The sequence below is a fragment of the Streptomyces palmae genome (assembly GCF_004684805.1).
In the GTDB taxonomy this organism is placed as follows: domain Bacteria; phylum Actinomycetota; class Actinomycetes; order Streptomycetales; family Streptomycetaceae; genus Streptomyces; species Streptomyces palmae.
Genome location: NZ_SRID01000017.1, coordinates 1 through 41,641, shown reverse-complemented (window position 1 = coordinate 41,641; position 41,641 = coordinate 1). Strand labels below are relative to the sequence as shown.

Here is a 41,641-nt window from a genome sequence, read left to right as displayed (position 1 = left end):
GTGGGCGGGGCGGGCCGCACCGCGTCCGGCGGCCGGTGCGGGGCGACCCGGCGGTGGCGTACCAGACCCCTCAGCCAGTGGCCGGTGGCGACCGGCGGGATCGCGGCGCTGGTGAGGAGCATGGTGGTGATCTCCGCCCGGGTGCGGGGGCCCGGCGCGATCCGCGCCCAGCCGAACTCGGCGGTGCCGGCCAGCCACAGGGCGGCGCACACCCCGGCGGGGCGGTGCCGTCCGGCCGCGGCGCACAGCAGCGCGGCGGCGCCGGCGGCGGTGACGGCCAGGTGGCCGGGCAGCCGGCCGCGGCGCGCGCCCGCCCGGGACCACCAGTCGCGGCCGTGCCTGCGGGCCATCAGGACGTCGTCGGCGTTGCCCGCTTGGAGCCGCACCGAGATCCACCGGTCGGCCGGGCGTACCGGGTGGGTGGTGCGGCGGCGGCCCGGGGCGAGGGTCCAGCCCGCCGCGATCACCCGCAGGGCCAGGTCGGCGTCCTCCCGGTAGGCGCGCGGGAACCGCTCGTCGAAGCCGCCGACGGCCTGGAGCGCGGTGCGCCGGTAGGCCATGTCGGCGGTGATCCAGCGGGCCTGGGTGAGGCCGGCGGTGTTGCGCTCCCAGTCGGTGGGTCTGCGGTCCGGCGGCAGCGGGACCGTGATGCGCGCGGTGACTCCGGCGGTCCGCGGCCCGGCGGCGGCCAGGTCCGCGGCGAGGTCCGCGGCCCAGCAGGGGCCGGGGACGACATCGTCGTCGAGGAAGACGACCCAGGTGGTCTCCGGGGCGGCCCGCCAGCCGCTGTTGCGGGCGGCGGCCGGGCCCGCGGCGCAGCCGGGCACCGTCTCGGTGCGGTCCCGCAGGGCCGCCGGGATCCGCACCGGGAGGGCGTCGCACCGGTGCAGGGGGCGGTCGTCGACCAGGACGACGCGCTCCGGCGGCGGGTCGGCGGCCGCCAGCGCCTCCAGGCAGGCGGCGAGGCTCGGCCGGCCGAGGGTGGGGATGACCACGGCGTAGTCGGTGGCGGCGGTCCCGGCCTGGTTCATCGGAGGGCCTCCGGTTCGTCCGCGGTGAGCGTGCCGGACGCGCGGGCGGCGAAGAGGGCGCCGCGGCGGACCGCGAACGGCCCGATGGCCAGGAGGTCGACCGGTGTGGAGCCGAAGCACTCCAGGGCGTCCCGCGGGTCGTCGACCATGGGCCGGCCGGCGGTGTTGAGGCTGGTGTTGACGACCACCGGCAGCCCGGTCCGGCGCTCGAAGGCGGCCAGCATCCGGGCCACCAGGGGTTCCTCGGCGGCGTCCACGGTCTGGATGCGCGCGGTGCCGTCCACGTGCACCACCGCGGGGATGCGCTCCCGCCACTCGGCGGCCACCTGGTGCACGAAGAGCATGTACGGGCTGGGCAGCGGCCCGTCGAAGATCCGGGCCGCCCGGTCGGCGAGCACCATGGGGGCGACGGGGCGGAACTGCTCGCGGCCCTTGACGTCGTTGAGGCGTTCCAGGTTCCCCGAGTGGCCGGGGTGGGCCAGCAGCGAGCGGTGCCCCAGCGCCCTGGGCCCGTACTCGGAACGCCCCTGGAACCAGGCGACGATGGCATTGCCGGCCAGTGCCTCGGCGACGGTCTCCGCGATGTCCGCCGGCTGTTCGAAGGGCACCCCGGCCGTCTTCAGCCAGGCCTCGATCTCCGCGTCGGACCAGCCCCGGCCCAGGTCGGCACCGGGCATGGGCAGCGGCTGGTCGCCGGCGTCCGCCGCGAAGAGCAGGGCACCGCCCAGCGCCGTCCCGGCGTCACCGGCCGCGGGCTGCACCCAGACCCGGTCGAACGGGCCCTCGCGGGCGATCCGGGCGTTCGCCACGCAGTTGAGGGCGACGCCGCCGGCGAGGGTGAGCACCCGGTCCCGGGTGCGGCCGTGCAGCCAGCGCACCAGATCCAGCAGGGTCTCCTCCAGGCAGGCCTGGGCGCTGGCCGCGAGGTCCGCGTGGTCCTGGCTCCACGCCTGGTCGGGGCGGCGCGGCGGGCAGAGTTCGGACCAGGGCACCCCGGTGGCCCGGAAGCCGCCCTCGCCGGTGGGGTACACGTACCGGCGCAGTTCCGCCAGCATCCTGGGCCTGCCGTGCGAGGCGAGCGCCATCACCTTGAACTCGTCGCTGGAGCGCAGGAAGCCGAGGTGGGCGGTGAGTTCCTCGTAGACGAGCCCGAGCGAGTGGGGCAGCCGCTGCCCGTGGAGGGGCTCCAGCTTGTCGTGCACCCGCTGGGCTGCCAGGTGGGAGGTGCTCTCGCCGCGGCCGTCCAGGACCAGCACCGAGCAGGACTCGGCCTCGGGCGCCGCGAAGGCCGCCGAGGCGGCGTGCGCCATGTGGTGCGGTACGAAGCGCACGATCGCCGGGTCCAGTCCGGGCAGCGCGGAGCGCAGGAAGTTCGGGGCCTGCACGGCGTAGGTGAGGCGCAGATGGTCCCAGGGGTCGTCCAGCCCCATCGACTCGGCCGGCCTGGCCAGCACCGGGTCGAAGGAGTAGGTCACCGCGTCCAGGTCGCCGGGGCCGAGACCGGCCTGCCGCAGGCACCACCCCGCCGCCTGCTCCGGCAGCTCCCAGGCCGAGAACGGGACCGGGCGTTTGCCGTGCTTGCGCCGTGAGAAGCGCTCCTCCTCGGCCGCGGCGACCGTCCGGCCGTCGATCACCAGGGCGGCGGCGGGGTCGTGGAAGAGGGCGTTGATACCGAGGATGCGCATGGGTCTCGCGCCTTTCGTCGAGGCGTCGGTCGGGGTCCGCGAGCCGGTGACCGGCGGGCTCAGGCGGCGAGTTTCCTCCGGAACCAGGCGATGGTGCGCCGCAGACCGTCCCGGTGGTCGACGTACGGCTCCCACTGGAGCTTGCCGCGGGCCAGGGTGATGTCGGGGCAGCGCACGGCCGGGTCGTCCGTGGGCCGTTCGACGAAGGCGAGGGTGGAGCGCGAACCGGTCAGTTCGATGACGGTGTGGGCGAGTTCCAGCATGGTGATCTCGGCCGGGTTGCCCAGGTTCACCGGCCCGCGCAGGTCGGAGGCGGCGGCGGCCAGGATGCCGCGCACGGTGTCGTCGACGAAGCACAGGGAGCGGGTCTGCCGCCCGTCGCCGGTGACGGTGAGCGGCTCCCCGGCCAGCGCCTGGCGGATGAAGGTGGGCACCGCGCGGCCGTCGTGGCCCCGCATCCGCGGACCGTAGGTGTTGAACAGCCGGACGATGCCGGTGTCCGTCCCGTGGCTGCCCGCCTCGGCGGTGGTGAGCGCCTCCCCGAAGCGCTTGGCCTCGTCGTAGACGCTGCGGGGCCCGACCGGGTTGACGTTCCCCCAGTAGGTCTCGCTCTGCGGATGCTGCTGCGGATCGCCGTAGACCTCCGAGGTGGAGGCGAGCACGAAGCGGGCGCGGTGGGAGCGGGCCAGCGCGAGGACGTTGCGGGTGCCCAGGCTCCCCGTCTCCAGGGTGTGCAGCGGCAGCCGCAGGTAGTCGGCGGGCGAGGCGGGCGAGGCGAAGTGCAGGACCAGGTCGACGGGCGACGCGATGGCGAACGGCTCGGCGACATTGGCCTCGATCAGTGTGAAGCCGGGCCGGTCGCGCAGCTCGGCTATGTTCTCCCGCGACCCGGTGCTGAAGTCGTCCACGCAGGTCACGGCGGTGCCCCCGTCGAGGAGGGCGGCGCACAGATGGGACCCGACGAAGCCCGCGCCGCCGGTGACGACGGCATGGCGCCACGGGCCGGGAACTGCGGTGTCCATCGGGCCTCCTGCGGTCTTCGCGAGCGTCCGTCCTCCTCAGGCTGGGGGTGGGCAGCGGGTACCGCGAGTCGATCACCGCCCGTTCGGGGGAGCCCGACCCGGTGTCCCGGCGACCCCGGGCCGCCGGGGCTACGGCGGGTCGCTGCGGCCGGTTCGCTCCGGGAAGCTTCGGCGGGCTGCTGCGGCCGGGTCGCTCCGGGAAGCTCCGGCGGGCTGCTGCGGGGGTGGCTTCGGCGGGCTGCTCCGGGGTTGCTCCGGGTGGGCGATGGTCGTCGGCGGTCCGGCCCGGCCCGGCATAGCGTGGAGGCCGCGGGGGCCCGCTGGGAGGTACGGTATGCCGCCGATGTCGAACGGTTCGGGTTCCGGCCCGGCACGCAAGGATCGTCCCCGGTTCGGGGTACGCCATCCCGCGGAGCGGGCCGGGCACGGCGGGCGCTACGAGCGGCTGGCCGAGGCCGCGTCCAACTTCACCAGTTCACGCGCCTTCTACGCCGTCTGCCTGGTCCTGGTGCTGAACTTCATCGCCGTGCACGCGGCGCACGCCGCGCTGACCTGGCAGATCCTCGCCGGGGACACCATGACGGCGGTGACCCTGCTGCTCCTGGCGCTGCTGAAGAACAGCGAGCGGCGCGCCGAGCACGCCGTCCAGCGCAAGCTCGACGCCATCGCCGCCGCCGTCCTGGAGCAGTACGAGGGGAAGACGCGTACGGCGCGGGACGACCTGAGGCAGGCCATCGGCATGGACGAGGAGATCTGACCCACCACGCCGCCATGGAGTCGGGCGGCCTTGGGGGGAATTGCCTCAGGGCGGGCGTCCCTGAGGCGGGTGGCCTCGGGGCGGTGGCGCTTGAACCGGTCGACCGTGGACGGGCGGTACCGAGGCGGGCGCCCTGAGCCAAGGCGGCCTTGAACTGCCTCCCCCTTGGGCCGGGGGTGCGGCGACCACCGCAACGGCGGGCCAGGCGCTCGGCCCAGGCGCACCTGCGGTCATCAGCGGTACGGCTCCCGAGGCCCGGCGGGCTCCGGGAGCCGTGCTCCCGCGTCAGGAACCGAAGATCTCCTCCTGGACCTGGGCGGGGCTGTCGAAGCTGTCGCGTTTGGCGTTGTGGATGCTCTTCACGATCTGGTCGTCGGCGCCGTTCTTCTTGGCCAGTTGCTCCAGGTCGCGCTTGTCGGTGGGGTAGTGGGCGCCCTTGAGGGCCTTCTGCACCTTGGTCGGGTCGGTGGCGGCCATGTGGTCACTCCTCGGTGTCGTTCCTGTGCTGTCCCTCGTGGACCTGCGATCTCCGCGAGGGCTGGGGTGCGGCACCGCGGCCGGTTCGGCGGCGGCACCGCCGACCTGGCCGGCGGCCGGGCTCCGGCCGCCGGCCCGAGGCGACGGGGTACCCGTGGCGGGGTGGGCGAAACGTGATGCCGGTGGGGAGGGGCCGCCCACTCGCCACCGGTCGGGCTCCACCGCACGGCCGAGCCGCGGAAGACGGGCGGCTTTAGCGGCGCCGGGACCAGAACCCCCCGCTGCCCGGTGGCCGGGGCTCCATGGACCAGCCGCCGTCGGCCTCGATGACGAGCAGCCGCGGCCCCCTGGGCAGCGAACCGCTTCCGCGTCCCCGGTCCCGCCGGCTGAACGCGTACTCCCACTGTCCGCCGCGCCGGTGGATCGAGACGCCGAAGTACCCCTCCTTGTCCTCGTCGCCCTGGTACCGGTACCTGACGTCGACCTCGTCGCCGACGTGGGCCAGGACGTCCGGCCCGAACCCCTCCACCGGGCCGTCGAACGCGCGCAGCGTCGAGACCGGCCGGATCCTGATCATCCACTGGCCTCGGGTGTCGACCCGCAACCGCAGCGGGGAATGGCCGTCGTTGTACACGAGGCCCACTCCCCGAAGGTTCTCGATGCGGGAGCTCATGACGCTCCGCCACCTGCGCTTGCGAATGGTGAGCGTGACGACCTCCACATACGCGTCGCCCTTCTTCATCACGTCGACCACCAGGAAGCCGCGTGGCAGCGTGAGGCCGGTGTCGATGTCCTCCTTTCCCCTCCCCATGTACTCGAGGTGCGGGAAGTCCGGACCGATCCCGTCGGGAAGGGCGTTGCGCGATCCCGGGTACACCCCCGAAGGCGCGGCGGAGGCAGCCGACGCTCCCGGCCCCTCGACCTTCGCCACGGCGTGCGGAGGTGGCACGGGCGTGGGCGGTGCCGGTGCGGGGACGGGCGCCGGGCGCAGCGGGGCCGGCGGCTGCGGCGCGGGCTGGTCGTCCGGTGCCGAGAAACCGAAGTCCGCGGCCAGGCCCGGCAGTCCGGAGGCGTACCCCTGTCCCACCGCCCGGAACTTCCATCCCCCGTTCCTGCGGTAGAACTCGCCCAGCAGGATCGCGGTCTCCGTGGTGGCGTCCCCGACCGCGTACAGCACCAGTTGCTCCCCGGTGGCCGCGCTCACCGCCCGCAGGTACAGGTCCGCGACCTCGCCGAACGTACCGCCGTCGCAGGACGCCGCCACCACGATCCGCTCAACGGACGGCTCGACCCGGCCGGGGTCGATCTCCAGCCAGTCGGCGACCACCCCGCCTTCGCCCTGGGCGCTGCCCACCAGCCGTACGCCGCTGCCCGCGTGCTCGGGCTGGTTGTAGAAGACCAGGTCACCCCGGCCCCTGACCTTGCCACCCGAGTCGACGAGCAATGCTGCCGCGTCGACCTCCGGCGCGCCGGGCCCACCGGACCGGCGCACGACGGCGACCCGCATGGGCTCGCCGCTGAGTGGAAGGTTCCCCCCTTTGACGATCTCTGTCATGAGCGCATCCTGGCACGCCGGTCGGCGATCCCGGCAACCCCCGCCGGCCGCACCGCGGCCCTCGGAACCGCACGGGGCTGACGGCACAGCGGCAGCCGCGGTCGGCCGGTCAGGCGGTGCGGGGCGCGGGAGTCCCGTTCGCGGAGGGTGCGGGACGGTCCAGGCGCCAGACCACGTCGACGCCGCTGCCCGAGGGGGCCGCGGGCGGGGCTGCCTCCTCCCGCCGGACTTCGGTGAACCCCGACCGGCGCGCGACGGCCCCGCTGGAGATGTTGGCCGGGTCGTGGCTGATCTCCAGGTACTCCACGTCCGGCAGTGTGAACATCTCGGCGGCCAAGGCCGCCGTCGCCCTGCTGGCGATGCCCTGGCCGGTGGCGGCGGGGTGCAGCCAGTACCCCATCCTCCACACCCCGGGTCTGGCCCGGTAGGCCTGGCACATGCCGATGGGTGTGCCGTCTTTGGCCACGGCGTAGTTGTACACCTCGCCGCGCGCCCACTTGGCCTCGGACTTGGCCAGGAAGTCCCGGGTGCTCTCCTCGCTGTGACCGTCGACCCACGGCATCCAGGGGCGCAGGTGGTCCGCGGACTCCTCGATCAACCTGAACACCGAGCCGAAGTCGCGCTGTTCCCGCCAGCGCCGCAGGGCGAAGTCTCCGCACTCGATGGTCTCACTCGGTCGCTCCATGAAAGTCATGATCGGTTCACGGCCCGGGACCCGGCAACGGGCTGCGAGGAATCGGCGGCCGGTCGCGGACCGCGCTGATCCACCGGCGGCTCTCCACCGCCGCCTCGCCGCGGTGGCTCGTCCACGAGGTCCACCCGTGGCGGCCCCGGCCGCGCCGGCCGCGGGACCACGGCCGGCCGCCCCGCGTCCCTTGCGGGGCGCGGGGCGGCTTGTCGGCTGGTCAGGTGGGGCTGTCAGCGGCGGTGGTCGCGGTGCTCCTTCCCCTGGTGACGGTTCTTGTGACCACCCTGAGGCGTGCAGCGATGGGTCTTGCAGCGGTGGTGGGGCTTCTTCGCGGGCACGGTCACGGTGACGGTGGCCCTGGCGGGCCGGCTGACGACCCGGTCACCGGTCGGGTCGACGGCCTGCGCGAACGCGGTGTTGGTGAGGCGGCAGACCGTGCGGCCGCCGGCGGCACGACCGGACTTCTTCGGGGCCTTCCGGCACTTCTGGAGATCGGCGCGAATGATCTTGTAGCTTCCGCGACAGGTCGTGCTCCGATCGACGTCGAGTGTGGTGGACCGGCAGGTGACACGGGTGACGAGGTCGTCCCGGACGCTCACGTCACGCAGTTCCGTGGCGCCGGTGTTGGTGACCGTGTAGGAGTAGTGGATGGTGTCCCCGACCCTGAACGGCCCGGATGTCCGCACCCGCTTGTCCACCGTGAGGGATGCCGGCGACGGTGTCGGCGGCTCCTCTTCGATGGTCACCGTCACCGGTTCGGAGTCGGAGGGCGGGCAGCCCGGCCCTCCTTCGTAGTGAGCGGTGATCTGGTGCGTCCCCACATCGAGATCCTCCGTCACCAGGGTGGCGACGCCCTCGTCGTCGAGTTCGGCGGTGCCGAGGACGGTGTCGTCGGAGGAGAACACCACCTCTCCGGTGGGTGTCCCGGTGGTGCAGGTCACGCGCGCGGTCAAGGTGACCGGTTCCCCGAGGCCGGCCGTGGTCGGCGAGGCCGTGAGCGTCGTCGTGCTCTGCGGGACCGGAGCGACGGCGAGGGAGTGGTAGTTGCCGGTACCGACGGCCGTGACGGTGGTGCCCTCGGGCAGCTCCACCTCCTCCGGCTGGGCGCGGTTGGTGGTGGTGCCGTCGCCCAACTGGCCGTAGCGGTTGTATCCCCAGGACAGCAGCCGGCCGCTGGCGGTCGCCGCGATCGTGTGGTCGTCGCCGCTGGCGAGCGCGGTGACCTGCGTACCCGCCGGCAGGAGGACCTGGACCGGCGCCGTGCGCCGGGTGGTCGTGCCGTCGCCCAGCTGGCCGTAGGTGTTGTCCCCCCAGGCCAGCACCTGGCCGGTGGAGAGCAGCGCGAAGCTCTGGAAGCCGTGGCCTGCCGCGAGCGAGGTCACATCGGCGCCCGCGGGCAGCAGCACCGTGACCGGCAGGGAGCTGCTGGTGGTCGTGCCGTTGCCCAGCTGGCCGTAGGCGTTGTAGCCCCAGGCGAGGACCTCGCCGGTGGAGGTCAGCGCCAGGCTGTGGTCGTCGCCGCCGGCGATCGCCGTGGCCGTGGTGCCGGCGGGCAGGCTCACCTCCACCGGCTCGTCCCGGTTGACGGTGGTGCCGTCGCCCAGCTGACCCAGGTCGTTGTCGCCCCAGGCCAGGACCTCGCCGGTGGAGGTCAGCGCCAGGCTGTGACCGGCCCCGCAGGAGATCGCGGTGACCGTGGTGCCGGCCGGCAGGTGCACGGAAACCGGCACGTTGCTGTCCACCCCGATGGTGCCGTTGCCCAACTGACCCCACTCGTTGTACCCCCAGGCCAGTACTTCGCCGCTGGAGGTCAACGCGAGCACATGGTCGTCACCGGTGGCGATCGCCGTCACCGTGGTGCCGGCGGGCAGATCGACCTCGACGGGCGTGGTGCTGTCCGTGAAGGTGCCGTCCCCCAGCTGCCCGACGTCGTTCTGACCCCACGCCAGGACCTGGCCCGTGGATGTCAGCGCCACCGAGAAGCCATAGCCGCCGCTCACCGCCGTGGCGGTGACACCCTCCGGTAGGTCGGCCCTGATCGGCACCGTACTGCCTGGCTGGGTGCTGGGCGTGGTGGTTCCGTTGCCCAGTTGCCCGTACGTGTTGCGGCCCCAGGTCAGGACCTCGCCACCGCCGGTGGCGGCGGCGGCCGGCGTCATGGCGGGCAGGGCGATCGTCAGCGCGAAGGCCGTCACCACGGCGACGACGCACCATGAGGTGGACCGCATCGCGCGCAGCAGCCGCCGCAGCGTGCCTGAATGGCGGCCCCTGAAAGAAGACTCCACTACAGCCCCTCCTAGGGGGTATGGGGTGGCGCCGAACCCAATGGCGCCTTTCTCGCATTCAGGATTTATCAGACAAACACTCAAATCGGTCAGAACGCCACGCGGATCACCCTCGACCGAATGCCTCACTCCTGGCCGTTCCGGCCGGTGACCCGCGAGCGGAGGGGAGCACTCATGGCCGTTCCGGCCAGTGGCCCGCGAGCGGAGGGGAGCGCGATCACCACCCGTCCGCCGCGCCCTACCGGAGGCAACCGAGAGGCGGTCCCGCACGAGCCCGGCAGTGTGGCCGATTTCCGCCCTACACATTCGTTGAAATCGAAAGCACAGTGTCCTCGGAAAGCACCACCCAACCCACCGGACACTCCCGAGGCGAGGCACACGATGATCCGACACGGAAAGCTCGCAGCCCTGGTCACGTCGGCGGCGGCAGCCGCGGCCCTGCTCACCCTGGGCGCGGCACCGCAGGCAGGCGCCGCGGACCTGCCGCTCGGAGTGACGTTCTACACCGGCTCCGACCGGACCGGGACCGCCATGTCGGCCGACCTCGACGAGGTCGGAGTGTGCCAGGAGCTGTCCGCCCCGGCCCTGTCCTACCTGGCCATCTCCCAGCGGAACGTGGACGTCTTCTTCAATCCGGACTGCCAGACCGGCGCTCCGGGCCAGAGCGGCGACCTCTACTACCGGACCGGCACCTTCAACGGCGGCGACTTCCCGTATCCGGCGCTGAGCTTCCGCGTCCACGCGGACGCGAACTGAGACCCTGCCCTGAGCGCTGATCGCCGACGGGGCTGACGCGCCGGCCGGAGGCCTTTCAGCCCCGCGGCGCGTCCTCTCGGCGCGGTGGTCGGGGAGCGGCGGCGGATCGGCGGACACCGACGGCCAGGAGTACGGCCGTGGCCGCCACCAGCCCGCCCCCGGCTGCCCACCAGGGCCAGTCCCCCGCGTCGAGCGACCCCCCGGACGCCGCCGATCCCGCGGCCGGGGACGGGGCCCGTGCCGCGGGCGCGGTCGGCGCGGTCGGCGCGGGCGAGGGCTGGGTCGGCGCGGTCTTGTCGGCGTTGGTGAAGGTGTACCGGCCCTGGAGCGGTGCCCCGTCGGCCGCGACGGTGCGCCAGGTCACCTGGATCCGGCCGCTCGGCAGCGGGCTGACCTTCTGCCGTACGTCGCCGCCCCGCACCGTCGGGGCACCGTCGCTGTAGGAGCGTCCGTCCAGGCCGGCGACGACCACCGTCGTGTACGCCTGGCTCACCGGGCCGTCGAAGTGCAGCCTGACCGCGGCGGGTGCCCTGGCCACCACGGCGTCGGCGGCCGGGCTGGAGTCGAGCAGTCGCGCGTGCGCCCACGCCGGTGGCGAGGACAGCAGAACCCACAAGGTGGCCGGCAGGAGTGCCATGAGGGCCGGGATGGCGGCCGGGCGGCTGAGGACTGTTCGCTTCACATACCAGTAGGTCGGCCGCGGCCTCCGGAAAGTTCCCGGAATTCTTCACGGACGTCCGGGAACTCACCGTCGAGGCGATCCGACTACTGCTGTGACTGCGGGACCATGCCGCAACCGATCCAAAGGCCGATAACGTCATGCGCACCACCGCCGCCAGCTCCGCTCCGGGTCGCCTCGCCCGGCTGCGCCTCCTCGCCGCCGCCACGACAGCGGGCGCGATATCCCTGGTCGCCCTCACCGCCTGCGGCTCCGACTCGTCCTCCTCCGGCACGGACACCCCCGCCACGCCGTCCGCCAAGGCCGCGGCGACCGCGGCGGCGCCGGTGACCGTGAAGGACCCGTGGGCGAAGGCCGCCGACTCCGGCATGACGGCCGTCTTCGGCACCCTGGTCAACACCACCGACTCCCCGCTCACGGTGGTGTCCGCCACCTCGACCGTCTCGAAGAAGACCGAGCTGCACGAGGTCGCCGACGTGGACGGCAAGCCGGTGATGCGCCCCAAGAAGGGCGGCTTCGTCATCCCCGCCAAGGGCAGCCACCAGCTCCAGCCGGGCGCCGACCACCTGATGCTGATGGGCCTGGCCAAGGCGGTGCGGCCGGGTGACGAGATCACCGTGACCCTGACGCTCAAGGACGAGCGGACCCTGCGTTTCACCGCCGTCGCCAAGGCGTTCGCCGGCGGCAAGGAGAACTACCGGCCCGGTATGGAGAAGGGCTGACCTCCCCGCCATGGACAACACCCCCGTCCACCCCGCCCCATCCGCGCCCGCGGCCGGCGGCACCACCGCTGTCGGCCGCCGCCGGCTGCTGACCGGCGGCGCGCTCACCCTCGGCGGGGCCCTGGCCGGCGCCGGAATCGGCGCCGCGGCCGCCGACGGCAGCGGCCAGGCCGCCACCGCTGGTGAAGCCCGGCGGCGGGAGACCGCGTACGGCACGCAGAAGGTCCCCTTCCACGGACGGCACCAGGCGGGCATCGCCACCCCGGCCCAGGCCCACGCCGTGTTCCTCGGCTTCGAACTGGCCGACCGGACGGACCGCGCGGCCCTGGGCCGGATGATGCGGCTGCTCACCGACGACGCGGCACGGCTCACCCAGGGCGAGGCCGCCCTCGCCGACACCGAAGCGGAACTCGCGGCGCTACCCGCCCGGCTGACCGTCACCTTCGGCTTCGGCCCCGGCCTCTTCGAGGCCGCCGGACTCGACGACCAGCGGCCCGCCTCCCTCGCCCCCCTGCCGCGCTTCCCCATCGACCGGCTCCAGGACCGCTGGAACGGCGGCGACCTGCTGATCCAGATCTGCGCCGACGACCCGCTCAGCGTCGCGCACGCCCAGCGGATGCTCACCAAGGACGCCCGCACGTTCGCGCGGCTGCGCTGGGCTCAGCGCGGGTTCCGCCGCGGACGCGGCGTCCAGGACGAGGGCGCCACCCAGCACAACCTCATGGGCCAGCTCGACGGCACCGCCAACCCGGCTCCCGGCGGCGACGCCTTCGCCAAGGCGGTGTGGACCGACGCCGGACCCCGCTGGCTGCGCGACGGCGGCACGACCCTCGTGCTGCGCCGCATCCGCATGGAGCTGGAGACCTGGGACGCCGCCGACACCAAGGCCAAGGAATTCACCATCGGCCGACGGCTCGGCACCGGCGCCCCGCTCACCGGTACCGCGGAGACCGACCCGCCCGACTTCGACGCCAAGGACGCCCTCGGTTTCCCGGTCATCTCCGAGTTCGCCCACATCCGGCGGGCCCATGTGGGCGAGGAACGACAGCACATCTTCCGCCGGCCCTACAACTACGACGACGCCCCCGCGGCGGACGGACGCCCCGACACCGGCCTGCTCTTCGCGTCCTTCCAGCGTGACATCGGCGAACAGTTCCTTCCCATCCAGCGCCGGCTCGCCGCCTCCGACCTCCTCAACCAGTGGACCACCCCGATCGGCTCCGCCGTCTTCGCCATCCCACCCGGCTGCGCACCCGGCGGCTGGATCGGCCAGACCCTGCTGGGCTAGCGCACCGGCCGGCGGCGTCCGGCGCGGCGGGCCGATGCCGGCGGACGCGGCTCAACGGCCAGGCCGGAGGCGCTCACCGAGGTAGGTCCGCAGCCGGTCGACCAGCGCCTGGGCCGCGCCGAGCGAGGTGCCCGCCTTCTGTGTCCAGGCGGTGGTGCGAGCCCTCGGCCGGGTCAGCCGCCTCCGATGCCCAGGGCGGTGAGCAGGACCAGGACGAGGGTGGCCACGGCGAGCAGGCCGTGCGCCAGCACGACCGGCACCGGGAAGTGCCGTTCGGCCGGGACCGCCCCTTCGGCACCCCTTGCCCCGGCCGGGGCCCCGGCGGTGGCGCGCTCGCGGTAGACGGGGATCCAGCGGGCCAGCATCACGAATCCCAGCAGCGCGACCGGCAGCAGCAGGCCGAACGCGGTCCAGGCCAGGGCGTCCTTGTCGGCCACGAGATAGATGATCCACACCACCAGTCCGATCGCGGCCAGGGCGAAGTGGCCGAAGACGACGGGTGCGGGCAGGCGGCTGGTACCTGTCTGCTGCTGCCGGATTCCACCGCGTCGGATCCAGGTGCCGAGCATGTAGAAGCCGCCGAGGGCGGTGACCACCCAGGTGATCAGTGCGGCGATGTCCTGAGGGAACTCCCCGGGGTGCTCGATGGTGACGGCGCCCGGAAGAGGCCGGCCGCCGTGGCGGAGGGCCGGTCAGGAGGAGGTACGGGTGGTCCCGCGGCCCGGTGCGTACCCCTCGGCCTGGGTGCCCTCGTCGGCGACGCGCACGCCGTAGCGGTAGGCGAGCTTGCCGCCGAGGTATCCGGAGATCCCCAGGACCGCGAGGCTGACCGCGGACAGCACCAGCTGCCCGATCCCCACGCTCCCACCGTCGGTGTAGGTGCCGTACCGCCACAGGAAATTGGCGATGTAGGCGGCGGTCACCAGCAGGTTCAGCGCCATGTGCGTCAGCGCGGTACGGAAGGCCGGGGTGCCGGTGGGAATCGCGAACAGGTCGAGGAATCCGACCACGGCCGCCAGCAGAGCGCCGATCACGCCCACCGCGATCAACCACTCCGAGGACTGGGTCAGGAATCCGGGACGGTGCACGACATGGGAAGCGATGTCGAACACCAGGCCGGCCACCCAGGCGCCGATGGGCACGGTCACCAGGATCGGGTGGAACGGGTGCCCGTACGGGCCGGCAAGCGAGGCGCTGACCGGACGCTTCGCCTGGAGCTGTGATTCATGGGCCATCGCGACCTCCAAGTGATTTCACCAATAAGTCTTGGACTTATTGCGGGAGGGTGTCAAGCCACGCAGGACATGGGCCGAGAAGAACATTTGTGCCTATGCGTATGGGAGTTACCGTGATGGTGTGGCTATCGATCCGAACGCGCGGGCCGACGCGGCCGACAGCGCCATCGAATCCGTCAGCGTCCTCAACGAGGACTCGCGGCGGCGCATGTTCGTCTTCATCCGGCGCGCCCGCCGCGCGGTCACCCGCGACGAGGCCGCCGCCAGCGTCGGCATATCGCGCAAGCTCGCCGCCTTCCACCTCGACAAGCTCGTCGACGCCGGCCTGCTCCGCGCCCGCTACGAAGCACCCGGCGGGATCCGGAAGGTCGGCAGGCGGCCGAAGGTGTACGAGCCCACCGACGCCCAGATCGTCGTGAGCATCCCCGACCGCCGCCACGAACTCCTGGCGGACCTGCTCCTGGACGCCGTCCTGACCGAGGGTGCGGACGAGGACGCCGCCCACGCCGCGGTGCGGACCGCCGAGCGGCGCGGCCGGCAGATGGGCGAGGCCGCCCGGGAGGAGATCCGCCCGGGCCGGTTGGGCCCCGAGCGCGGGCTGACCGCCTGCGAGCGCCTGCTGGACCGGTACGGCTACGAACCGGTCCGGGAGACCCCCGCCCAGCTGCGGCTGCGCAACTGCCCCTTCCACCCGCTGGCCGCGAAGGCCCCCGACCTGGTGTGCGGCATGAACCACGCGTTCCTCAGCGGCTACCTCGACGGCCTCCAGATCACCGGAGTCCACGCCGTCCTGGCCCCCGAGCCCGGGGAGTGCTGCGTGCGCCTCGACACCCGCGACCACCGCGATCGTGATGACCTGGCCGAGGCCGACTGACGCGGCGCCGGTCGCCCGCCCCCCGCGGGCCGCCGCCCGGCAGCGGGACTCTGCCCCCGGCAGGGTCCGTACCGTCCGGGAGTTCCCGGAGACGACCAAGCGCCGGCGAGTGGGTCGGCTCCGGCTCCGGCCGGAGCCGTTCGCGGGCGTGTCGGAGCCACGATGGCGGCCAGGGTGCCCCGACCCCGCGCCAGGAGTGCCCACTGCCCTGCCGGCGGAACGACCGCCCAGCTCACTCGCCCCGGTACGACCGCATCGGCCGCCGCTCCTCCACCCCGCGACCGGCACCCGGCCCACGACGGCGGCGCGACCCGTCAGGGGATCTGGGCCTCGACCTGGGCGAGGTGGGCGGCGAGGACTTCTTCGAACGCGGCGCGGCGATCCGCTCCGAGGGGGCGGATGTCGCGGGCGAAGTGGCTCAGGGCGGGGAAGCGCTCGGGGTCGGCGCCGAGCACCGCGACGCGGAACTGCTCCATGCCCTGTTCGTACTCCTGGGGAGTGATGGAGCTGATACCGGCCTCGGAGGCGATCAGCGAGGCGAGGAGGATCACGATGCGGTGGTACCGCGTTGGGATCTCCTCGTCGGGCAGGCCGGACGTGCGCAGGGCCTGCAGCAGCTCCTCCATGACCAGTCGGGAACCGGTGCCGCCGGACCCGTAGCGTCCCCATACCGCGGCGAGTTGGGGTTGCTCGCCGAAGGCCTCGCGCAGGCGCAGGGACAGGGCGGTGACCCGCTGCTTCCAGTCGCCCGCGGGGCGGTAGCCGTCCATGGCGGCCAGCAGGATCCGGTCGGCGACCGCGCGCAGCAGTTCGGTCTTGTTGCGGAAGTGCCGGTACAGGCTGGAGGAGTCGGTCCCGAGCGCCGCGGCGAGTTTGCGCACGCTGAACGACTCGGCGTCGCTCGTGCGCAGCAGTTCCACCGCCTTGTCCAGGATCTCCTCGATCGACCATCGCCTTCGGCCAGCCATCTCGCCCCTCTCGTCCGAAATCAGCCTAACCTATGCACTTGGCGATGCACGCACCGCGTGCATAATGAGAGCGGCGCCCGCCCGGCCACCACGACACCCACCGGAGGACAGCAGAGTGCAGCGCATCGGCATCATCGGAGTGGGCGAGATCGGCCGGGCCATCGTCGAGGGCCTGCGCGACGGGGGTGGCACGGCGCCGGAGGTCTTCCTCTCCCCCCGGGGAGCCCGCACCGCCGCCGAACTGTCCGAGCGCTTCGAGGGCGTCCATGTGTGCGCGGACAACCAGGGCGTGCTGGACCGCTCCGAGGTGGTGATCATCGCGGTGCGCCGCCACGACCGCCAGGAGGCACTCGCCGGGCTGAGGATCGGCGACGACCGGACCGTGATCAACCTGATGGCCGGCGTCGCCACCGCCGACCTGCGCCGAACGCTCGCCACCCGCGCGCCGATCGTCCGCGCCATCCCGCTGCCCGCGGTGCGCGAGCGCCGCTCCACCACCGTGACCTTCCCCTCGCACCCGGTGGTGGACTCCCTCTTCGACCAGTTGGGCGGAGCGCTCCCCGTCGCGGACGAGGACGCCTTCAACGTCTTCTCCGCGCTGACCGGGACGCTCACCACCCACTACGCCTACCTCGCCACGCTCACCTCCTGGGCCGCCGGCCATGGCATCGCTCCCGACGCCGCCGACCGGTATGTGCGCGGCCTCTTCCAGAACGTCGGACGCTCCCTGAGCGACGAGACCCGCCCGCTGCACCGACTCGCCGCCGACCACGAGACGCCCAGGGGGAACAACGAGCGCGTCCGCACCACCTGGTTCGACCCGGCCAACGCGGCAGCCCTCGCCAAGGCCCTGGACGGCCTCCTCACCGATCTGGCGTGAGGGCGTCCGGGCCGACGGGCCCCACCTCACCGCCAGGGCCTGGTCCGGGAGATGCCCGCCGGGCCCCGAGGAGAGCGCAGAGCTCCGCGGTCGTGGTGACGGTGGCCACCAGGGCGAGGGTGTGGCGGATCATCGCGGCGGTGTACTCGGCGGGCACCCCGGCGATGGCGTCGGCGGGCAGCACGGCCGTGTACCCGAGGTTGACCGCGTCGAAGACCGCGTTGGGCACCGCCACGTTCGCCGAGACGCCCGCGATGACGAGCGTTCGGCACCCGAGGTTGCGCAGCAGCGCGTCCGCCTCCGTGCCGGCCAGCGGGGACAGCCCGTGCAGTCGGCGTACCACCAGGTCGGCCGGGCCCACCGGGATCTCCTCGGCGATCCGTACCGCGGCGCTGCCGGTGAGCTGCCGGACCGGCAGTCGCGCGGCCGCCCGCAGCAGGGGCGCGTTCTCCCCGGAGCCTCGGCCGTCGGGGCGCCGCTCGGCCACCGCGTGCAGCACCGGGACATCGGCGCGGTGGGCGGCCTCCACCAGCCGGGCGATCCTGCCGAGTGCGCCGGAGTCGCGGACCGCGGCGGCCAGTTCGGGAAGCGCGCTGTCCGGGCCGACCACGCCACGTTGGCACTCCACGGTGAGCAACGCGCAGCCCGGCGAGGTGAGCAGCGCCGTGAGACGGTCCGGGGATGCCGGGCCACGGGTCATCACGCCTCCTCGGTCCCGGTCGGCAGGGCTCGCGACCGCTCCGGTATCGCAGCATGCGCGCGCGACCGCATCTCTGACAAGTCGTCAGACCGATTGGTGGTGGGCGGTCGACCGCGGCCATCCCGCGGGATTTCGGCACCTGACTCACCAGGCGGCGCACCGCCGGATGGCGGTGGTCGGCCGGTGACGGCCGCACCCGGCACGCGGTCGCCACCGGCCGACCCGCCGGATCGACGCACCGTACCTCGGTCTCACGTTCGCGAGGCCGGTCCTGGGGCCGCGAAGTCGATGTCCGCCGCCGCGATGACCCGCACGCTGCGATCCGGGAAGTCGATGTGCCGGTAGATCTCGTTGTGGTGGGCGATCGACTGGGCCTCCGGAACGAAGTCCGTGCGTGCGGGGCGAAGGGACGTTGTGTGCCCGTCCGCCACGAGCACCAGGTCGTAGCCGTGACTGAGGGCCTGGCGTGCGGTCGTCTCCACGCAGTTCTCCGTGGCGAAGCCGGCGACCATGACCTCGGTCGCGCCGAACCGACGCAGCGTCGCGTCGAGATCGGTGCCCAGAAAGGCGTCCGCGGTGGTCTTGTCGATCACCGACTCGCCCTCCTGTGCGGCCAGTTCGGGGAGAACGCCGCCGCAGCCCCGCTGCCGCACCGTGACGACGGGCACGCCCAGGGCGCGCGCCCGGGAGCCGAGACTCGCGATGGTCTCGACGACGCGAGCGGGCCGGTACATGATCGGCACCATGGCGTCCTGCATGTCGATGACGAGAAGCACGGGTCGGTGCGGCGGTGGCGGCATGAACACACGGTAGCCCCGGGTGGCCTGGTCACAGGCGGCTCGTGTGTCGGCCCCGCCGTGGATGCCGAGCTCGGCTGGGGCTGGGGCGACGCCGGGACGATGGACTTCACCCTGCCGGCGAGGCGTTCGCCGAGGGGGACTTCAGCCGGGTCGCCGCCGAGATCCGCCGCTGCCGAGCGCCCGCCGTACCCGCCGGGGTCCACCGGTCGGTGGACCCAAGGTTCCACCGGCCGAGGCTGTCGCCGGGCACACGCCTTTGACCAGCATGAACGCATGAACAATCTCCCTGTACGCATGGCGCGCTGGAGCGCCGGACACCCCTGGCGCGCGATCGCCGGCTGGTTCCTCTTCGTCGCCCTGTGCCTGGGCGCCGGGATCGGCATCGGCGTCAACGCGGCCGGCAGCGCCGACTTCCGCATCGGCGAGGCGGGCCGGGCGGAGGCGATGGCGGCCGAGGGCGGCCTCGAACAGAGGCCGGTGGATCGCGTGCTGATCACCGCCGAGCCGGGCACCGGCCGGCTGGACGGGGCCGCCGCCCGGTCCGCGGCCCGGGAGGTCGCCGACCGGATGCGGGGGCTGCCCGAGGTCCGGTCCGTGTCCGCGCCGGTGCGCTCGGCCGATGGCAGCGCCTACCGGGTCGACGTGACCTTGAAGGGACCCGAACTCGACGGGAAGAAGCACGTCGAGCCGCTCCGCGAGCAGACCGCCGAGGCGCAGGCCGCCCACCCCGGGCTGCGGATCGAGGAGACCGGCGGCCCGTCCATCAGCAAGGGCGTCGAAGAGCAGCGCGGCAAGGACCTCGCGCGCACCGAGATCATCGCGCTGCCCGTCACGCTGCTGACCCTGCTGCTCGTCTTCCGCTCCGCCGCGATGGCCTTCGTGCCGCTGCTGCTGGCGCTCACCTCGATCGCCGCGGCCGTCGGGCTGTCGATGCTGGCCTCGCACGTCTTCCCGGACGCCGGGGTGGGCACCAACGTGATCCTGCTGATCGGCATGGCCGTCGGCGTCGACTACACGCTCTTCTACCTCAAGCGGGAGCGGGAGGAACGGGCCCGCTCGGGCGGACGGTTGGACTCGCGTGCCCTGGTGGAGGTGGCCGCGGCCACCTCGGGGCGGGCCGTGGTGGTCTCGGGTCTGGCCGTCGCCGTCTCCAGCGCCACGCTGTACCTGGCCGACGACGTCATCTTCTCCTCGATCGCCACCGGCGCGATCGTCGTCACCCTGGTCGCCGTCGTCAGTTCGCTCACCGTGCTGCCGGCCCTGCTCGCCCAGCTCGGCGGCTGGTCGGAGCGCCGGGCGGCCCGCAAGGCCCAGCGCGCCGCCGGACGGCGCGGGTCCGGAGCGCCCGGCACGGCTGACGGCATGACCACCCACGACACCGCGCCCGCCGCGGGCTCGAAGCGGCGGCGTCCCGAGGGGGGAGCCGGCCGGCTCACCGGCGCCCTGCTGCGGTTCACCGAACGGCGGCCCGCCGCCACCCTCGGCGTCGCCGTGCCGGCGATGCTCGCCCTGGCCGCGCCGCTGCTGGGGCTGAACCTCACCGACATGGGGCGCGAGACCCACCCGCGCACCATCCCGGCGATGCGGACCTACGACCGGCTCAACGCCGCCTTCCCCGAGCTGAAGTCCATGCACCAGGTCGTCGTGCGGGCCGAACCCGGCCGCGCCGAGGAAGTTGCCGGGGCACTGCGCGAACTCGCCGCACGGACGAAGAAGGACCCGGCGTTCGCCGGCCGGTCCGAGCTGCGCGTCTCCTCGGACCGCCGGATCAGCCTGCTGGAACTCCCTGTTCCGTACGAGGTGAGCGCCGAGCAGGCACAGGACTCTCTGGAACGGATCCGGAAGGACTACCTTCCCGCCGCGTTCGAGCGGCTGGACGGTGTGGAGTCCGCGGTGACCGGCGATGTCGCCCGCTATGCCGACTACCCCGAGCACCAGAAGGGGAAGCTGCCGCTGATCATCGGGGCGCTGCTGCTGGTGACCTTCGCGATGACCGTGTGGGCGTTCCGCTCCGTCGTGCTGGGCCTGGTCGGCATCGCCCTGAACCTGCTGTCGGCCGCCGCCTCGCTCGGCCTGCTGGTCCTGGTCTTCCAGGGGGCGTGGGCCGAGGGGCTGCTCGACTTCACCTCCACCGGCTCGATCGGCTCGCGGGTCCCGCTCTTCCTGTTCGTCATCCTCTTCGGCCTGTCGATGGACTACCAGGTCTTCGTGATCAGCCGGATCCGGGAGGCCGCGCTGCGCGGGGTGCCCACCCGGCAGGCCGTGCTCGAGGGCATCGGGAGTTCGGCCAGCGTGGTGACGAGCGCCGCGTTCGTGATGGTGACGGTCTTCGCCAGCTTCGTCCCGCTGCACATCATGGAGATGAAGCAGATCGGCTTCAGCCTGGCGGCGGCGGTGCTGCTCGACGCCTTCGTCATCCGCATCCTGATCCTGCCGGCGCTCATGCTGCTGCTCGGCGAGGCGAACTGGTGGCCCTCCCGGGGCGTGGGCCGGGCGCGCGCCGTCACCGCCCCGGCCCCGCGCACCCCGGAGAACGTACGCTGACCGGCATGGACCGACCTCCGCAGGGCAAGGACCCGTTCCCGATACGCCGGCTCCGCCGCTGGTACACGGTCCTGTGGGTGGTGCTCGGCCCGGTGCCCTCGGTGCTCGGCACACGGGACGACTCCGGGCCCGCGAAGTACGCGGCGCTGGCGGTGGTGGCCGTGGTCTCCGTCGGCTTCGCGGTCCTGGAGGTCCACCCGGAGAACCCCGTGCTGCGGCCCGTGCCCTACCTGTGGGTGCTGGCCCTGGGCATCGGCGCGATGTCGGTGCTGCCGGGCGGCGGCGCTGCGCTGCTGATCGTCTCGTTGCCGCTCTTCTGGATCCACGCCGGCGGCCCGCGGACCGCGATCGCCCTGAGCGGCCTCGCGGCCGCCGCCACCACCGCCGGCAGCATCGCCCAGAACGCGGAGGTGTTCACCGGGAACGCGGTCTTCGCCCTCGCGGGTTACGCGGCCGGGGTGCTGCTCGGACTCTATGTGCACCGGCTGGTCCAGCAGGGCGAGGAGCGGGCCCGCCACCTGGGGGCCGCGCTGGAGGACACCCAGCAGCTGCTGGCGGAGGCGCACCGGCGCCAGGGTGCCGCGGAGGAACGCGAGCGCCTCGCCCGCGAGATCCACGACACCCTGGCCCAGGGCTTCGCCTCCATCGTCGTCCTGGCGGAGGCGGCCCGGGCCGGCCTCGGCACGGACCCGGGGCGCAGCGCCCAGCAGTTGCTGTCGATCGAGCAGACGGCGCGGGAGAACCTCGCCGAGGCGCGGATCCTCGTCGGCTCCGCCCCGCACGGCGGCGGCGCCTCAGCTTCGGTGGCCCAGAGCCTGCGCCGGACCCTGGAGCGGTTCGCCGAGGACACCGGGATCACGGTGGAGGCGGAGCTGCCGGACGTGGTGTGCGACCAGCAGACCCGGATCGCGCTGCTGCGCTGCCTCCAGGAGTCCTTGGCGAACGTCCGCAAGCACGCGGACGCCGGCACGGTGGGCGCCATGCTCAGCCCGCTGCCCTACGGCGTCGAGTTGGAGGTCACCGACGACGGCCGCGGCTTCGTGGTCGAGGAGTCCCGCGGCTTCGGGCTCGACGGGATGCGCCGGCGCATGGCCGAACTCGGCGGCCAACTCACGGTCACCAGCTCCCCCGGCGAGGGCACCCGCGTCCTCGCCCTGATACCCACGAACGGTCAGGTGTGACATGGCGGACGGGACGCGGCGCGCACTGCGCGTCATCGTGGTCGACGACCACACGGTGATGCGCGCCGGGGTGGTCGCCCTGCTGGCGGCGGAGCCCGGGATCGAGATCGTGGCGGAGGCGGCCGACGGCCGGGCGGCGGTCGAGCTCGTGGAGCGGCTGCGGCCCGATGTGGCCCTGGTCGACCTGCGGATGCCGGTACTGGACGGGGCCTCCGCCACGGCCCGGATCGTCGCCGGCGGCTCCGGCACCCGGGTGCTGATCCTGACCACGTACGAGACCGACTCCGAGATCGAGCGCGCCGTCGAGGCGGGCGCCATCGGATACCTCCTCAAGGACACCACGCGCGAGCAACTCGCGGACGCGATACGGTCCGCGGCCCGCGGCGAGACCGTGCTGGCCCCGCGCGTCGCCGAGCGCCTGGTCGCCCGGATGCGGCGGCCGGCGCCGGTGGCGCTCACCGCGCGCGAGGTCGATGTGCTCAGCGGCGTCGCCGACGGCCTCTCCAACGCGGAGATCGGCCGGCGCCTGGTCATCGGGGAGGCGACCGTGAAGACCCATCTGCTCCGTGTCTTCGCCAAGCTCGACGTCAGCGACCGCACGCACGCGGTGGTCGTCGCCCTGGAGCGCGGCCTGCTCACCCGCCGGGGCCGGCAGCAGCGCTGACCGCCCCGCCTGCCCGGTTTGCCCGCGCGGGCCGCCGGCGTCCGGAGCCGTCCGGCCGCCCTCCTCCGGAGCGGACCGCCCTCAGGGACCCGCGTGGACCTGGCAGGCCCACAGGCTCGGGGTCAGCGGGTACGTGTCGCGCAGGGCGCGTACGGCCTGGTGCAGGGCCTCGGCCGTGCGGGCCACGTCGAGTGCGCCCCCGCCCGTGTGCACGGCTTCGTAGACGCTGAGCGCGACCTCGGCACCGATCGCGTCGTCGACGTGCCACAGGGAGCCGACGACGTGCGGGAAGCCCGCCATCTGGAAGGCGCTGACGATGTGCACGGCCTCGTCGGCGAGTTCGGGACTGGTGCGCAGGGTGTCGCAGGCGGAGAGGTAGGCGAGCCGGACCGAGGGCAGCCGCAGCCGGGCCAGGTCGCCCGCGGTCAGCGGGTGTTCGGTGTGGTCGTGGAGGACGAGCCGGCTGCCGGACGGGTGCTCCGCGTCGCCCAGGGCGTGGCAGGCGAAGTGGGCGTAGGCGTGGTGGTGCAGGGCGGAGACGACCGCGGAGTGCGTGGCGGAGCCGTCCGCCAGCAGCGTGGCCCCGGGCAGGAGGCGGGCCAGGTGGTCCGCCTCGCGGCGTGCGCCCGGCAGCGGGGCCTGGCCGACGGCCCGCGCCACGCTGACCACCAGCGTGCCGGTGCCCGCGGGGCGGGCGGCGCGCCGGCGGGCGTGGTGCAGGGCCCGCAGGGTCGGCGTGTACGAGGAGACCACCCGGTCCAGGGCGCCGGGAGCACCGGCCGGGGCCGCCGCGTGCAGCGGCAGGATGCCCAGGGGGCCGCCCGGCGACCACCACACCCGGGTGGCCGTGGGGAGGCGGTCGAGGACCGGGCCGGTGACCGCCTGCCACAGCCAGGCGAGGGTGTCCCGTACGGTCCGTTGGGCGCGGAGCGACTGCTTGCGGGAGGTTCCGGGGGTCTCGATGCGGACCAACGCCTCCTGGAAGGCCTGCCGGCGGGCAGCCGTCGTCCGCGGGTCCAGCCCGGGGAGTGGTACGGCGTCGATGGAGTGCTCGGTGACCACCAGCGCGTCGCTGCCGTACGGCGAGAGGTTGACCAGGACCACCGGGCCCGCCGCGGCGGTCGCGCACAGCTCGCGCCGGTCCCACTCCCGCACCGGGCGCAGCAGGTCCAGCTCGGGGTGTTCGGCGCGGATCCGGTCCGTGAGCTCCCGCCACTCGGCGGCCAGGCGCTGCCGCAGATCGGCGCGGGTGTGGGGGTCGGGCGGTCCTTCCTCGAGGAGTTCCCGGGTGCCGGTCGCGGTGTCGAGGGCGTCCCGGAGTTCCTCGAAGCGGTCGGCGAGGTCCGGGGCGCTCTCCCGGAGCCGCGTCAGGTCGCTGTCGGCGTCGAAGGCGTGGGAGAGGATGACGCCCCTGGCCGCTTCGAGCAGGCCGACCGCGAGCCCCGGCCGGCCGCAGCGCACCGCGCAGGCCGCCGCCGCGGCCCCCAGTCCGACGGACCGGCCCAGCAGGAACTCCTGGTCCTCGCGGACGAGATGGCGCGGCGCCACGGAGTGCAGCAGGTCGACAGCGAGCACATAGCCGTCCAGGGCGCCGTCCCAGTCGCCCAGCTGGGCCCGGACGTCACCCCACAGCCATGCCGCCTCCAGACGCGTGGAGGGCGCGCACTGCCGCTCCAGGGCCGCCGCCCGGAACACGGTTGCCGCCTCGTCCGGATCGGCTCCGCGACGACGGCGGCCAAGGCCCCGGTCGTAGAGCACGGCACCGAGCATCGTCAGGCGAGATGTCCGCTTGGGGTGGCCGGGCGGGGTGGCCGCGACCGCCCGGCGGAAGAGCGCGAGCGCCTCGTCCCGGGCGGTCGAGGACAGCGGGGCGAGGGGGCCGGCGAGCCGTACCCGCGCCGCCGCCATCAGGGCGCCCGGCAGCTCCGGCGAGTCGGCGGGCAGCTCCGCGACCACCGCGTCGGCCAGTTGGCGCGCCTCGCGGGCGTCGCCGGACCGCCGGGTGCGACCGTGGCGGGCCAGCAGGGCGATGGCGAGGTTGTGGCGGCGGCGGGGCAGCCGCGGGTCGTCCTCGGGGGTGAGGGCGAGCGCCTCCCGCAGGATCCGTACCGCCTCCTCGATCCGGGCGTCCGGATCGGTTGCGCGTTCGATGCCCTGGACCAGGATGATCCCCGTCGAGCTCAGCAGCGCCGCCTGGTGGGCGCGGCCGAGGCCGGGCAGCGCGGCGGCCCGGTGCCGGCACTCCAGGGACCCCCGCAGGTCCTCGCCGTCCTCGGTCAGCTGGTGGCGCAGCCCCAGCGCCGTGCCGAGGTTGAGCAGCCGCAGCTTGAGCACCTCATGCCCTTCGGGGGTGAGCGCCACCGCCTCCCGATGGGCTCGCACCGCCTCGTTCAACACCTCCGGGTCCCCCGTGCGCTGGTGGCGGGCGGTCAGCGCCAGGCCGAGGGCGTTGAGCACCGCGGGACGCTCCGGGTGGCCCGGCGGTATCCGCGGCTCGGCCTGCCGCAGCCGGCGCACCGCCTCGTCCAGGTCCGCCCGGTTCGCTTCGGGGTCGCGGGTGTAGCGGCTGAACAGGGTCATCGCGTGGGCGAGGAGCGGGGGTCGCGGGTCGTCCGCCACCCCCGGGGAGGCGGTGGCCGGGTCGGTGAGGTGGCGCGCCGCGTCCAGATCGGCCGGGGCGCCGGTCGCGAGGGAGCGGGCGCGCAGGGCGTTGCCCAGGGCATTGCGCAGGGCCGCGCTCTCACCGGGATGCCTGGCCGCCGGGAGCGCCTCGGCCAGCACGGCGACCGCCTCGTGCAGGTCCTCGACCCGGCCGGTGTGCTGGGCCCGCAGTACGAGGGCCATGCCCAGGTCGTAGCCGCCCGCCGCGGGCCCCTGCGAGCTGCCGTGACGTGCTCGGCGGCACAGGTCCACGAGCTCGTCGCACTCCTCGGGGGTGGCGCCCTCCCGCTGCCGCAGCAGCGTCAGGCCGCGCCCCAGGGTGCTGAGGCAGCGGGCCGTCCGCGGGCTGCCGGGCGGCAGTTGGTCCAGTACGTCACGGGCGATGCCGACCGCCTCGTGCAGGTCCTCCGGGTCGTACGACCGCAGGTAGCGGTCCAGGAGCCGGCCGCCCAGGGCTTCGAGGGCCACCAGCCGCTCGGGCGAGTCGGCCGGGATCGCCTTGAGGGCGCGGTGGGCGAGCCGGACCGGATCGGCGGCCTCGCCGCCGGCCGCCCCGTCACCGGACAGGTCCCCGAAGGGCCAGGTCATCCCGGCGCGGGCCAGCGCGCTGGACAGTGCCGCGCGCCGGTCCGCGTACCGCGGGTCGTACTCCGGCGTCGCGAGGACGGCGAGGCTGCCGCAGCCGACCGCACTGGCGAGCCGGGCCTCGTACGAGAGTGCCCGGGTGTCGAAGCTCGCGGCCAGTTCATGGAGCCGCCGGACGTCTTCGGTGGCGTCCGGCGGCGGGGTGTGCCGGCGCCCCTGGGCGGCGATCTCGAACGCGGCGCACAGGGCCGACCACTCGGCGGGACCGTCCGCGTTCGCCGGGTCGGGGCGCGTGGCGGGGTCGGCGGTCGCGTAGCGTTCCGCCAGCTCCGGGGGGACCAGGCCCGGATCGGCGACCCACACCGGGAAGAGCAGCGTGCCGGCCATGCTCCCGTGGACACTGCCGAGATCCGCGGGGCCGGCCATCGCACGGGCCACGCACAGCCAGCCGGCCGCGTGCCGGGCCTCCATGTCGGTCCTCGGGTCGGCGGTCCGCAGCAGTCCCCGGAGTTCCGCGTCCGCTGCGGGGCCGCACACCACGCCCCCGTCCACGCCGCCGCCCGCCGTCCCGGCCCGTTCGAGGCGCGCGCGGATCGCCCCCAGGAACCCGTCCCGGTCGTACCTCACCCCGTCGCCCCTCCCTGCCGCCGGCCCCGAGGGGCACCTCGGCCCCTGCTCAACTCTGCCCGCGTCAGGCACACTTGGTCCATGACAGCGGCTGCCGACGCCCCGGGACCCGACCATCGGGCGGCGGCGCTGTGCGCCCTGCTCGGCTCGCCGGAGGACCTGCGCCGGCCCGGGGTCCGGGAGGCGGCCGAGCGCGCGCGTGACCTGCTGCGGTCGGGTGCGGACACCGAGGAACTCGCGAGCTGCTACCGGGCTCTGGACACGGCCCTGCGCCAGGCCGGGGACGCCCGCGGGCTGGTCAACGAGTCCCGGGGCGGGACGGCCCCCGGCATCGCGCCCCACCTCAAGGTGGCCGTGTGTCCGGGACCCACCCCATGCCCCCGCCTCGAACGGGCCCGCGACCTGCTCCCCGCCCCGCACTGCGCGATCAACGGCACCCGCATGCGCAAGGGCCGGCTGGGCGCCGCCCGGTGACCCGGTTCCGATGAACCCCCTTCTCGCCACCCTGGGCGGCAAACTCACCGAACGCTGGCTGAACCTGCTGGTCCTCCCAGGCGCTCTGTTCCTCGCCGCCGCGGCCGTCGGCACCACCACGGGCCACCGCCACTGGCACGACGCCGACCGGCTGCGCACCACCATGGACGACCTCGCCGCCCACCCCGCCCTCGACCGCACCGGCACCGCCGCGCTCCTGGTCGCCCTCGTCCTGCTCGCCGCGAGCGCGGCCTCACTCGCCGCGCAGTTCCTCGGCAGCGCGATCGAGTGGTACTGGCTGCGCTTCGGCCGGGACCCGCTCTCGCGCGCCCTCACCGCCCGCCGCGCCCGCAGATGGAAGGAGCGGGACAGGCGGCTCGACGAGGCCGTCGGCCAGGCCCAGCGGACGGGTACCGGGCCCGACGGTGCGGTACTGGTCCCGCGCGGCACACTGGTGCGGATCCAGACCCTCACCGAGGCCCGCGACCGGATCGCACTGCGCGAACCGGCCCGCCCCACCTGGTACGGCGATCGCATGCAGGCGACGGCCGACCGGGTCGAGGCGGCCTACGGAGTGGACCTGGCCGCCCTCTGGCCGCGGCTGTGGCTGCTCCTCCCCGAACCCGCCGTACGCCAGATCCAGTCGGCCCAGGAATCCTTCGGCGCCGCCGCCCGCCTGGCCGCCTGGGGCCTCGCCTACGCCCTGCTCGCCTGCTGGTGGTGGCCGGCCGCACCGGTCGCCCTCGGCTGCGCGGCCGTGGCCCGGGCCCGCGCCCGCACCGCCCTGGAGGCGCTCGCGGGCCTCATCGAGGCCGCCGTCGACGTGCACGGCCGGGAACTGGCCGCCCGGGTCGGCCTGCTGGCGCCGGAGTCAGCGGGCCTGCTGGCACACGACACGGGGGACGCGATGTCCGAGGTGTTCAGAAAGGCCGAGTGAGGGCCGGGGCCGTACGGGCTCACCGCCAGTCGCCGAAGCGATCGAAGAACGCCTCCACCGTCCTCGAACTCGTCGCGGCCAGCCTGTCCCTGTGCTGCTCCCAGTCGCCGGTGAACGCGTCCACCAGGACACCGGCGGCCCTCGGGGTACCGATGACCTTGCGCAGGCATTCCTCGCGGCGCCGACCGTCGAAGTGGACCAGCGCGACCCGCGCCAGGTTGTACGCGCGGCTCGCGGCGCCGAGGCGGTAGGGCGGCTGGGGGCGGAAGCGGTGTGCCAGCCGCGCTGACGGGACGGCCACGACGTCGACGCCGGCACGCCATGCCCGCAGGCTGAGATCGACGTCCTCCAACCCGAGCTCGCGAAAGGCGCCGAAGCCCCCGAGGCGGTCGAACGCCGCCCGGCTCAGCGCCAGGCACCCTCCTGGCGCGACGGGCAGGGGAGAGAAGGCGCCGTCCGCTCGCGGCGGCAGCCAGCGCACCCGCAGTTCGGCATCGATCAGACGCGCGCCGCATCCGTACGCGCTGCCGCCGAAGTCACGGACGGCGGGAGCCAGCACGGCGTCGGGCCGGGCGGTCAGCGCGTCCCCCAGGCGCGCGAGGCAGTCCTCCTCCAACCGGCAGTGCGCGTCCAGGAAGACCAGGTACGGACTCTTCGCGAGACCGGCGCCCGCATTGCGCGCCGCCGCCACCCCGCTGCGCTCGATGCGGTGCACGAGGACGCCCCGGTCCCGCCACTCGCCCCGCGCCAGGGCGGCACAGCTGCCGTCCGCTCCCCCGTCGTCGACGACGATGGTCTCGGCCGGCACCACCGATCCGGAGTAGACGGAGCGCAGCGTCTCGTGAAGCTCCGCGCCCTCGTCCAGGCTCGGTACGACCAAGGACACGGCAGCCGGCCGCGGCCGGCTCTCCGGCATCATTCGGGCTGTTCGGCCGGCGGACCGGGAGTACCGGGCGGAACGCCACCGGGCGGCAGCGTGGCGACCAGGTCGATCAGGCCGGGGAGGAGCGCGGAGTGCCGGAGCGAGTCGCACAGATAAGGCGCCAGACCGGCACTCAGCGCGAAATGGTACGCGCTCAGGCGATCGAGTTCCCGCCCGTCCAGATTGAGCGACAGGATGTCTCCGAGCCTCAGACGGTCCAGCCCCAGGGCTTCGAGCACGGTGCCCGGCGTCGCGGCGTACTCCAGGTACTCCGCGTAGTCGGTGGCCGACTGGAGGTCGGATTCGGCGAATCCCACCTGCTCGAGTACGCGCTCGAGAGCACGGTCCCCCTGCCGGACGAGGTATCCGACGCTGGGCACGCCCTGGTCGCGCAGGTACTCCAGGAGTTCCTTGGACACGGCCCCGGCGACACCGATGTTGGTGGCGTTTCCGACATCGGTGAGAACCGGGGTGAGATGGGCCCGGTCCTCGGTGCCGATCATCGCGATGCCGACGGCCTCGACCGTCTGCGAACCGATCCCCTGGGGCGGCCACGGCCTCTCCCGCGTCGCCAGCGCCAGTACGAGGCCCTGGCCGGCCAGCAGGGGATCCAGCACCTCGGCATAGAGGTGCGGGTACCCGTTGAGGCGGCAGAACCGGGCCAGAGCCGCCCTCGTCACGGCGGACGGCTCCCTGGTCACCCCGATCCGGACCGACTCGTTCACCGGAGCGTGGTAGGTCATCGCGCACCTCCCAGGGGCGACGAGCCCGCACGGGACATCCAGCCCGCCACCGCGTACCGGGTGCCGTCGAGCACGGTTGCCACCTCGTGCATCAGGAAGGCCCGGAAGAGCACCAGCGTTCCGGGCTCCGGCACGATCACCACCCGGCGGTCGGGTAGGCCCGGGTCGGTCTCGTAGAGCGTGAGCGCGCCGCCGTCGAACGCGGGCAGCGGCCCCGCGGGATCCCGCCCGTTGAGGTAGAGCAGGAGCGACCAGCGGTGTGCGGCCAGCCGCGGCGGATCGTCTCTGTGGTTGGCGACATCACGGTGCGCACGGAAATAGCTCCCCTTCTCATAGGACATGAAATAGGGGCCGTACAGGTAGTCCGCGTCGGAGTCGAACTCTGCCCGGTGGTCGTCGAAGTAGGAGGTCATCCGCTCACCGACGGAGCGCTGGAGCTCCTCGGGAAGATGGTGGTCGGAGCAGAACCGCAGCGACTCGTCCAGGATCGATTCCCCGGCACGCACCACCTGCGCCGGTTCCTTCGGGGCCTGGTCCATGGCGCGGATGATCTCGCCGCATTCGGGAATCGACAGGAATTCTCGCACCAGTGCGACATGGCGCGTCCTGAACCGGGGCTGTCTGGTGTCGACGCTCTGGGGTCGCATGGGCGCGAGCGTACGAGAATCGCCCCTCCATGACGCGGAGGCCATCGGCAGTGCGCGCCGAGATGAACCGGATGGCGGAAAGAGCGTCCTGCGATGCGGCCGGCGCGCGGCCCCGGGTGGGTGTGTCGCCGAGACCATGGCGATGGCGGACGGGCTCCACCTCGTGTTCGTCCCGCGAGCGTTCCAGCCGGCCGCTGACGCCTTCGACGAACGTTCTCACTTCATCGGCCCCTCGATGGGCGGGCGTGAGCAAGTCGAGCAGTACCTCCGTCAGCACTCCGGCGTGACTCCGCGTTCTCGCGCCGCCGTTCGCGACCAAGCCCCCGCCGGCCGGGCAGGTGATCGCAACAGCGCTGGATGCCGGGAACAGCGCCTCCTGGGCGACCGGCGACGAGGCGGGCCCGCGCGGCACAGAGGCTTGATTGACGCGGTGTCACATCACGTCCGGGCGAGTAGCGTTCCGCCCGGCGCGACACCGTGGGGCTCGCGACGGCGTACGGCGACGATGTGCGACCGGTGACGGCGTAGGGATCGGGGAGGGCGTACGGCATGGACATTCCGCGCAGGAGCATCCTCAGGGCGGCCGCGGTGGGCACGGTGGCCACCGCGCTGCCGCTCGGTCCGGCGGGGGTCGCCACGGCGGGCGGCCGGGCGGAGGACGTACCACCGGACGCGTGGATGGCGCGGCTGCCGGACGGCACGAGCCTCGCCCGGATGACGATCCCCGGCACCCACGACACCTGCTGCACGGATCCACGGAACGGCACGGAGTGGTCTCACACGCAGAACATGGGGATCCCGGAGCAGCTCCAGCGCGGCATACGGTTCTTCGACATCCGCTGCGGCCGCCTCCAGGACCAGCCGGGGCGGTTCGGGATCTACCACTCGGCGTACTACCAGTACATCACCTTCGACGATGTGCTCGACCAGACCCGATCGTTCCTGAGGCAGCGTCCGCAGGAGCTGGTGCTGATGCGCGTCAAGAACGAACACGAGCTGTCCGACGCCGAGTTCACCGCCACCTTCGAGAACTACGTGGCGAACCGCGGCTACGGCGACCTGTTCTGGTTCGGCGACCGCGTCCCGGCGCTCGGGGAGGCCCGGGGGCGGGTCGTGCCGGTCCTCCAGGGCTACACCGGGTCCCGGGCGGTGCTGCGCTGGCCGGGTGGGGACAACGACTTCCTGTCCAACGAGTGGTTCGAGCTCCAGGACAAGTACAGCGTCCCGAGCGACGACAAGCGCGCGGCGATCGTGCGGCACTTCGACCACGCCCTGGCCGCCCAGGGCTCCGGCAAGCTGTTTCTCAACTTCATCAGCCTCGCGCCGAGCGTGTACAACGCCTTCACCTGGCCGAAGTACCTGGCGGACCAGATCGTGCCGACCCTGGAGAGCTACCTCGACAGCCACCGGGCGGGGAGCGCCCACCTGGGGGTGGTGCCGATGGACTTCCCCGACTTCCACGCGACCGCGGCGCGGGAGCTGTGGCAGTGGAACTTCGAGTGGTTCCACCAGTAGGGACCGCAGCCGCGACCCCTGGTACCGGCGTCCCGGTTCGGACAGGCTGCGGCGCATGGACTGGATGCCCCTGCTCTCCACACTGGCCGGTGCCGTCATCGGCATCACCGCCACGCCGATCGCCGATCGCCGCCGGTGACACCGGGGCGGGGAAGGCCGCCGCCGTGGAGCACAGGGGCCCCGGCCGCGGTCCGCCGCCGCCGTTGCCGACGGGCTGGGTACTCTCACCGACAGCACGCACGCACTTCCCGCACGAGGACCGCTGATGGCCATAGAGCTCAAGACCACCGATGACCCGCTGAACGTGGAGATCCACGATGAGACGGGGCATATCGGCAATCTGTTCTTCGTCGGCCGGGACGAGGAGGACCCGGCGGACGAGGAAGAGGGGTGGACCGCCGAGCTGTGGGGCTTCCCGTACGCGGGTGTGCGGTCGACCGCGTACCGCCCCAGTGCGCCGGAGGCCTTCGCCGCGGCGGGGCCGCTGTACGAGGAGCTTCTGGAGGCCCGCCGTACCGCCGAGCGGTTCCACCGCAATCAGCCGGTGCGTCCGATCAGCACTCCGATGGGCGGTCAGCCCCGCTGAGCCGAGGCGGCCGGCCGGAGAGGGCCGCCCATGGGCAGCGGGACCTCACAGCGGGACCAGAAGGGTGCCCGTAGGCCAAGTTCCCTGGTGATGTGGTGGGCATTCCGGGGGAAATCGGGCGCAAAGATGCCCGGCCTGTCGCACTGACGAGGCCCCGACGTTTGTCACATGGTCATTTCCTGTGTGTATGTTGACTGAGTGAGTTCACGTGACCTGGAGCCCCAGCCCGTGTCCGCGCCGGTGGGCAGGGTAGGCAGCGTGCTGGGGGTACTGATCATCATTGGCATCGCCTGTGGGGCGGTCTGGCTGCTCGCCGGCCTGGTCTCGTCCTACGTTTGGCTCTTCTCCTAGCCTCGATCCTCCGCGACGGTCCGCTGCTCCACCCGGCGGGCCGTTTCGGCTTGTCGGGCGTGGGCGGCCGCGCCGAGGACCCGGTCGCGCCGCCGGTTCGGCGCCGGGCGCTTCCCCTCGCCGGAACGCGGCCGAGGGTCGTTGGCGCCGGCCGTTCCCGCCGGCCATCCGGGGTTCCGCGGGACATCGGGCCCTACCTGCCGCACGCATGACGCACCCCACCTCCCGACGGTGCTCCGGCTGATGGGCCCCTCCGTCCCGGGTCACCCCTCGTAGCGGGCGGCCAGGGTCCGTACCGTCTCGGCGATGCGGTCGCGGAGCTCCGCCGGTGCGAGCACCTCGACCTCGGAGCCCAGGCGCAGGAACTCCCCGTGGGCGTGGTCGATCGATTCGATGGGCACCCGGGTCTCCGTCCATCCGCCGCCCGCGGGTGCCACTCCGAGGCGGCGGGCCCCCTCCGGTGTGAGCCGTACCAGCGCCTCCCCCGTGTGCAGCCGGGCCCGGAAGTCGGCCAGATAGCCGCTCCAGTACGCGGACAGGTCGAACCCGTCCGGGATGGTGAACTCCTCGTCCGACGAGCGGAGTTCGACGATCTGGTCGACCCGGTAGGTACGGATCCCGGACGGCCCGCCGGCGACCAGGTACCAGCGGCCGGCCTTGAGGACGAGCCCGTACGGCTCCACCCGCCGCTCGATCTCCTCCGGTGCGCGCCAGCGCCGGTACCGCAGCACCACCGCCCGCCGCGCCCACACCGCGGCGGCGACCGCGGCCAGGTGCGGGGTGCGGTCGGCGTCGCCGTACCAGCCGGGGGCGTCGAGCAGGAAGCGCTCCTGGATCCGCCCGGCGTGCTCGCGCAGCTCCGCCGGAAGGGCGGCCCGCAGTTTGAGCTGGGCGGTGGCGAGCGCCTGGCCGAGGCCGAGGTCGGCGGCGGTGCCGGGGAGCGCGGCCAGGAACGCGGCCTGCGCCTCGTCCGCGGTCAGTCCGGTCAGGCGGGTCCGGTAGCCGTCGACCAGCCGGTAGCCGCCCGCGTGTCCGGCGGCGCCGTACAGCGGGATACCCGCGGCGCCGAGCGCCTCGACGTCCCGGTAGACCGTGCGGACCGAGACCTCCAACTCCTCGGCCAGCTGCTGGGCCGTCATCCGACCCCGGTTCTGGAGCAGCAGAAGCAGGGTGACCAGTCGGCTCGCGCGCATGCCGCCCAGTATTCACTGACAGAGGATGTCAGGGGAGTCTCCCTAGCCTGCGGCGCATGGACGACTTCGACTTCCTGCACGGCTCCTGGGACGTGGCCAACCGCCGTCTCACCGCACCGCTCGGCCCGGGCCCCGCCACCTGGGTGGAGTTCCCCGGTCACGCGGTGGTTCGGCCGCTGTTCGGGGGCGCCGGCAACATCGACGAGATCACCTTCCCCACCCTCGGCCGCCAGGGCGTGACCCTGCGGCTGTTCGACCGCGAGACGGAGCGCTGGTCGATCCACTGGTCCGATGACCGGACCGGGCGACTGGATCCCCCCGTCACCGGCGGCTTCACGGGCGACCGCGGCGACTTCCACGGCGAGGACACCCACGAGGGCCGCCCGATCCGGGTGCACTTCACCTGGCACCGCCTCGGCCCGGACGCCGCCCGCTGGGAGCAGGAGTTCTCCCCCGACGAGGGCCGCACCTGGGAACTCAACTGGACCATGGACCTCACCCGCACCGGGCGGGCCGCCGTATGAGCATCGTCGAACTCCGGCAGTACACCCTGCGTCCCGGTGCCCGGGAGACGCTGATCGAGCTGTTCGAGCGCGAGTTCGTCACCGGCCAGCAGGCGGTCGGCATCACCCTCGGCGGCCGGTTCCGCGACCTCGACGACCCGGACCGCTTCGTGTGGCTGCGCGCCTTCCCCGACATGGCGCGCCGCCGGCGCGCGCTGGAGGCCTTCTACACCGGCCCGGTCTGGCTGGAGCACCGCGAGGTGGCCAACGCCACCATGGTCGACAGCGACGACGTCCTGCTGCTGCGCGGCCCCTGCTTCACCCCGGAGCCGGGCACCCGCGAGGTGGTCGCGACGGTCTGCCGGCCGTCCGAGGCGGCCGCCTTCGACGCGTACGCCGCCCGGCACCTGAACGCGGGCCATGCCCTGCACCGCACCGAGCACGCCGAGAACGACTACCCCCGTCTGCCCGTCCGCACCGGGGAGGACGTCCGGGTCTGGTTCGGCCCGGCCGAGCCGCCGCCCTGGCCGGTCCGGCGGCTGCGGCTGGAACCCGTGGGGACGTAGCCACCGTCTCCTGGGACGCCCGCGGACGCCGAGCGGTCCAGGCCGGACCCGGTCGAGCGGTGGCCGCCGCCGGCCGAGCTGCGGGGCGGGCGCCGCCTCCACCCGGGGCCATACGCCCACGGGGCGGCGGCCGTCGGCGTGCGGGGGGATCGGGGGCCTTGGCCGCGATCAACCTCCTGGCCGGCGGAGGTCCGTGCCGTGCCCGCCCGGGTCCACCGGGCGGGCACGCGGTTCCGGCACACCGCGCGACCGGCACGTTCTCGCGGCACGGGCGGTCAGGCCGTCCGGTCGGCGGCGACCGGCGACTGTGCGCGCACGGCCCGCAGCAGCTCCCGGCGCTTGGCGACACCCCCTCGCACGCGGTGCAGGCTGTACGAGCCCGGCTTGCGCGCCTCGTCGGCCAGGTGCTTGGGGATGCCCTGGCAGACGATCTCCTTGAGCCGGGCGCCCAGTCGGTCGCCGATGTGGATCCCGATCGCCGCGTCGGACCTGTTGGCGAGTTGGAAGATACCGGCGCCTCGGCCCAGGCTGACGCACTGGGCGTAGAACCCCTGGTGGAGGTCTTCCGGCTGCGCGCCGGCGAGCCGGCTGAGCACGGTGTCGGCGGCCCGCGCGCCCTGCGGCATCGCGGCCTGGCAGCTCATCCGGTGCGGCAGGTCGGACGGGGCCGCCGAGTCCCCGGCCGCGACGATGCGCGCGTCGTCCACGCTCGTCAGCGTCTCGTCCGTGAGCAGGCGCCCCACGGCGTCGGTGCGCAGCCCGCTGCGGGCGGCCAGGTCGGGAACGCCGAAGCCGGCGGTCCAGACGGTGACCTGGCTCGGCAGCTCACGGCCGTCCGCGAGCACCACGGCCTCGCGGGTCACGGCCGTCACCTTCGCCTCGGAGCCGTCGACGACCGTCACGCCGAGCTCGGCCAGCCGCTTGGCGACGGAGCGCCGGCCGCGGGAGTGCAGGTACGGGCCGAGTACGCCGCCGCAGACCAGGGTCACCGTGCGGCCGGTCTCCGCCAGCTCGGCGGCGGTCTCGATGCCGGTGGGTCCGGCGCCGACCACCGTCACCGGGGCCGTCGCGGGCGCGGCATCCAGGACCGTGCGCAGCCGCCGCGCCTCCTCCAGCGTGGAGAGCGGGTAGGCGAACTCGGCCACCCCGGGCACGCTCGGTTCGGCGGTGCCGCTGCCCACGGCGTAGATCAGGTAGTCGTAGCCGAGGGTGCCGCCGGCCGCCAGTGCCACGCCGCGTTCGGCCGCGTCGATCCGGGTCGCGGTGTCGACCACCAGTCGGACGCCGTCGGCCAGCACGTCCTGGTAGGCGATGACCGCGTCGTCGGACCCGCCCACCAGCTGGTGCAGGCGGACCCGGTGGACGAAGGTCGGGCGCGGGTTGATCAGCGTCACGGTCACATCGGCGCGCCGGGTCAGCCGGTTCGCGGCCATCACGCCCGCGTATCCGCCGCCGATCACGACCACCTGAGTGTTCTCGGTCATGGTGCCTCCTCCGTATCCCGGTGTTCGGCCTCAAGACGCCGCGTCACCGAGCACTGTGACGGTATGTGAGGCAGATCACGACGCGACCGTTCCTGGGCTTCGAGCGGCAGCTCGCACGCGTCCGCCGGATCACGGGTCCGCCCCGCTCGCTGGGGGTGCCGGGGATCCGTCCGCCGCTTCCTCGGCCGCGGGCGTCCCCCATGGTGGGCAACCTGGGAGATCGTGCCGCCGTCCTCAACAGCGGGTCGTCTCGGGGAGGTCGTGGAGTGGGTACGCACACCGGCATCGTCAAACCGCTGCCGGAACTGCTCGGGGACCATGCCCGTCGCCTCGGGGACAAGGTCTGCTTCCAGGACCGGCTCCGGCGCGTGACCTACCGCGAGCTGGAACGGAGGACGGCACGGCTGGCCGGTCACCTGGCCGGCCTCGGCCTGGCGCGCGGTGATCGAGTGGTCGTACTGCTCGGCAACCGCGTCGAGGCGGTCGAGAGCCTGCTCGCCGTCACCCGGGCGAGCGGCGTGGGCGTGCCCGTGGACCCCGGGAGTTCGCGGGAGGAGCTGACCCGCCTGCTGGACGACAGCGGGGCACGGGTCCTCATCACGGACGCCGCCTGCCTGACGCGGCACCGGACGCTGCCGCTCCGCCCCGGGCTGGCCCTGGTGATGGCCGAGGGGGGCGCCGAGGAGGACGTGGCCGACTCCTCCCCCTCGTCCGCGGCCGGTGAGGATCCGGCGGACGGGGCCGGGGCGGCCGGAGGCGGGTCCGCGGCGGTCGCGGGCGGTGTGCGGCGGTACGAGGAGTTGGCGGGCACGGAGCCGCGGACGCCGGCCCGGGACGATCTCGCACTGGACGAGGTGGCCTGGCTGCTCTACACCTCGGGCTCCTCCGGCACGCCCAAGGGCGTCCTGTCCACCCAGCGCAACCGCCTCTCGCCGGTCGCGACGGGCCTGGTCGGCGTCCTGGGCCTGTCCGAACGGGACCGCGTGCTGTGGCCACTGCCCCTGCACCACGCGATGAGCCAGGTGGTGTGCTTCCTCGGGGTGACCGCGGTGGGGGCGAGCGCGGTGCTGCTGCCCCGGTTCTCGGTGGCGGGCGTGCTCGGCGAACTGCGCCGTGCGGACGCCTCCTTCACCCTGCTCGGCGGGGTTCCGACCACGTTTTCGGCGCTGCTCGACGCGGTCCGGGGCGAGGAGGGCGGCACGGACGGCCCCGGTCTGGGCACCCCCGCGCTGCGGGCGTGCGTCAGCGGTGGGGCCGCGGCGGGGCCCGCGTTCCGCGAGTCCTTCGAGACGGTCTGCCGCGTCTCCTATCTGGAGCACTACGGCAGCACCGAGGCGGGTCCGGTCACCATGGCCGGGCCGGGCGAGGCGATGGCGCCCGGGGCCTGCGGCCGGGTGCTGGCCGGCACCCGGGTCCGGGTCGGCGGCCCCGACGGCCCGGAGGTGGGCGAGGGCGAGTTGTGGGTCAGCGGGCCCGGGGTCATGGCCGGCTACCACGGCAGGCCGGAGGCCACCGCGGCGGTCCTGCGCGACGGCTGGTTCCGCACGGGCGACCTGGTCAGGATCGACGCCTCCGGTGAACTGGCGATCACCGGCCGGGCGAGTGATCTGATCGTCCGGGGCGGGGTGAACATCCATCCCTCGGAGGTGGAGGCGGTGCTGCGGCGGCTTCCCGGGGTGGCCGACGCCGCCGTCGCCGGGCGCCCGCACCCCGTCTTCGGCGAGGTGCCGGTCGGCTATCTGGTCGCCGGACCCGGCGGCGTGCCGGACCGGGGGCGCGTCCTCGCCGCCTGCCGTGCGGAGCTGTCCGGCTCCAAGGTGCCGGTCGAGCTGTTCGAGGTGGAGGCCCTTCCCCGCACCGCCTCCGGGAAGGTCGTGCGGCGGGAGCTCGCCGGCCTGCCCGCGCGGGCGCTGGGCGCGGAGGCCGCCGGGAAGTCGCCGCAGGACCTGCTGGCCCTGGTGCGGGGCGAGGTGGCGGCCGTGCTCGGCTGTGCGCCGGCGGCGGTGGAACCGAGCACGGCACTGCGGGACCTGGGGATGGACTCCCTGACGGCGACGGTGCTGCGGGAGCGGTTGTCGGCGGTGACCGGTCTGCCCCTCTCCGAGGCCGTGGCCTTCGACTTTCCCACGGCCGCCGCGCTCGCCGCCCACCTCGGCGAACGCGGCGCCGCCGCGCCGGCCGAGGCCGGGGCCGCGCACCGGAGTGCGGCCCGGTCGGACGAGGATCCCGTGGTGATCGTGGGGATGGCGTGCCGCTATCCCGGAGACGTGACCTCCCCCGAGGAGCTGTGGCGGCTGGTGGCCGAGGGCGGGGACGCCATCGGCCCCTTCCCCACCGACCGGGGCTGGGACACCGGCGCGCTGTACGACCCGGACCCCGGGCGGCCCGGGCGGACGTATGTACGCGAGGGCGGTTTCCTCTCCGGTGCGGACCGCTTCGACCCCGGCTTCTTCGGCATCTCCCCCCGCGAGGCGCTGGCCATGGACCCCCAGCACCGGCTGCTGCTCGAGGTGGCGTGGGAGGCCTTCGAGCACGCCGGCCTCGTCCCCGCCACCCTGCGCGGCTCGGCGACCGGGGTGTACGTCGGGCTGATGTACAGCGACTACGCCCGCCGCCTGGCGGAGACGCCCGCGCATGTCGAGGGGTACCTCGGCCTCGGCAACGCCGGAAGCGTCGCCTCGGGCCGTATCGCCTACACCTTCGGCCTCGAAGGGCCGGCCCTCACCGTGGACACGGCCTGTTCCTCCTCCCTGGTGGCCCTGCACCTGGCGGCCCAGGCGCTGCGCCGGGGTGAGTGCGCCTTCGCCCTGGCCGGGGGCGCCACGGTGATGTCGGGACCCTCGTCGTTCGTGGAGTTCAGCCGACAGCGGGCGCTGGCACCGGACGGCCGCTGCAAGGCGTTCGGCGCGGCCGCCGACGGCACGGTGTGGGCCGAGGGCGCCGGAATGCTGCTGCTGAGCCGGTTGTCCGAGGCACGCCGCGCCGGGCTTCCGGTCCTGGCCGTGGTGCGCGGCTCGGCGGTGAACCAGGACGGGGCGAGCAACGGGCTGACCGCGCCGCACGGACCGGCGCAGCAGCGGGTGATCCGGCAGGCGCTCGCGGACGCGGGGCTGCGTCCCGAGGACATCGACGCGGTGGAGGCGCACGGCACCGGGACCCGGCTGGGGGACGTCATCGAGGCGGAGGCCTTCTTCGCGACGTACGGGCGCGACGCGCGGCAACGTCCCCTCCGGCTGGGCTCGGTGAAGTCGAACATCGGTCACACCCAGGCCGCCGCCGGGGTGGCCGGGGTGATCAAAATGGTGGAGGCGATGCGGCACGGTGTGCTGCCGCGCACGCTCCACGCCGACGAGCCGACCCCCCGTGTCGACTGGTCGCCGGGGCGGATCGCGCTGCTGACCCGGGCGGTGGAGTGGCCCGCGACCGACCGCCGGCGCCGGGCGGGGGTGTCCTCCTTCGGCATCAGCGGCACCAACGCCCACGTGATCCTCGAAGAGCCCCCACACGACGGGGAGGCCGGACCGCTTGCCGCGGCGGTGCGGGAGAGCGCGCCCCGTCCCGGACGGACCGCGGTGGCCTTTCCGGTGTCGGCCAGGAGCGTGCCGGGGCTGCGGGACCAGGCGCGACGGCTGTACGACCATGTGGTCGCCGCCCCCGACGCGTCCCCGGTGGACCTCGGGTACTCGCTCGCCACCACGCGCGCGGCCTTCGAGCACCGGGCCGTGGTGGTGGCCCGGGACCGTGCCCAACTGCTCGGCTCCCTGCGGGCCCTGGCCGAGGAAGGTGCCCGGTCCGCAGTGCGCACGGGTACGTCCCGCCACGACGGCCCGCCGGCCGTGCTGTTCACCGGCCAGGGCAGTCAGCGCGCCGGGATGGGCCGTGAACTGTACGACGCGCGGGATCTGCATCCGGCCTTCGCCCGTTCGCTGGACGAGTGCTGCGCCCTGTTCGACCCGCTGCTGCCGCTGCCCCTGCGGGAGGTCATGTTCGCCGAACACGGTACGGAGACGGGCGCGCTGCTGCACACCACCCGGTTCGCGCAGCCGGCGCTCTTCGCCCTGGGGACGGCCCTGTTCCGGCAGTTCGAGGCCTGGGGGGTGCGCCCCGGTCTGGTGGCCGGGCACTCGGTGGGCGAGGTGACGGCGGCCCATGCCGCCGGGGTGTTGTCCCTCGCGGACGCGTGCACCCTGGTGGCGGCCCGGGGCCGGCTGATGGACGCGCTGCCCGCGGGCGGCACGATGGCGGCGGTGGCCGCCGGCGCGGAGGAGGTGGCCGCCCATCTCAACGCGACCGGGTGCGCGGTGGAGATCGCCGCGGTCAACGGGCCCGCCTCGGTGGTCGTCTCCGGCGACGAGGCCGCGGTGCGGGAGGTCGCCGCGTACTTCCGGGAGCGGGGCCGCTCGGTGACACCGCTGCGGGTCGGCCATGCCTTCCACTCCGCTCGGATGGAGCCCATGCTGGCCGACTTCGCGGAGGTGGTCCGGCGGCTGTCCTTCGTCCCGCCGCGGCTGCCGCTGCTCACCGCCGTGGCGGGCCGGGCGGCCACCGACGAGGAGCTGTGCGCCCCGGAGTTCTGGGTGGACCATGTCCGCCGCCCGGTCCGCTTCGCCGCTACGGTGGCGCACCTGGCCGAGCGGGGCGCGGCACACTACGTCGAACTGGGCCCGGGCGGGGTGCTCACCGCCCTGGTACGGGATCGCCTGGCCACGGTCCGCCCGGAAACGAGCGGGAAGGGCACGGGCGGGGCCGGCACAGACGGCCCCGAACCGGCGGCGGCCCCGGACGAGGCGGGCAAGGACGCGGCAGGTCCGGGTGGCCCGGACGCGGCAGACCCGAGCGGCGCGGACGGGGTGGCCGACCCCGGCACGGTCAGCACGGGCACGAACGGGCCAGGCTCAGCCGGCCCAGCAACGGCGGCCGACCCAGGCGGGGCAGGCACAGACGGTCCAGAAGCCGCGGCCGACCCAGACGCGAGCATGGCGGACGAGGGCGGCCCGGAACCGGCGGGCGACCCGAACGCGGGCCGGGCGGGTACGGCCACCGGCACGGGCCGGGT

Annotated in this window: 36 protein-coding genes; 17 read left to right on the top strand and 19 right to left on the bottom strand. The window is 74.0% G+C overall.

Features of this window, described 5'->3' with window-relative positions:
• The 3 genes from E4099_RS03680 to E4099_RS03670 form a co-directional block, all read right to left on the bottom strand.
• On the bottom strand, window positions 1-1,031 hold a 1,031-nt coding region (locus E4099_RS03680), incomplete at its 3' end, for a glycosyltransferase family 2 protein (protein WP_135337450.1).
• Window positions 1,028-2,716 (bottom strand): carbamoyltransferase family protein, encoded by a 1,689-nt coding sequence (locus E4099_RS03675; protein ID WP_135337449.1) that lies wholly within the window; start codon window positions 2,714-2,716, stop codon window positions 1,028-1,030. The genes E4099_RS03680 and E4099_RS03675, both read right to left, overlap by 4 nt.
• 59 nt (window positions 2,717-2,775) lie before the next feature.
• Complete coding sequence (locus E4099_RS03670; RefSeq protein WP_135337448.1) at window positions 2,776-3,738, bottom strand: NAD-dependent epimerase/dehydratase family protein; 963 nt, start codon at window positions 3,736-3,738, stop codon at window positions 2,776-2,778.
• 343 nt (window positions 3,739-4,081) lie between these two features.
• Here E4099_RS03670 and E4099_RS03665 point away from each other — a divergent pair, with 343 nt between their 5' ends.
• Window positions 4,082-4,495, top strand: a complete 414-nt coding sequence (locus tag E4099_RS03665; RefSeq protein WP_135337447.1) for a low affinity iron permease family protein — start codon at window positions 4,082-4,084, stop codon at window positions 4,493-4,495.
• Between the two features lie 285 nt (window positions 4,496-4,780).
• Here the strand turns inward: E4099_RS03665 and E4099_RS03660 are convergent, their stop codons facing one another.
• From E4099_RS03660 to E4099_RS03645, 4 genes are all read right to left on the bottom strand, one after another.
• Window positions 4,781-4,972: a DUF2795 domain-containing protein gene (locus tag E4099_RS03660; protein WP_135337446.1), complete on the bottom strand. Its 192-nt coding sequence runs from the start codon at window positions 4,970-4,972 to the stop codon at window positions 4,781-4,783.
• Window positions 4,973-5,225: 253 nt separating this feature from the next.
• A complete protein-coding gene (locus tag E4099_RS03655; RefSeq protein WP_135337445.1) occupies window positions 5,226-6,527 on the bottom strand; it encodes a TerD family protein in 1,302 nt (433 codons plus the stop codon).
• Between the two features lie 109 nt (window positions 6,528-6,636).
• Window positions 6,637-7,212: a GNAT family N-acetyltransferase gene (locus E4099_RS03650; RefSeq protein WP_245244574.1), complete on the bottom strand. Its 576-nt coding sequence runs from the start codon at window positions 7,210-7,212 to the stop codon at window positions 6,637-6,639.
• Window positions 7,213-7,445: 233 nt separating this feature from the next.
• A complete protein-coding gene (locus tag E4099_RS03645; RefSeq protein WP_167828283.1) occupies window positions 7,446-9,500 on the bottom strand; it encodes an RCC1 domain-containing protein in 2,055 nt (684 codons plus the stop codon).
• Between the two features lie 381 nt (window positions 9,501-9,881).
• On the opposite strand from E4099_RS03645, the gene E4099_RS03640 reads away from it, so the two are divergent.
• Window positions 9,882-10,256 carry a hypothetical protein gene (locus E4099_RS03640; RefSeq protein WP_135337442.1) on the top strand — a complete coding sequence of 125 codons (375 nt, stop codon included), beginning with the start codon at window positions 9,882-9,884 and terminating at the stop codon, window positions 10,254-10,256.
• 55 nt (window positions 10,257-10,311) lie between these two features.
• Here E4099_RS03640 and E4099_RS03635 read toward each other — a convergent pair whose 3' ends face one another.
• Complete coding sequence (locus tag E4099_RS03635; RefSeq protein ID WP_135337441.1) at window positions 10,312-10,893, bottom strand: copper resistance CopC family protein; 582 nt, start codon at window positions 10,891-10,893, stop codon at window positions 10,312-10,314.
• 182 nt (window positions 10,894-11,075) lie between these two features.
• Between E4099_RS03635 and E4099_RS03630 the strand changes: the two genes are divergently transcribed.
• On the top strand, window positions 11,076-11,657 hold the full coding sequence (locus tag E4099_RS03630; protein ID WP_135337440.1) for a copper chaperone PCu(A)C: 582 nt from the start codon (window positions 11,076-11,078) through the stop codon (window positions 11,655-11,657).
• A gap of 10 nt (window positions 11,658-11,667) precedes the next feature.
• Entirely contained in the window at window positions 11,668-12,945 is a 1,278-nt protein-coding gene (locus tag E4099_RS03625; protein ID WP_135337439.1) for a Dyp-type peroxidase, read from the top strand.
• A gap of 173 nt (window positions 12,946-13,118) precedes the next feature.
• On the opposite strand, the gene E4099_RS03620 is transcribed toward E4099_RS03625, so the two are convergent.
• Together E4099_RS03620 and E4099_RS03615 are read right to left on the bottom strand one after the other, a co-directional pair.
• Window positions 13,119-13,541, bottom strand: coding sequence for a hypothetical protein (locus E4099_RS03620; protein WP_245244572.1), 423 nt, complete (start codon window positions 13,539-13,541; stop codon window positions 13,119-13,121).
• A gap of 96 nt (window positions 13,542-13,637) precedes the next feature.
• The gene (locus E4099_RS03615; protein WP_135337438.1) at window positions 13,638-14,180 is read right to left on the bottom strand and encodes a DUF2231 domain-containing protein; all 543 of its coding nucleotides are present in this window, start codon (window positions 14,178-14,180) and stop codon (window positions 13,638-13,640) included.
• Between the two features lie 121 nt (window positions 14,181-14,301).
• Here E4099_RS03615 and E4099_RS03610 point away from each other — a divergent pair, with 121 nt between their 5' ends.
• Window positions 14,302-15,054, top strand: coding sequence for a helix-turn-helix transcriptional regulator (locus E4099_RS03610; RefSeq protein WP_135337437.1), 753 nt, complete (start codon window positions 14,302-14,304; stop codon window positions 15,052-15,054).
• Between the two features lie 314 nt (window positions 15,055-15,368).
• Here E4099_RS03610 and E4099_RS03605 read toward each other — a convergent pair whose 3' ends face one another.
• Window positions 15,369-16,022 (bottom strand): TetR/AcrR family transcriptional regulator, encoded by a 654-nt coding sequence (locus E4099_RS03605; protein WP_135337436.1) that lies wholly within the window; start codon window positions 16,020-16,022, stop codon window positions 15,369-15,371.
• A gap of 115 nt (window positions 16,023-16,137) precedes the next feature.
• Here E4099_RS03605 and E4099_RS03600 point away from each other — a divergent pair, with 115 nt between their 5' ends.
• Window positions 16,138-16,902 carry an NAD(P)-binding domain-containing protein gene (locus tag E4099_RS03600; protein WP_135337435.1) on the top strand — a complete coding sequence of 255 codons (765 nt, stop codon included), beginning with the start codon at window positions 16,138-16,140 and terminating at the stop codon, window positions 16,900-16,902.
• On the opposite strand, the gene E4099_RS03595 is transcribed toward E4099_RS03600, so the two are convergent.
• Together E4099_RS03595 and E4099_RS03590 are read right to left on the bottom strand one after the other, a co-directional pair.
• Complete coding sequence (locus E4099_RS03595) at window positions 16,886-17,602, bottom strand: cysteine hydrolase family protein (protein WP_135337434.1); 717 nt, start codon at window positions 17,600-17,602, stop codon at window positions 16,886-16,888. The genes E4099_RS03600 and E4099_RS03595 overlap by 17 nt on opposite strands.
• A 251-nt stretch (window positions 17,603-17,853) precedes the next feature.
• Window positions 17,854-18,402 (bottom strand): isochorismatase family protein, encoded by a 549-nt coding sequence (locus tag E4099_RS03590; RefSeq protein ID WP_135337433.1) that lies wholly within the window; start codon window positions 18,400-18,402, stop codon window positions 17,854-17,856.
• A gap of 273 nt (window positions 18,403-18,675) precedes the next feature.
• Between E4099_RS03590 and E4099_RS03585 the strand changes: the two genes are divergently transcribed.
• From E4099_RS03585 to E4099_RS03575, 3 genes are read left to right on the top strand one after another with little or no spacing between them, the layout of a single operon-like run.
• Window positions 18,676-20,946, top strand: coding sequence for an MMPL family transporter (locus tag E4099_RS03585; RefSeq protein WP_135337432.1), 2,271 nt, complete (start codon window positions 18,676-18,678; stop codon window positions 20,944-20,946).
• Between the two features lie 5 nt (window positions 20,947-20,951).
• Window positions 20,952-22,127: a sensor histidine kinase gene (locus E4099_RS03580; protein WP_135337431.1), complete on the top strand. Its 1,176-nt coding sequence runs from the start codon at window positions 20,952-20,954 to the stop codon at window positions 22,125-22,127.
• 1 nt (window position 22,128) lies between these two features.
• A complete protein-coding gene (locus E4099_RS03575; RefSeq protein ID WP_135337430.1) occupies window positions 22,129-22,791 on the top strand; it encodes a response regulator in 663 nt (220 codons plus the stop codon).
• 81 nt (window positions 22,792-22,872) lie between these two features.
• Here E4099_RS03575 and E4099_RS03570 read toward each other — a convergent pair whose 3' ends face one another.
• On the bottom strand, window positions 22,873-26,664 hold the full coding sequence (locus E4099_RS03570; RefSeq protein WP_135337429.1) for a CHAT domain-containing protein: 3,792 nt from the start codon (window positions 26,662-26,664) through the stop codon (window positions 22,873-22,875).
• Between the two features lie 81 nt (window positions 26,665-26,745).
• On the opposite strand from E4099_RS03570, the gene E4099_RS03565 reads away from it, so the two are divergent.
• Window positions 26,746-27,138: a hypothetical protein gene (locus E4099_RS03565; protein WP_135337428.1), complete on the top strand. Its 393-nt coding sequence runs from the start codon at window positions 26,746-26,748 to the stop codon at window positions 27,136-27,138.
• Window positions 27,139-27,148: 10 nt separating this feature from the next.
• Complete coding sequence (locus E4099_RS03560; protein ID WP_135337427.1) at window positions 27,149-28,075, top strand: hypothetical protein; 927 nt, start codon at window positions 27,149-27,151, stop codon at window positions 28,073-28,075.
• A gap of 19 nt (window positions 28,076-28,094) precedes the next feature.
• Here E4099_RS03560 and E4099_RS03555 read toward each other — a convergent pair whose 3' ends face one another.
• The 3 genes from E4099_RS03555 to E4099_RS03545 are packed head-to-tail and all read right to left on the bottom strand — an operon-like array spanning window position 28,095 to window position 30,387.
• The gene (locus tag E4099_RS03555; protein WP_167828282.1) at window positions 28,095-28,961 is read right to left on the bottom strand and encodes a glycosyltransferase family 2 protein; all 867 of its coding nucleotides are present in this window, start codon (window positions 28,959-28,961) and stop codon (window positions 28,095-28,097) included.
• 29 nt (window positions 28,962-28,990) lie between these two features.
• Window positions 28,991-29,740, bottom strand: coding sequence for a hypothetical protein (locus E4099_RS03550; RefSeq protein ID WP_135337425.1), 750 nt, complete (start codon window positions 29,738-29,740; stop codon window positions 28,991-28,993).
• Window positions 29,737-30,387 carry a 2OG-Fe(II) oxygenase gene (locus E4099_RS03545; RefSeq protein WP_167828281.1) on the bottom strand — a complete coding sequence of 217 codons (651 nt, stop codon included), beginning with the start codon at window positions 30,385-30,387 and terminating at the stop codon, window positions 29,737-29,739. The genes E4099_RS03550 and E4099_RS03545 overlap by 4 nt, the downstream gene beginning before the upstream one ends.
• A 549-nt stretch (window positions 30,388-30,936) precedes the next feature.
• On the opposite strand from E4099_RS03545, the gene E4099_RS03535 reads away from it, so the two are divergent.
• The 3 genes from E4099_RS03535 (at window position 30,937) to E4099_RS32815 (ending at window position 32,839) form a co-directional block, all read left to right on the top strand.
• Window positions 30,937-31,902, top strand: a complete 966-nt coding sequence (locus tag E4099_RS03535; RefSeq protein WP_135337422.1) for a phosphatidylinositol-specific phospholipase C — start codon at window positions 30,937-30,939, stop codon at window positions 31,900-31,902.
• Between the two features lie 265 nt (window positions 31,903-32,167).
• Window positions 32,168-32,488, top strand: coding sequence for a hypothetical protein (locus E4099_RS03530; RefSeq protein WP_135337421.1), 321 nt, complete (start codon window positions 32,168-32,170; stop codon window positions 32,486-32,488).
• Between the two features lie 198 nt (window positions 32,489-32,686).
• Window positions 32,687-32,839, top strand: a complete 153-nt coding sequence (locus tag E4099_RS32815; protein WP_167828280.1) for a hypothetical protein — start codon at window positions 32,687-32,689, stop codon at window positions 32,837-32,839.
• A 263-nt stretch (window positions 32,840-33,102) separates the two neighbouring features.
• On the opposite strand, the gene E4099_RS03525 is transcribed toward E4099_RS32815, so the two are convergent.
• Complete coding sequence (locus E4099_RS03525) at window positions 33,103-34,032, bottom strand: helix-turn-helix transcriptional regulator (protein WP_135337420.1); 930 nt, start codon at window positions 34,030-34,032, stop codon at window positions 33,103-33,105.
• Window positions 34,033-34,088: 56 nt separating this feature from the next.
• Between E4099_RS03525 and E4099_RS03520 the strand changes: the two genes are divergently transcribed.
• Window positions 34,089-34,556 carry a hypothetical protein gene (locus tag E4099_RS03520; protein ID WP_135337419.1) on the top strand — a complete coding sequence of 156 codons (468 nt, stop codon included), beginning with the start codon at window positions 34,089-34,091 and terminating at the stop codon, window positions 34,554-34,556.
• The gene (locus E4099_RS03515) at window positions 34,553-35,101 is read left to right on the top strand and encodes an NIPSNAP family protein (protein WP_135337418.1); all 549 of its coding nucleotides are present in this window, start codon (window positions 34,553-34,555) and stop codon (window positions 35,099-35,101) included. Before E4099_RS03520 ends, E4099_RS03515 begins: the two co-directional genes overlap by 4 nt.
• Window positions 35,102-35,376: 275 nt before the next feature.
• Here E4099_RS03515 and E4099_RS03510 read toward each other — a convergent pair whose 3' ends face one another.
• The gene (locus E4099_RS03510; protein ID WP_135337417.1) at window positions 35,377-36,585 is read right to left on the bottom strand and encodes an NAD(P)/FAD-dependent oxidoreductase; all 1,209 of its coding nucleotides are present in this window, start codon (window positions 36,583-36,585) and stop codon (window positions 35,377-35,379) included.
• Window positions 36,586-36,851: 266 nt separating this feature from the next.
• On the opposite strand from E4099_RS03510, the gene E4099_RS03505 reads away from it, so the two are divergent.
• On the top strand, window positions 36,852-41,641 hold a 4,790-nt coding region (locus tag E4099_RS03505), incomplete at its 3' end, for a type I polyketide synthase (protein ID WP_167828279.1).

What these genes read in the sequence shown, in the direction of transcription:
- E4099_RS03515 (WP_135337418.1), top strand. Translation starts at nt 34,553, where the DNA reads ATGAGCATCGTCGAACTCCGGCAGTACACCCTGCGTCCCGGTGCCCGG.
- E4099_RS03625 (WP_135337439.1), top strand. Translation starts at nt 11,668, where the DNA reads ATGGACAACACCCCCGTCCACCCCGCCCCATCCGCGCCCGCGGCCGGC.
- E4099_RS03530 (WP_135337421.1), top strand. Translation starts at nt 32,168, where the DNA reads ATGGCCATAGAGCTCAAGACCACCGATGACCCGCTGAACGTGGAGATC.
- E4099_RS03615 (WP_135337438.1), bottom strand. Translation starts at nt 14,180, where the DNA reads ATGGCCCATGAATCACAGCTCCAGGCGAAGCGTCCGGTCAGCGCCTCG.
- E4099_RS03560 (WP_135337427.1), top strand. Translation starts at nt 27,149, where the DNA reads ATGAACCCCCTTCTCGCCACCCTGGGCGGCAAACTCACCGAACGCTGG.
- E4099_RS03510 (WP_135337417.1), bottom strand. Translation starts at nt 36,585, where the DNA reads ATGACCGAGAACACTCAGGTGGTCGTGATCGGCGGCGGATACGCGGGC.
- E4099_RS03650 (WP_245244574.1), bottom strand. Translation starts at nt 7,212, where the DNA reads ATGGAGCGACCGAGTGAGACCATCGAGTGCGGAGACTTCGCCCTGCGG.
- E4099_RS03640 (WP_135337442.1), top strand. Translation starts at nt 9,882, where the DNA reads ATGATCCGACACGGAAAGCTCGCAGCCCTGGTCACGTCGGCGGCGGCA.
- E4099_RS03590 (WP_135337433.1), bottom strand. Translation starts at nt 18,402, where the DNA reads ATGCCGCCACCGCCGCACCGACCCGTGCTTCTCGTCATCGACATGCAG.
- E4099_RS03545 (WP_167828281.1), bottom strand. Translation starts at nt 30,387, where the DNA reads ATGCGACCCCAGAGCGTCGACACCAGACAGCCCCGGTTCAGGACGCGC.
- E4099_RS03520 (WP_135337419.1), top strand. Translation starts at nt 34,089, where the DNA reads ATGGACGACTTCGACTTCCTGCACGGCTCCTGGGACGTGGCCAACCGC.
- E4099_RS03595 (WP_135337434.1), bottom strand. Translation starts at nt 17,602, where the DNA reads ATGACCCGTGGCCCGGCATCCCCGGACCGTCTCACGGCGCTGCTCACC.
- E4099_RS03675 (WP_135337449.1), bottom strand. Translation starts at nt 2,716, where the DNA reads ATGCGCATCCTCGGTATCAACGCCCTCTTCCACGACCCCGCCGCCGCC.
- E4099_RS03525 (WP_135337420.1), bottom strand. Translation starts at nt 34,032, where the DNA reads ATGCGCGCGAGCCGACTGGTCACCCTGCTTCTGCTGCTCCAGAACCGG.
- E4099_RS03630 (WP_135337440.1), top strand. Translation starts at nt 11,076, where the DNA reads ATGCGCACCACCGCCGCCAGCTCCGCTCCGGGTCGCCTCGCCCGGCTG.
- E4099_RS03605 (WP_135337436.1), bottom strand. Translation starts at nt 16,022, where the DNA reads ATGGCTGGCCGAAGGCGATGGTCGATCGAGGAGATCCTGGACAAGGCG.
- E4099_RS03670 (WP_135337448.1), bottom strand. Translation starts at nt 3,738, where the DNA reads ATGGACACCGCAGTTCCCGGCCCGTGGCGCCATGCCGTCGTCACCGGC.
- E4099_RS03655 (WP_135337445.1), bottom strand. Translation starts at nt 6,527, where the DNA reads ATGACAGAGATCGTCAAAGGGGGGAACCTTCCACTCAGCGGCGAGCCC.
- E4099_RS03660 (WP_135337446.1), bottom strand. Translation starts at nt 4,972, where the DNA reads ATGGCCGCCACCGACCCGACCAAGGTGCAGAAGGCCCTCAAGGGCGCC.
- E4099_RS03575 (WP_135337430.1), top strand. Translation starts at nt 22,129, where the DNA reads ATGGCGGACGGGACGCGGCGCGCACTGCGCGTCATCGTGGTCGACGAC.
- E4099_RS03580 (WP_135337431.1), top strand. Translation starts at nt 20,952, where the DNA reads ATGGACCGACCTCCGCAGGGCAAGGACCCGTTCCCGATACGCCGGCTC.
- E4099_RS03665 (WP_135337447.1), top strand. Translation starts at nt 4,082, where the DNA reads ATGTCGAACGGTTCGGGTTCCGGCCCGGCACGCAAGGATCGTCCCCGG.
- E4099_RS03535 (WP_135337422.1), top strand. Translation starts at nt 30,937, where the DNA reads ATGGACATTCCGCGCAGGAGCATCCTCAGGGCGGCCGCGGTGGGCACG.
- E4099_RS03585 (WP_135337432.1), top strand. Translation starts at nt 18,676, where the DNA reads ATGAACAATCTCCCTGTACGCATGGCGCGCTGGAGCGCCGGACACCCC.
- E4099_RS03565 (WP_135337428.1), top strand. Translation starts at nt 26,746, where the DNA reads ATGACAGCGGCTGCCGACGCCCCGGGACCCGACCATCGGGCGGCGGCG.
- E4099_RS03635 (WP_135337441.1), bottom strand. Translation starts at nt 10,893, where the DNA reads ATGGCACTCCTGCCGGCCACCTTGTGGGTTCTGCTGTCCTCGCCACCG.
- E4099_RS03550 (WP_135337425.1), bottom strand. Translation starts at nt 29,740, where the DNA reads ATGACCTACCACGCTCCGGTGAACGAGTCGGTCCGGATCGGGGTGACC.